Source organism: Collinsella sp. CLA-JM-H32B, from assembly GCF_040098065.1.
GTDB lineage: Bacteria > Actinomycetota > Coriobacteriia > Coriobacteriales > Coriobacteriaceae > Collinsella.
Map to the genome: position 1 here is coordinate 1 of NZ_JBBNNA010000010.1, position 57,671 is coordinate 57,671.

45 protein-coding genes, 1 tRNA gene and 1 pseudogene (1 of these 47 running past the window's edge) are annotated in these 57,671 nt (G+C 61.1%); 17 read left to right on the top strand and 30 right to left on the bottom strand.

What is annotated here, in order from left to right; translation table 11 throughout:
* The 11 genes and pseudogenes from AAA138_RS06540 to AAA138_RS06590 all read right to left on the bottom strand — a co-directional run.
* Positions 1-143, bottom strand: a pseudogene (locus AAA138_RS06540) (segregation/condensation protein A); the annotation flags it as partial.
* A gap of 663 nt (positions 144-806) precedes the next feature.
* Positions 807-1,721, bottom strand: a complete 915-nt coding sequence (locus AAA138_RS06545; RefSeq protein ID WP_349090086.1) for a toll/interleukin-1 receptor domain-containing protein — start codon at positions 1,719-1,721, stop codon at positions 807-809.
* A 33-nt stretch (positions 1,722-1,754) separates the two neighbouring features.
* Complete coding sequence (locus tag AAA138_RS06550; protein WP_349090087.1) at positions 1,755-3,524, bottom strand: DUF262 domain-containing protein; 1,770 nt, start codon at positions 3,522-3,524, stop codon at positions 1,755-1,757.
* The gene (locus tag AAA138_RS06555; protein ID WP_349090088.1) at positions 3,524-6,352 is read right to left on the bottom strand and encodes a DNA methyltransferase; all 2,829 of its coding nucleotides are present in this window, start codon (positions 6,350-6,352) and stop codon (positions 3,524-3,526) included. Before AAA138_RS06555 ends, AAA138_RS06550 begins: the two co-directional genes overlap by 1 nt.
* Before the next feature lie 395 nt (positions 6,353-6,747).
* Positions 6,748-6,823: transfer RNA gene (locus tag AAA138_RS06560), tRNA-Arg, on the bottom strand.
* Positions 6,824-6,958: 135 nt separating this feature from the next.
* The gene (locus AAA138_RS06565; RefSeq protein WP_055250787.1) at positions 6,959-7,357 is read right to left on the bottom strand and encodes a DUF956 family protein; all 399 of its coding nucleotides are present in this window, start codon (positions 7,355-7,357) and stop codon (positions 6,959-6,961) included.
* A gap of 120 nt (positions 7,358-7,477) precedes the next feature.
* Positions 7,478-8,398 carry a PTS system mannose/fructose/sorbose family transporter subunit IID gene (locus AAA138_RS06570; RefSeq protein WP_035136639.1) on the bottom strand — a complete coding sequence of 307 codons (921 nt, stop codon included), beginning with the start codon at positions 8,396-8,398 and terminating at the stop codon, positions 7,478-7,480.
* A gap of 16 nt (positions 8,399-8,414) precedes the next feature.
* Positions 8,415-9,233 (bottom strand): PTS mannose/fructose/sorbose transporter subunit IIC, encoded by an 819-nt coding sequence (locus AAA138_RS06575; RefSeq protein ID WP_195445880.1) that lies wholly within the window; start codon positions 9,231-9,233, stop codon positions 8,415-8,417.
* 18 nt (positions 9,234-9,251) lie between these two features.
* Positions 9,252-10,241, bottom strand: coding sequence for a PTS sugar transporter subunit IIB (locus AAA138_RS06580; protein WP_055250789.1), 990 nt, complete (start codon positions 10,239-10,241; stop codon positions 9,252-9,254).
* Positions 10,242-10,644: 403 nt separating this feature from the next.
* Complete coding sequence (locus AAA138_RS06585) at positions 10,645-11,073, bottom strand: hydrogenase maturation nickel metallochaperone HypA (RefSeq protein ID WP_349090089.1); 429 nt, start codon at positions 11,071-11,073, stop codon at positions 10,645-10,647.
* Between the two features lie 96 nt (positions 11,074-11,169).
* Positions 11,170-13,947 carry an FAD-dependent oxidoreductase gene (locus AAA138_RS06590; protein WP_349090090.1) on the bottom strand — a complete coding sequence of 926 codons (2,778 nt, stop codon included), beginning with the start codon at positions 13,945-13,947 and terminating at the stop codon, positions 11,170-11,172.
* Positions 13,948-14,134: 187 nt separating this feature from the next.
* On the opposite strand from AAA138_RS06590, the gene AAA138_RS06595 reads away from it, so the two are divergent.
* The 3 genes from AAA138_RS06595 to AAA138_RS06605 all read left to right on the top strand — a co-directional run bounded on the left by AAA138_RS06595 (position 14,135) and on the right by AAA138_RS06605 (position 17,618).
* Positions 14,135-14,797 carry a TetR/AcrR family transcriptional regulator gene (locus tag AAA138_RS06595; RefSeq protein ID WP_195521127.1) on the top strand — a complete coding sequence of 221 codons (663 nt, stop codon included), beginning with the start codon at positions 14,135-14,137 and terminating at the stop codon, positions 14,795-14,797.
* 63 nt (positions 14,798-14,860) lie between these two features.
* Positions 14,861-15,868 (top strand): DUF5692 family protein, encoded by a 1,008-nt coding sequence (locus tag AAA138_RS06600; RefSeq protein ID WP_195544659.1) that lies wholly within the window; start codon positions 14,861-14,863, stop codon positions 15,866-15,868.
* 247 nt (positions 15,869-16,115) lie between these two features.
* Positions 16,116-17,618, top strand: coding sequence for a hypothetical protein (locus AAA138_RS06605; RefSeq protein ID WP_349090092.1), 1,503 nt, complete (start codon positions 16,116-16,118; stop codon positions 17,616-17,618).
* Positions 17,619-17,750: 132 nt separating this feature from the next.
* Here the strand turns inward: AAA138_RS06605 and AAA138_RS06610 are convergent, their stop codons facing one another.
* The 3 genes from AAA138_RS06610 to AAA138_RS06620 all read right to left on the bottom strand — a co-directional run bounded on the left by AAA138_RS06610 (position 17,751) and on the right by AAA138_RS06620 (position 21,825).
* Positions 17,751-17,945 carry a hypothetical protein gene (locus AAA138_RS06610; RefSeq protein WP_349090093.1) on the bottom strand — a complete coding sequence of 65 codons (195 nt, stop codon included), beginning with the start codon at positions 17,943-17,945 and terminating at the stop codon, positions 17,751-17,753.
* A gap of 133 nt (positions 17,946-18,078) precedes the next feature.
* A complete protein-coding gene (gene clpB, locus AAA138_RS06615; protein WP_349090094.1) occupies positions 18,079-20,706 on the bottom strand; it encodes an ATP-dependent chaperone ClpB in 2,628 nt (875 codons plus the stop codon).
* A 447-nt stretch (positions 20,707-21,153) separates the two neighbouring features.
* A complete protein-coding gene (locus tag AAA138_RS06620) occupies positions 21,154-21,825 on the bottom strand; it encodes a hypothetical protein (protein ID WP_346977074.1) in 672 nt (223 codons plus the stop codon).
* A gap of 234 nt (positions 21,826-22,059) precedes the next feature.
* Here AAA138_RS06620 and AAA138_RS06625 point away from each other — a divergent pair, with 234 nt between their 5' ends.
* Complete coding sequence (locus AAA138_RS06625; RefSeq protein WP_271761094.1) at positions 22,060-22,728, top strand: hypothetical protein; 669 nt, start codon at positions 22,060-22,062, stop codon at positions 22,726-22,728.
* Positions 22,729-23,203: 475 nt separating this feature from the next.
* Here AAA138_RS06625 and AAA138_RS06630 read toward each other — a convergent pair whose 3' ends face one another.
* From AAA138_RS06630 to dnaK, 5 genes are all read right to left on the bottom strand, one after another.
* The gene (locus tag AAA138_RS06630) at positions 23,204-25,504 is read right to left on the bottom strand and encodes a hydratase (protein ID WP_349090095.1); all 2,301 of its coding nucleotides are present in this window, start codon (positions 25,502-25,504) and stop codon (positions 23,204-23,206) included.
* 398 nt (positions 25,505-25,902) lie between these two features.
* On the bottom strand, positions 25,903-26,319 hold the full coding sequence (locus AAA138_RS06635) for a helix-turn-helix transcriptional regulator (RefSeq protein ID WP_349090096.1): 417 nt from the start codon (positions 26,317-26,319) through the stop codon (positions 25,903-25,905).
* A 72-nt stretch (positions 26,320-26,391) separates the two neighbouring features.
* Complete coding sequence (locus AAA138_RS06640) at positions 26,392-27,357, bottom strand: DnaJ C-terminal domain-containing protein (RefSeq protein WP_349090097.1); 966 nt, start codon at positions 27,355-27,357, stop codon at positions 26,392-26,394.
* A gap of 108 nt (positions 27,358-27,465) precedes the next feature.
* Positions 27,466-28,308 (bottom strand): nucleotide exchange factor GrpE, encoded by an 843-nt coding sequence (locus tag AAA138_RS06645; RefSeq protein WP_349090098.1) that lies wholly within the window; start codon positions 28,306-28,308, stop codon positions 27,466-27,468.
* Positions 28,309-28,310: 2 nt separating this feature from the next.
* The gene (gene dnaK / locus AAA138_RS06650; protein WP_055310046.1) at positions 28,311-30,203 is read right to left on the bottom strand and encodes a molecular chaperone DnaK; all 1,893 of its coding nucleotides are present in this window, start codon (positions 30,201-30,203) and stop codon (positions 28,311-28,313) included.
* Positions 30,204-30,860: 657 nt separating this feature from the next.
* On the opposite strand from dnaK, the gene AAA138_RS06655 reads away from it, so the two are divergent.
* Positions 30,861-31,046 carry a 4Fe-4S binding protein gene (locus tag AAA138_RS06655; protein ID WP_006235216.1) on the top strand — a complete coding sequence of 62 codons (186 nt, stop codon included), beginning with the start codon at positions 30,861-30,863 and terminating at the stop codon, positions 31,044-31,046.
* Positions 31,047-31,245: 199 nt separating this feature from the next.
* Here the strand turns inward: AAA138_RS06655 and AAA138_RS06660 are convergent, their stop codons facing one another.
* From AAA138_RS06660 to nadA, 4 genes are read right to left on the bottom strand one after another with little or no spacing between them, the layout of a single operon-like run.
* Positions 31,246-31,791, bottom strand: a complete 546-nt coding sequence (locus tag AAA138_RS06660; RefSeq protein WP_055310045.1) for a transcription repressor NadR — start codon at positions 31,789-31,791, stop codon at positions 31,246-31,248.
* Positions 31,791-32,651: a carboxylating nicotinate-nucleotide diphosphorylase gene (gene nadC / locus AAA138_RS06665; RefSeq protein WP_055310044.1), complete on the bottom strand. Its 861-nt coding sequence runs from the start codon at positions 32,649-32,651 to the stop codon at positions 31,791-31,793. Before nadC ends, AAA138_RS06660 begins: the two co-directional genes overlap by 1 nt.
* Before the next feature lie 3 nt (positions 32,652-32,654).
* Positions 32,655-34,031 carry an FAD-binding protein gene (locus tag AAA138_RS06670; protein ID WP_349090099.1) on the bottom strand — a complete coding sequence of 459 codons (1,377 nt, stop codon included), beginning with the start codon at positions 34,029-34,031 and terminating at the stop codon, positions 32,655-32,657.
* Positions 34,032-34,087: 56 nt separating this feature from the next.
* The gene (gene nadA, locus AAA138_RS06675) at positions 34,088-35,113 is read right to left on the bottom strand and encodes a quinolinate synthase NadA (protein ID WP_349090100.1); all 1,026 of its coding nucleotides are present in this window, start codon (positions 35,111-35,113) and stop codon (positions 34,088-34,090) included.
* Positions 35,114-35,405: 292 nt separating this feature from the next.
* On the opposite strand from nadA, the gene AAA138_RS06680 reads away from it, so the two are divergent.
* Both AAA138_RS06680 and AAA138_RS06685 read left to right on the top strand, forming a co-directional pair.
* Positions 35,406-36,128, top strand: coding sequence for a LytTR family DNA-binding domain-containing protein (locus AAA138_RS06680; protein ID WP_138341713.1), 723 nt, complete (start codon positions 35,406-35,408; stop codon positions 36,126-36,128).
* A complete protein-coding gene (locus tag AAA138_RS06685; RefSeq protein WP_349090102.1) occupies positions 36,128-37,405 on the top strand; it encodes a GHKL domain-containing protein in 1,278 nt (425 codons plus the stop codon). Before AAA138_RS06680 ends, AAA138_RS06685 begins: the two co-directional genes overlap by 1 nt.
* Before the next feature lie 64 nt (positions 37,406-37,469).
* Here AAA138_RS06685 and AAA138_RS06690 read toward each other — a convergent pair whose 3' ends face one another.
* Positions 37,470-38,045 carry a hypothetical protein gene (locus tag AAA138_RS06690; protein WP_055310041.1) on the bottom strand — a complete coding sequence of 192 codons (576 nt, stop codon included), beginning with the start codon at positions 38,043-38,045 and terminating at the stop codon, positions 37,470-37,472.
* A 136-nt stretch (positions 38,046-38,181) separates the two neighbouring features.
* Between AAA138_RS06690 and trxA the strand changes: the two genes are divergently transcribed.
* The 8 genes from trxA (at position 38,182) to AAA138_RS06730 (ending at position 45,537) form a co-directional block, all read left to right on the top strand.
* Positions 38,182-38,502, top strand: coding sequence for a thioredoxin (gene trxA / locus AAA138_RS06695; protein WP_349090103.1), 321 nt, complete (start codon positions 38,182-38,184; stop codon positions 38,500-38,502).
* 220 nt (positions 38,503-38,722) lie between these two features.
* Positions 38,723-38,971 carry a hypothetical protein gene (locus tag AAA138_RS06700; protein ID WP_006235225.1) on the top strand — a complete coding sequence of 83 codons (249 nt, stop codon included), beginning with the start codon at positions 38,723-38,725 and terminating at the stop codon, positions 38,969-38,971.
* A gap of 1 nt (position 38,972) precedes the next feature.
* Positions 38,973-39,485, top strand: coding sequence for a nickel-responsive transcriptional regulator NikR (gene nikR / locus AAA138_RS06705; protein ID WP_349090104.1), 513 nt, complete (start codon positions 38,973-38,975; stop codon positions 39,483-39,485).
* 29 nt (positions 39,486-39,514) lie between these two features.
* Positions 39,515-41,986, top strand: a complete 2,472-nt coding sequence (hypF, locus tag AAA138_RS06710; RefSeq protein ID WP_349090105.1) for a carbamoyltransferase HypF — start codon at positions 39,515-39,517, stop codon at positions 41,984-41,986.
* Between the two features lie 134 nt (positions 41,987-42,120).
* Positions 42,121-42,381 (top strand): HypC/HybG/HupF family hydrogenase formation chaperone, encoded by a 261-nt coding sequence (locus AAA138_RS06715; protein ID WP_195920097.1) that lies wholly within the window; start codon positions 42,121-42,123, stop codon positions 42,379-42,381.
* A complete protein-coding gene (gene hypD / locus AAA138_RS06720; protein WP_349090106.1) occupies positions 42,381-43,496 on the top strand; it encodes a hydrogenase formation protein HypD in 1,116 nt (371 codons plus the stop codon). Before AAA138_RS06715 ends, hypD begins: the two co-directional genes overlap by 1 nt.
* Before the next feature lie 213 nt (positions 43,497-43,709).
* Positions 43,710-44,744 (top strand): hydrogenase expression/formation protein HypE, encoded by a 1,035-nt coding sequence (hypE, locus tag AAA138_RS06725; protein ID WP_349090107.1) that lies wholly within the window; start codon positions 43,710-43,712, stop codon positions 44,742-44,744.
* 124 nt (positions 44,745-44,868) lie between these two features.
* Complete coding sequence (locus AAA138_RS06730; protein WP_349090108.1) at positions 44,869-45,537, top strand: HAD-IA family hydrolase; 669 nt, start codon at positions 44,869-44,871, stop codon at positions 45,535-45,537.
* A 475-nt stretch (positions 45,538-46,012) separates the two neighbouring features.
* Here AAA138_RS06730 and AAA138_RS06735 read toward each other — a convergent pair whose 3' ends face one another.
* The 3 genes from AAA138_RS06735 to AAA138_RS06745 form a co-directional block, all read right to left on the bottom strand.
* Complete coding sequence (locus AAA138_RS06735; RefSeq protein WP_117634513.1) at positions 46,013-46,570, bottom strand: hypothetical protein; 558 nt, start codon at positions 46,568-46,570, stop codon at positions 46,013-46,015.
* Positions 46,571-46,804: 234 nt separating this feature from the next.
* Positions 46,805-47,341 (bottom strand): PTS glucose transporter subunit IIA, encoded by a 537-nt coding sequence (locus AAA138_RS06740; protein ID WP_161160036.1) that lies wholly within the window; start codon positions 47,339-47,341, stop codon positions 46,805-46,807.
* A gap of 277 nt (positions 47,342-47,618) precedes the next feature.
* Entirely contained in the window at positions 47,619-49,067 is a 1,449-nt protein-coding gene (locus AAA138_RS06745) for a glycoside hydrolase family 1 protein (RefSeq protein ID WP_195569080.1), read from the bottom strand.
* Between the two features lie 202 nt (positions 49,068-49,269).
* Between AAA138_RS06745 and AAA138_RS06750 the strand changes: the two genes are divergently transcribed.
* Positions 49,270-50,124: a MurR/RpiR family transcriptional regulator gene (locus tag AAA138_RS06750; protein WP_349090109.1), complete on the top strand. Its 855-nt coding sequence runs from the start codon at positions 49,270-49,272 to the stop codon at positions 50,122-50,124.
* Positions 50,125-50,433: 309 nt separating this feature from the next.
* On the opposite strand, the gene pyrE is transcribed toward AAA138_RS06750, so the two are convergent.
* Entirely contained in the window at positions 50,434-51,114 is a 681-nt protein-coding gene (gene pyrE, locus AAA138_RS06755; protein WP_089573524.1) for an orotate phosphoribosyltransferase, read from the bottom strand.
* Between the two features lie 438 nt (positions 51,115-51,552).
* Here pyrE and mgtA point away from each other — a divergent pair, with 438 nt between their 5' ends.
* Positions 51,553-54,321 carry a magnesium-translocating P-type ATPase gene (mgtA, locus tag AAA138_RS06760; RefSeq protein WP_195568861.1) on the top strand — a complete coding sequence of 923 codons (2,769 nt, stop codon included), beginning with the start codon at positions 51,553-51,555 and terminating at the stop codon, positions 54,319-54,321.
* A 479-nt stretch (positions 54,322-54,800) separates the two neighbouring features.
* On the opposite strand, the gene AAA138_RS06765 is transcribed toward mgtA, so the two are convergent.
* Positions 54,801-56,114: a DUF4038 domain-containing protein gene (locus tag AAA138_RS06765; protein WP_349090110.1), complete on the bottom strand. Its 1,314-nt coding sequence runs from the start codon at positions 56,112-56,114 to the stop codon at positions 54,801-54,803.
* Positions 56,115-56,323: 209 nt separating this feature from the next.
* On the bottom strand, positions 56,324-57,671 hold the 3' portion of the coding sequence (locus AAA138_RS06770; RefSeq protein ID WP_349090111.1) for a PTS transporter subunit EIIC. It continues 80 nt past the right edge of the window; the window shows 1,348 of its 1,428 coding nt (coding positions 81-1,428); the start codon falls outside the window, past its right edge; it ends in the stop codon at positions 56,324-56,326.

A 57,671-nucleotide genomic window follows, 5' to 3' on the forward strand; every position in this document is an offset into this window, starting at 1 on the left:
ACCAGCGAGGCGGCCTTGATGTCCAAAAGGGTTGCCGCGACCAGCAAAAAGTCGCTCGCCACGTCCAGGTCCAGCGCCTCGATGCGCTCGGCCTCGGCCAGGTATTGCTCGGAGAGGGCTGCCGACAGCGAGGACGATTTTATCAGAGTGGTTGGCCCTCTCCGATTAATTCACGCTCCTCACCCTCGCTAAGAGTGCGGACATGGCAGAATCGGCGCTAAACGGCAGTGCGCTAGGGCGCCAACGACGAGCTTTCCAAAACCAGCAAGGCTTGTCGCCGTTGCGGTACCGGGCTCGACAAATCTCTGGTGCCCCCGGCGGATTCGAACCCCCCCCCCGCGGGGAAATTGGTGACGCGGGTGTCGACGGCCCGAATTGGCCGAGCGCGACATGACCCACAAGGGACAGACCGAGCGCTTGGAGAGCGCCCGCGTGCGCGTCGCGGTTGCCCGCCGGGAGCGAGCCGGTTGGCCAGGCAACGCGAGCCCAGGCAGGTGAGCGCCGGTTGAGCCGACGCCAAGAAGACGCGATCGATGGGGAGCGTCGCACGACGGCGCTCGGCGACCCGGCGCGAGAGGCCCCGCCCGGCGACAACGGCGGAGCGATGGCGACTACTGGAAGCCATCGAGCGAAGCCGTTCGGCGGGCGGGGCCGGCGTGAGCGGAGGCGGACGAAACGCGACCCTGGGGAGCGTTGCCGGGGAGCCGCAGCGAGAGCGACACCATGTGTCGCGGGGGTCCCGCCCATAAGCGGGACCCATCGGCCTCAAGGCCAATTGTTATGGCGGTCCTACGATGGAAGCCGGTCTAGAAGTCTATCGTCCCTGCAACGTCCTCGACGTTCTTCCGATAGGCTGACCGAGCAGCCTCTTCGCGAGCTTGGCGTTTCCGTTCCTTCTCAAGATATTCGGCCTCAAGTTTGTTAGCCTCTTCCACGCACAAGACGAGGGTGTCACGGTGATAGTCCCTAACTTCTTCGATGGTGGTCCCATTAAGGATTATTTCGTCGCCGACGACCGATGCGATATGGGGCCTATGCATGGTGGTAAATCTTGGCGGCAAGTCCCAAGACTTCAAGAAGAGTTCGCGCCACAGAGAGCTGGGGCGTCTCGACAATCGGAACGGCACTTCGTACAGGGCACTCCCCCTCGTTCCGTCGTTCCTCGGTTCTCCCACCTCATCGACCACAATACCGACGATTCTGATGGGCTCAGAGCCCTCGCCCTCTTCTTCGCGTTTTTTCGAAGACGTCTGAGCGATGCGGCGCTTGGGCGCAACCGACGGCTTCTTCTTGGCCCCATAAAGGGTCGCAAGCAAATCGTTATAGCCACGAGACTCGACCCCATCGCCCAAGTCGACCGCCAATTTCCCCTTGAGGAAGGTCGGGAGGCTTTCCTCAACGCCCCCTTCCTTTATTACCGGGATAAACTTCCTCTCATTATGCCCAGAGAACAATTCTCCGCTGATGATGTGCCCCTCGTAGCCCACCCCGCCGATTCGTTCATCGGCCTTCTGCTTATATGCTGGGGTGCAGACAATAAGAACATAGTCCGACGACCTAACCGACTGCTCCATGAACTGAGGCAACCGATCGCCAAGCTCAAGGTCATATTGATCCACAATTGCCTCGACACCATCGGCTAGCAGACGGTCTGCCAGCGCCTTAACCCATGCACGATGTTCTTCGCTCTCCCATGCATAGGATATGAAAACCTTCGTCACTTTAGCCCCCAATCGCAGGTTCACAGCGTAAGCCTAAAGCCGCTCGTAGGCTCTCTTCACAAGCTCGCCCATAAGCTGCCTTCGCTTGCTGATGAACTCCTCGTAATCGAGGTCCTCGAACCCAACGGGCAGGGCGTGCTCCTCGCAGTTGCGGCGATACTCGTCCTCCCCCAGCGCGGCGCGATACCTCCTGACGTACTCGCTCGGCGCGTCATCCGAGATGTAGATGTTGTTCTGGTAGTCAACGAGGGTGAAGTTACCTCGGTTGCTGCGCTGCGAAAGGTAGCCCTTGGCCTTCAGGTAGTTATCTGGGAACAGATGGTGCTTGTCCAGGGCCTTCTTGGAGCCCGACGAACCGGTAAGCAGCAGCTGAGAAAGAGGGGCCGTGCTGAACAGTGCCTTGGCACCGAGCACGACCTGAGCCGCGACGAAGCCCCACCAGGTCGGACCCGTCGCCTCGTTTGCGTCGAGGGAGCTTGGCAGCGTGATGGAGAAATAATCGTCCGTCATGATGGCGGCGAGCCTACGGTCGAAGTACGCCCGGAACTCATCGGCGGTCTCAAGGCGCGAGACGTCGTTAAGCTGCTGCTCGAACTCGGATTCGAAGGACCCCACATAGAGCCCCGTTATGGCCGCGGCGAAATACCAGCGCCGCACGAGCCTGCGCACAGCCAACGGCTCCATACCGAACTCGTAGCGCCCGATAAGGTAAAACGCATAACAGAACATGAGCGCATTGCCCGACCCCACCTGGTCGGAACAGACATAGCCCGCCTCCGCCAGCGTGTTGATGAAGGCATGCCAGTTGTTCAAGTCGAGCACGAGATCGAGGGCGCGACCGAACGTGGCAAAGTTCTCGGCCCGCGTCTCGGGCGTCGTTTCCTTTGTCTTGAGATCTCGCCCGCGAAGAATCTGGTAGGCATAACGCAGGCGCCCCCTCTTGAACCCCACGCCCACCGTGGCGCGGATGATATGCGTCGGCGAGACGGTCATGAGCGGGTTGTACGAGGTGCCCTTTGCGGGCGCATGGCTCATGGCGCAGAACTCCTCTATGCGCTCCCTCATGGCAGGTTCGTAGACCGAAAGCAGGGTCATGATGAAGTCATCCTGCTTAAGCGCCTGCCCTTGCGAGTTCACGCGCACGAAGATGTCCGATACGGTCTCCTCGTCAGCCGATTCGGAAATCTCCAGCGTCGGCAGAAGATAGCGCTCAAGCCCGAGTAATGCGTTGAGCCCGCTCTCGACGGCGTCCTCGCCGCCATCGTCGAGTTCGGGTTCGCCCTTTTTGGCATTCGCCTCGTTAAGGCGCTTGATGAACGCCCTGCGATAGGCGCTCAGCTTGTTGTCGTGGTTCGCCGCGAAGGCCTCGGATACGTCGGGCACATAGCGCGAATCCTTCTCGGTCGAGGCGTCGGCATTCTTGAATGAGCGTGCGATGGGGTCGTAGGCGATCTTCACCGTTCGCTCCCTGAAGTTCTTGTCTCGCACGGGTACGCCGTACAGAGAGCTCAGGAGGGCAGTGAGCCTCTGCTGTCCGTCGATGACAAGGGACTTGGGGACGGCATACACCTTTTGGTTCGAGCCTATGGCAGACCTCTTGCCCGCGTCGTCACTCGGAGAGTCCCACAGCATCACATAGCCGATAGGGTATCCGCGAAGCATGGAATCAAGCAGATCGCGAACCTTTTCATTGCCCCACACGAAAGGCCGTTGCAGATCAGGCAGGCCGATCTTGCCCGTCTGAACGTCCTTCAGGATGTTGCCGACCTCCAGCGATATGGGATTGTAGATAGAGTTGGGCACTATAGTTCACCAACTTTCTCGGCGTAGAGGTTGAAGAGATGGGCGACGATCTTCTCCTCGTCCCCGCCGAAGTCGACGCCATAGGCAGCCTCAACAGCAGCATCGAGCGCCTTATGCGCGGCAATCAGCTCGGGGAAGAACGTCTCGTTCTTGGGATCGTACATGTCCGCGAGCGTCGCACCCTCCTGGACGTCTCGGGCGTCGAGCACGGCCTGGGCGCAGCGCTCGACTTCCTCGCGTTGCGATTCCGTGGGCTCGGGCCAGACGAAGTTGTTGTAATCAATATTGGCCGAATACTGGTAATCGTCCTTCAATCTTCCGGTTACGACCCTAACCCATGCATTATGGAATTGAGATTGCAGAATGCCATAGTGATAGAGAGAGGCATTAGGTATCAATCTAACCTTGTTGCTGCAAAATACCTCTGGACCAACAAAGCCCATTGGAACACGTTTCCTTCTGCTTGAAGACACCTCTGGGATGATGATGGAACTTCCCTCGGGCATGTTCTCAACGTGAAATCTCGTTGGCTTATCTGCTATTTTCCGGGTTCCAGCGCTTTTACTTGCAAGCCTGTATTCACGAACCTGTTCTACTCTCTTTCTGCACTCAGGAAGCTGCTTTAGATCTGAGAAGGTTGCCTCCCCAAGCCACAGGCACCAGCGGTGATAGCCATGAATGAACTCTTTTGATCCAAGCCATGGATGGAAGAAGCCTTCGGCCTTTGGCTCTTTCTTCAGGAAATCGCCTTTCTCCTCATCGGTAAACAGGTAGAATCCCCCATCAATAGGTTTATTTCCGATGCCCATTTCCGGAACATCACAAATAGGCTTGCTGCGGCTGTAGATGAATACATCAGGGGCGTCTTTCAGATACGCATTGATTCGAGCCGTGGGAATCTGTTCTTCGTCGCTGTCCGGGGTCGCGTGGTAGAAGAGCGTCTTGGTCCCCGACTCGCGGGAGAACCCGACGATGACACAGAACACGTGCGCCTTGTCCGCAGCCTCGTTGTCCCACCTGAACGTGTTGTGCGCGAAGTCGATGTGGATACCCAGGTCATACAGGGGTTTCCAGAGGTTGGCGACCTGCTCGCCCTGACATATCGAGTTGGTCGAGACCAGGGCGCAGCGCGTGCGCTTTCCCTGCGTGAACCTCGCGGCCTTCATGTACCAGGCCCCGCAGTAGTCGATGTTGCCCGCGTTCTTCGCTCCATCGAAGACCTCAAGGAGCTCTGCCTTCTGCTCCTTGGATTGGTTGCGAGCACCCAGGAACGGCGGGTTGCCCACAAGATAAGTAAGGTCATCGGGGAACACCTCGGACCAATCGGTCTTGAGGGCGTTGCCCTCATGGAGGTTGCTGAGGCTCCTGAGCGGCAGGAAGTCGAAGTCATAACCGACGTATATCTCCTGCGTCTTTCGGAGCATCTGCTCCTCGGTGATCCAAAGGGCGGTCTTGGCGACCGAGACGGCGAAATCGTTAATCTCGATGCCATACAGTTGATCGAGAGATACGCGGACTGGGCTGTCCTGCGCAATGACGAGGGACGTCTGACCCGCGTTGCCGGTCTCCTCGCTGAGCTCGTCCTCGATGATTCGGTTCTCGATGGTGCGCAGCTGCCTGTACGCCTCGGTAAGAAAGTTGCCCGAGCCGCACGCGGGGTCACCGATGGTGATGGAGGCAACCTTGTCGTGCAGCCTCGCCAGGGCCTGCTTGCGTTTCGCCGCCGTCCTCTCGCCCTCGGCCTCGTGCAGTTCGTCCCACAGCTCGTCGAGGAAGAGCGGCCTGAGGCAGCGCTCAATGTTCTCGACGCTCGTATAGTGCATGCCCCCGGCGTGGCGCGTCTCGGGGTTCAGCGTGCCCTCGAACACGCCGCCAAAGATGACGCCCGAGATCTCACGCCAATCGAAGTCCTGGGACGCGTCGGTGATTGCCTCGAGAATCTCCGGGGTCATCTGTGGGACGATGATGGAGGAGTCGGCGAACAGCCCACCGTTCACATACGGGAAGGCCGCGAGGTCCTCGTCCATGTACTCGTCCCTCTGCTCTAAGGGCGTGTCGATCGCCTCGAACAGGTCCACCAGCTTGCGGCGGAGCTTGGCAGGGTCACCCTCGCAGTACCTACCGAACGCCTGGTGCGATTGCAGGAGGTCGGCGTCCTCGGCGTAGAGCAGGAAGATGATTCGGGTGATGAGCACGTTGAGCGAGCGCTGCTCCTCCTGCGCGCGCTCGTCCTTCTCCTCGATGTGGTGGTACTGCTTGGCGAGGGCATCGTAGAGCCTGGAGACGTAGGCCCCGGCCTCGATGGAGAGCTGCTGCTCCTTGTGCAGGCGGCTCGTCTCGTTGGAGGTCAGAAAGGAGAGAAGGTACAGGCTGTCCTGGAGCTCTTCGAGGGAGAACTCCTGCACGGTGTCCTCGGGCCGCTCGTTGTCGAGGTCGTAGAGGCGGAAGGTCCCGAAGTTGCACGTCATCACCCAGCGGGGGCGCTCGGAGTACGGCAGGTGCCGCGCGTACCACATGGCCTGCTGGAGCGGCGTCTCCATGCCGCTGTTTCTGGGCTCGGGCTTGTCGAGGTCGATACCCCACGACTTCTGCTCGCACAGGAAGTTGTGGTCGGAGACGAACACGTCGATGCGGCGGCCTCTCACCTTCCGCTCGAAGTCGACGAAGCTGTCTATGGTGTTGGACGGGATGCCCAGGACGTTGATGAGCAGGTCAACCCAGAACTTTTGCGTGTCCTGCTGCTCGTTGTTGGAGCCCGCGGGGATGGCGGCAAGGCGCTTCTGCCACCGCTTGACGAACTCTTTTGCCTCTTTCTTGCTGGCAGGCATACCGGACCTCCTGCGTCGTTGTCACTTTCGGACAATTTTAAGGGGTAAAAGCTCTCTTCCAAGCGGAAGGGCGAGTTTTCGACGGTCCACGGTGTCGCAGGGTCCCAGGCGAAACCCGAAGACGCCGGGGGCTGTTGGAAACTCGCCCATCTCACAGCAACGTCACCCTAGGTTTTCAACGCTTTCCATGGCCGAAGGGCTTCTTATAAGCCCGCAGGCTGTGGAAAGCGTTGAAAACCGGATATTTGGGTGAAATATCGGAGTGAAATATGTAGGCGAGCTGTTTTCATCATAGAACTTTCTTTCACCCATTTTTCACCCCTCTATCGTCTATTTAGCCCTATCTATACAGAAGCAGGTCAGACGATTTATACCGTCTGACCTGCAATTTCTTCTGGTGCCCCCGGTGCGATTCGAACGCACGACACCCGCTTTAGGAGAGCGGTGCTCTATCCCCTGAGCTACGGAGGCATGTTGTACTAGTGTAGCAGATTTACTGCATCGCTATACGTCGCATGACTAGACTTCGAAGTTGCGATGGAATAGTTCCTGCCTAAAGCATCTAAAGCCGTATTTAAGAACTATTTCACCGCAACTTATGGGGAGCTAGTTGCCTTTGTGGAAGAGACCCTTGATAACGGAGGGAATGCTCTTGGCGCCCTTGGCCGTCACATCGATAAAGTCGGGCGAACGCACGAGCTTATTCTCGTCGACGTACTTGCGGACCGCGCGAAGCGTCTCTTTGTCGTCACGCGTCGAAAACGTAAAGTGACCGTTGTCCTTGGTGAAGATGGCAAAACGCGTGATCTTCTTGGTGCCGCGCAAAACCTCGGCGGCAATATAGTCGACCTCGTCCCACGGGATTTGAATATAATCCTCGGGATTGCGCTCGTTATAGTACTCGAACGCCTTATTGCCCACCATCACGTTACCGTGGCTGGTAAGCCCCATCAGGCAGGTTGCCGGCGTTGCCAGATCGACCGTGCTGTTCTGAGATTGCGCCATACGCGCCTCGCCCTCCAATAAAAACAATCGGACCGCATCCAGTGTACCCACCGGGTGCGGTCCGTTTCAATGGCTCAAAAGCCCTTACCTAGCAACTCTCGGTCTTAAGCCGAAGCGTGCTTACATGAAGCCGCAGAAGCGACCGATGATGCCGACGGCGAAGAGAGCCAGGATGATGACGATCGGGCTAACCTTCTTCTTGAGGAGCTTGCAGACCAGCAGGGTCAGGCACACGGCGGCAAGGCCGGGGATGAGCTGATCGAGGTTACCCTGGAGCGTGGTGACCTTCATCTGGTCAAGGGCGGTAGCACCGACGGAGTTGTACATCGTCAGCGCTTCCTTGATACCCTCAGAACCGGAGGGCAGGCTAGCCCAGTCGATAAAGGCGCCAGCAGACTGCTTGACCGTGGAGACGATCGGGGTGAAGGAAATGGACACCCAGCGCTCGACCAGGGCGCCGATGATGAACATACCCAGGATGGAAGCGCCCTCGGTGACCTTGCCCATCAGACCGCCGGAGAGGTCCTTGGCGATAGAGGAGCCGACCTTGTAGCCAAACTCCTGTGTGTACCACAGGAAAGCGTAACGGATGATGTTCCACGCGAAGAAGAACAGCAGCGGACCGACGATGCTGCCGGACATGGCCAGGGAAGCGCCCAGAGCGCCCAGAATCGGGCGAAGGGTGAACCAGAAGACGGGGTCACCGACGCCGGCGAGCGGGCCCATCATACCGACCTTGACGCCCTGGATGGCGACGTCATCGATCGGAGCACCGTTGGCGCGCTCCTCCTCGAGGGCGAGGGTAACGCCAATGACGGGGGCGGAAACATAGGGGTGGGTGTTATAGAACTCCAGGTGGCGCTTAAGAGCGGCAATCTGGTCATCCTTGCTGGTGTAGAGCTTCTTGATCGCAGGGATCATTGCGAAGCACCAGCCGCCGTTCTGCATACGCTCGTAGTTCCACGAGCCCTGAAGGAACTGATGACGGAAGCAAACCTTCTTACGGTCAGCCTTGGTGAGCTGAATCTTGTTCTCTGCCATATGTATCACTCCCCTCCTACTCGTAATCGTTCAGAATGTCGCCGAGCGGGTCGCCGGAGCCACCGCCCATGCCGCCACCCTGCTTGGCCAGATCCTTAAGGCCGAGGTAGATGAGGGCAAGGGAGATGCCGATGAGGCCAAGGGCGATCAGCGTGAGCTGAGGGATGGCAGCAAGGACAAAGCCGAGGATGAAGAACGGCCAGGTCTCCTTGGTGGCCATCATGTTGATGACCATGGCGTAACCGACGGAAGCGACCATGCCGCCGCCGACGGCCATGCCGCCGGACAGCCAGTCGGGCATAGCGTTAAGCGCGTTGGTAACAGCCTCGGCCGGGATAACGCACAGAAGTACTGCCGGGATGGCGATACGAAGGCCCTGCATGAGGATGGCAGCGTACTGCCAGCGCTCGATGCCGGAGAAGTCGCCCTTCTCGGCGCAACCGTCCATGGCGTGAGCGATAGCGGTAGCAATGGTACGGCAGATCATGGTCAGGAACAGACCAGCGACCGACAGCGGGACGGCGACGGCGATGGCCGCGGTAACGGCCTTGGCCGAATCAGTGGCGCCGCCGTTGAGGGCGAGCACCATGATGATCGAAGAAGCGACCGAGGCCAGAGCGGCGTCAGGCGCGACGGCGGCGCCGACGTTAGCCCAGCCAAGGGCCATCATCTGGAGCGAACCGCCCAGGAGGATGCCCTCCTGAAGGTGACCGGTTACGAGACCGATAAGCGTGCATGCCACGAGCGGCTGATGGAACTGGAACTCATCCAGAATGCCTTCCATACCGGCAAGCAACGCGACAATCGCAACAAGCAGAATAGTGATTGCAGACATGTATCGGACCCTCCTTTACTATGCTTGAGCGGCCAGTTCGGCCTTAGCTTTCTTCAACATGGCGTCGAGATCCTCGGAGGCATCCGAAGGAACCTTGCGGACCTCGAACTTGACGCCCTTGGCCTTGAGGGCCTCGAGGGTCTTAACGTCGTCATCGCCCATAGCGACGGCGTTGGTGACGACGACCTTGCCCTTGGAGTGAGCCATGGAACCGATGTTGACTTCCTTGATGTCGACGCCGGCCTCGATGGCCTTGAGCAGATCCTGCGGGTTCTCGAAGAGCAGCATGGCCTTGGTGTCACCAAAGCGCGTGTCCTTGACGACCTCGGCCATCTTCTTGATGGGCACGACGTTGGCATGGACTCCCGGAGGGGCAGCCTGCTCGATCATGGTCTTGCGGAGCTCGTCGTGAGCAACGCCGTCGGAAACCACGATGATGCGGTTGGGGTTGATCTGCTTGGTCCACGTGGTGGCCACCTGACCATGAAGCAGACGGGTGTCGATACGGACGTGGGCGATCTTGATGTGCCCATCGCCGATGACCGTTCCCGGAGGGATGGCGCCTGCAGGAGCAGCGGCGGCCGCAGCCGGCTTCTTCTCCTCGGGCTCCAGAGACTCGGGCTTGACGCGCACGCCAGCCTTAGCCTCAGTCACGAGATGTTTTGCGATCGCATGTGCAGTGTTCTTTGCGTCAAAGCGCTGCGAATATGCCTCGATGAGCATAGGCAGGTTGACACCGGTGACGATAGCCCAGGAATCGTGGCCCTCGATGAGCCCGCTGATCTGGTTGAACGGCGTGCCGCCCCACAGATCAACGAGGAAGAGCACCTGCTCCTGGTCCTCGAAGGAAGCGATTGCTTCCTCGACCTTGGCACGGAAGTCGTCGGGGCCCATGCTCGGCTCGAGCGAGACCACGGCAACAGACGGCTGATCGCCAAAGACCATCGAGCCCGTCTGCTTGATTCCAGCTGCCAAGTCCCCGTGGCTAGCAAGAACAATACTTACCATCACATAACCTCCTTTTTGTCTACGTATTCCCTACACGACATTAAGGAAGTATACCTGTTTAGTTTGTGGAATTATCGCTAAATTTGCAAAAGGTTGCATTATTTGTTTAAACGTCTAGCTTTGTTACAAGTTGATTACGTTGCTGGTTTTTCACTCATTACCCGCCAAGGCGCCGCTCATCAAGCCGCGCATTTTACAGATACAAGCAGGCTGTTCATTAATATCGATTTTAGGCAAGCGTGAATGCGCTTGTACTGCTGCTATTTTGTTTAAACAGACATAACTTGACTATTAGCGTGACTTATGCTCTAGCGCAAGTAGTCATTGGGGACGTTCTTAAACGACTAGTCGTTGGGGACGTTCTTGTTTGACTAGTCGTTTAAGAACGTCCCCAACGACCAAGTTAGGCGATGTGGAGGGGGTTGGCGGCGTCGACGGCGTCGGGAGCGTCGGAAGTACCGTCAGGAGCAGCGTCTGCCGGGTCCTCGTCGGGGGTCTCGATCTGCTTGATCATGACCTCCTGGCCCTGCAGCAGGTATGTCTCGCCGCTACCGCAATGGGGGCAGGTCTTGCCGTGCTCGACCGTCGCGTAGTCGCGGCCGCACGCCTCGCAATGTGTCACGGCCTCGACGGGCTCCACAATAAGCTCCGCATCCTCGGTGATGGACTTTTTATCTGCCGCCCAGCGCCAAGCGTCGAGCAGTAAGTCGGAAACGACGCCCGAGACCTCGCCCAGCAGCAGCGTGACGCTCGAAACGCGACTCACGCCATTGGCGCGCGCCACGTTCTCAACATCGCGAATGATGTGATAAACGATTCCCAATTCGTGCAAGGTAGAAACCTTTCAACAACGGTTGATGCGATGCAAACTCAAAGCAAGGGGACGGCGAAATCTAGTCTGCGCCGTCCCCCTACCGGCCATGGTTACCTATTTACGACCGAACTTGATTTTGATTGCGCGTTTCAAAGCGTACTTACCCAGACTGGGGAGCTTTTGCTCGTATTTGACCATCGTGGAGCACTCGGGGCGGTCGCGATCCAGATGGATGGCGTCGAACGCGCACTTGGTGGTGCACAGGCCGCAGCCGATGCACTTGTTGGGGTCGACGATCGAGGCACCGCAACCCAAGCAGCGGGCGGTCTCGGCGCGCACCTGCTCTTCGGTAAAGGTCTCGACGTACTCGCTAAACGGCGCGGCCTTCTCGCGCTCGCGGTCCACGTGGGCAACCTCGCGGCTCGCGTTGTCGTAGCTCTCGATCACGACATCGTCGCGGTCGAGCGCGGTGTAGCGGCGCTGGTTGCGGCCGATGGTGAGCGTGGAGCCCGGCTGCACAAAGCGATGGATGGACACGGCGGCCTCGTGGCCGGCGGCGATGGCATCGATGGCAAAGCTCGGACCGGTGTAGACGTCGCCTCCCACAAAGATGTCGGGCTCAGCGGTCTGATAGGTCTGGGGATCGGCAAGGGCACCCTGGCCGCGGCCAAGCTCCACCTTGGAGCCAGCCAGCAGGTCGCCCCACACAATGGACTGGCCAATCGACATGACGACGCGGTCGGCATCGACACGGCGCAGATCGTTCTCGTCGTACTCGGGCGCAAAACGGCCCTCGTCGTCAAAGACACGCGTGCAGCGCTTGAAGGTGATACCGCACACACGGCCGGTCTCGTCCAGATGGACCTCCTTGGGGCCCCAGCCGCAGCTGATGTGCGCGCCGTCCTCGATGGCCTCGCGACGCTCTTCCTCGCTGGCGGGCATCTGGGCCTCGCTCTCCAGGCAGAACATCTCAACATGCTCGGAGCCCAGACGGCAGGCGTTGCGGGTCACGTCGATAGCCACGTTGCCGCCGCCCACTACGATGGTGCGGCCGGGTAGCGCGTCGATCTTGCCGCTGTTGACCTCGCGCAAGAAGTCGACGGCCACGGTCATGTCCTCGGCATCCTCGCCCGGAATACCGGCAAGGCGGCCGCCCTGGCAGCCGATGGCAACATAAAAGGCCTTAAAACCCTGCTCGCGCAGCTCATCGAGCGTCACATCGCGACCGACCTCCACGCCATAGCGGAACTCGGCACCCATCAGGCGAATGATCTCGACCTCGGCCTCGATAACGTCCTTCTCCAGCTTAAAGCTGGGAATACCGTAGGTGAGCATGCCGCCCGGACGCTCGTTCTTCTCGAACACGACGGGCTTATAGCCCTTCTCGGCCAGATAAAAAGCGCAGGACAGACCGGCCGGGCCGGCACCGATGATGGCGATCTTCTGGTCGAAGCCGCCGGCACGCGTCGGCGTCACCACGGGCGGGACATAGCGGGTCGCGGCGTCCAGATCGCGCTGGGCGATAAACTTCTTGACCTCGTCGATGGCCACGGCGGCGTCCACACGGCCGCGGGTGCAGGCATCCTCACAGCGGCGGTTGCACACACGGCCGCAGATAGCGGGCAGCGGGTTCTCGCGCTTAATGAGTGCTAGGGCCTCGTCATAGCGACCCTGCGCCGCGAGCTTCAAATAACCCTGAACGGCAACATGCGCGGGGCAGGCCGTCTTGCAGGGCGCGGTGCCGGACTTGTGCGTCTCGATGCGGTTGTCGTTGCGGTAGTTGGGCGACCACTTGGTGTGGTCCCACTTGGTGGCATCGGGCAGCTCCTGGCGCGGATACTCGGGGACCCGTCCGCCCGCCTTTTTGCTGCAGAGCTTCTGGCCCAGCTTGGCGGCGCCGGCCGGACACACCTCAACGCAGCGACCGCAGGCAACGCACTTGTCCTTCTCGACCTTGGCGACATAGGCCGAGCGCGACAGGTTGGGCGTGTTGAATAGCTGCGAGGTGCGCAGGGCGTAGCACACGTTGACGTTACAGTTGCAGATGGCGAAGATCTTGTTCTCGCCGTCGATGTTGGTGATCTGGTGCACAAAGCCGTTGTCCTCGGCCTGGCGCAGGATGTCGTAAACCTCGTCGCGGGTCACGTAATGGCCACGATCGGTCTCGACCACGTAGTCGGCCATATCGCCCACGGCGATGCACCAATCGGCCGGGTCGTCGGCGCAGCCCTCACCCATCACGCGACGGCTCGCGCGACAGCTGCAGGTGCTGGCGGCATACTTACCCTCGTATTTGTCGAGCCAGTGCTCAATATGCTCAATCGGCACCGAGGTGCTTGCGGCATCGATGGCCTTCTCGACCGGAATGACGTGCATGCCGATACCGGCACCTCCGGGCGGCACCATCGGCGTGGCCTTGGACAGCGGGCCCTTGGATGCCTGTTCAAAGAACTTGGCGTAGACCGGGTGCTCCTCGAGCTGGCTCACGCGCATGTTGAGAAACTCGGCGGAACCCGGCACCAGCATGGGCAACACCCATTGCTTGGCGCGCTCGGGATTTTCCCAGTTGTACTCGAGCAGGCCCGTGTAGCTCATATAGTCGAGCATCTTCTCGATCTGGGCCTCGGGCATGCCGGTGAGCTTGACCATCTCGGGCAGCGTGTAGGGACGGCGCATCTTCATCTTGCAGAGTACCTCGGCCTGCTCGTCAGTCGCGGCCTCGGCAAACGACCAGTACTCGTAGCCCAGCAGCTCGTCGCGATGCAGCAGGCGGTTAGTGCAGTGCTCGCACAGTTTGACGATGGCCTCGCGCGGATGCTCCGGCAGCGGCGGCACAAACTCCGCACCGATATCGGGCTCGGTGTAGCTAATCCCCGGTCCGTTGAGAATCATAGTCGTCCCTTCTCTTGCCGCAACCTGGCAGGCACGCAGCGCCCCTCTTTTTACGGGCTCGACATGCCCCCACGCCGTTCACCCGTTATTGTTGACATTGTGTCAAAAACAGTATTGACGAACCGTCAACAATATTCAAGACTGTTAGGTGAACGGTCAGGCAAAAGAGGATGAAAGGCGGCAAAACATGGGCAACAACACAGCAGATACCTCTGTGGCCGATGCCGTCCCCGCGCCCGACAGCACGGCCAAACGTCTGACGGGCGACGAACGCCGTCGCGAGATCCTCGCCGCCGTGCGCACCGTGAGTTCCGAGCTGGGTGTGTCGCATCTATCTGTCTCGGCCGTGACCAAACGCGCCGGCTGCACGCGCTCATTGTTCTACCACTACTTTGCCGATATGGACGCCGCCGTCACCGCTGTCATGGACGAGGCAATCGACGGTTTTATCGCCGAGCTCGAGCAGTGGAATGCCAGCCGCATCGCCGGTGATATCGAGGGCGCACTCGACACCGTCGCCCCGCTCTTCAAGCGCCTGGTCGTCAGCGGCCACGAGCTGCCGAGTACGCTCACCTCAAGCAGCGGCGCGCTCTACGGCGGCTTTTTGCACAACGTGGTCCAGCGCGTGGCGCAGTATATCTGCGACACCACCGTGGTGGATTTTGTCGCCCATCATGAGCTACGCATCGACCATGTCTACGAGACGTTCTACACCCTCATCATGGGGTTGTTGATGTATATCCGCACGCACCCCGATGTGCCCGACGAGACGGTCAAGGAAATCATCGCCTCGACACTCCACATCGAGGGCTATACCGCCAAGTATCCGGAGCGCAAGCCCCAGAACTGACGACATTTGGCCAAACTGCCCGCGATCGGAAGAGGGGCCGCGGGCGTGTGAAAGGAGAGCAGCATGCTGTTCGATGTTTGGGGTAGCGATACCCTTATCCACTGGGCCGGCTGGGCCATGGTCTTTATTGGCCTCATCGTGCTCAACGAGGTCGGCCGCCGCACTAAGCTGGGCGCGGCAATCATCTTTGGCGTGGCTCCGCTGGCCATGACCATCTACTGCGTCGCCATCGCCATCGGCGTTTCGCAGGGCGCCGAGTGGGCGCTCACCAACCCCACCCATGTGTACCAGAACAGCTGGTTCCACTACGCCAAGGTATACGCGGCGCTGGCCGGCTGCTGGGGCTTCATTGCCATTAAGTATCAGTGGGGCAAGATCGGCAAGGCGCATTGGTTCCGCGCATGGCCGTTTGTGATCGTCGCCATCAACATCATGATCGCCGTCGTGTCCGACTTCGAGAGCGCCTATCACTTCTTTGTCCTGGGCGAGTCCACCTGGGTCACCTCCGAAGGTGCTACGCAGCTGGCCGGCTGGAACAACGTGTTCAACGGCATCGCCGGTATCATCAACATCTTCTGCATGACCGGTTGGTGGAGCGTCTACGCCTCCGAGGATCAGACCGATATGCTGTGGCCCGACATGACCTGGGTCTACATCATCGCCTACGATATCTGGAACTTCTGCTACACCTACAACTGCCTGCCCACCCACTCCTGGTTCTGCGGCTTTGCGCTGCTGCTGGCGCCCACCGTCGCCGCCTTTATCTGGAACAAGGGCGGCTGGATCCAGAACCGCGCCTTTACGCTGGCCATTTGGTGCATGTTTGCCCAGGTGTTCCCGTACTTCCAGGAGGAGTCCATCTTTGTGACCCACTCCACGCTCGACCCCGGCGCCGCCACCGCGGTCTCGATCGCCGCACTGGTCGCCAATGTCGCCGCGATCATCTACATCGCCTACCGCGCCAAGAAGCTCGGCCGCAATCCCTACAAGCAGGATGTCTTTGAGGGCACCAGCGATTGGGAGAAGGCTACCGCTCGCCGCGCCAAGGTTGATTACGCGCACGCCGAGTAACACCGAGTAACATGTTGGTCGCTGTTGGCACTTGGGCATAGGCCCGCCCGCCAGGATTTTCAATCCAATGTCTCGCAGAGCCCCCGGAAAGCGTTTCGCTCGCTTTTCGGGGGCTTTTGTCGTCGCGCCTCTATTCATCTATTCAAAAACATGCGCATATTTAAAATCGGATTTCAAATCATGCGGCGGCTCTATGGGGTCCCGTTTTTGGGTACAGTGTTGTCCCGATATTGAGCTTGGGGGATATATGAAAGATGAGACGATGGACCAAGAGGATGCGGCCCAAGATGCAGAAGCGTGCGCCGAGGCCCTGGAGAGCCTAGACCAGATCGCGTTGGCCGAGATTGCGTTTGACGATTCGAGCGTCGATGCGCAGGATGAGCCGGAAATCGAGGCGCAGCCCGATGATCAGGATGCAAAAGACGATGGCGCCGCGCCCACCGAAGACGAGGCGGGGCACGAGGAATCCGAATGTGAGGCCGACGACCAGACCGAATCCGATACGAGCGAGGAAACCATCTTGCTCGACAGCTTGCCGGCCGAGGATTCGCTGACCCGCGAGCTCCCCGGCCTAGGCTCTGCTCCTGTCGTCGATGAGACCATCGCCATGGGCGATATTCCCCTGCCGTCCGTTCCCTCGGCACGCGAAGCCGAGGTCCGCCATCGCAAGATGTCGCCAAAGCGCCGCAATCTGATGGTCGCCGGCGTCGTGGCCGTCGCGCTTGTCGCCGGCGGTGCAGGCTATGCTGCCTGGAACGGATATCAACAAGAGCAGGCTGCCGCTGTCGCCGCCAATGCCCACACGATGATGTCGGTGCAGATTGGCGTGCATGCCGCGGGCCTCGACTGCTCAACTGGCTCCAAGATTCCCGTGCAGGTGAGCGGGCAGGATTCCGACGGTTCTTCCGTGAGCGAAACGCTCTATGTTGACGAGCACGGTCGCGGCGTTAAGCTGCTGCCCGGCGATTACACGCTCTCCATTGCCGCCTCCCCCATCGCGGCCGACGGCACCATCTACACCGTCCCGACCACCAAGGCGCAGGTCGCCATTAAGAGCGATGGGCAGGATTTGAGTGCCCAGGCCACCTTTAAGCTCGAGGTGCCTTCGGCCGACACGGTGACCGACGACCAGATCGATGCCGCCGCCAAGTATGCCGAGGAAGGCGGGGTGAATTCCGCCGCGGTCGCAAAGGTACTCCAGCAGGCGGCAACCGCGCGACGCGACGCCGCGACCAACGCCGTGAGCTCCCGCAAGGCGCAGGCGGCCCGCGACGCCGATGCTCGACATAAGGCAACGGACCTGTATCAGCTCGATATTCCCGTTGAGTGGTACGGCAAAGTCGCGACTTGGCAAAACGGCAGCACGCTGTGCATATATCTTGCCGGCGACACGAACACGCCGCTTGTGACGCTTGTCACGGTGCGCGACGGCGAGAGCTTTACGCCCGATGAGGGCGACGCGGTTTTGGGTGCGGCAAACCTCGGCAACGGCTACACCGTCTACGCCAGCGGCCCCGTTTATCCGTATGTGGTGCCCCAGACCATCAACGGACGCACGCAAGACCCCGTGTCGACCTACCCCATGGACACTGCAGTTGAGCTTGTCGAACTTACGACCGGCAACCGCTATACCTATAGCCAGATCAAAAAAGTGCTGGTCGGCAAAGACGGCAAAGCCGGCGCCGCGACCAAACTCGAGACCGACTACCTCGCCCAGATTCTCCTGCCGAGCATCAAGGCCCAGGACTAGCCGGCCCGAAGACAGCCGCCCAACACCCACACCCCTAACGCAGTTGCGGTGAAATAGGGACTGTTTTTGCTGGTCAAACCGCAAAACAATCCCTATTTCGCCGCAACTTATTGGTGGCCTTTTGGGTGGCACTCAGCGCCACGGGTCGGCTTCGAACATCGGCTCGCGCTCGGGGCGGCGATCGCTGTAGGGATCGTAGCCGTCGTCGTCCTCGTTCTCGGCACGGATGTAGGGGTCGCGCGGCTTGGGCGCCGGCTTAGGCGCAGGCTTGGGTGCGGCGGGTGCGGCATCGGTCGCCGGCGCATTCGTCTTGTTCTTGTCTATCATCTGCATATCTCCTTGCCATGCAATCGTGTTCAATATTATCGATTGTCGCACGAAAAAGGGCGGCGGACCCAATTGAATCCGCCGCCCTTGGCGTTTAGAGACGGCCGGCAGATTTTAAGGCATGGCCCAAAATCTACTCGGCGTCGGGGACCTCGTAGGTGGCCGCCGGCGTGTTATCGCACACGACGGTAAAGCCGCCGTCCTTGTCGGCATCGACCGTCACCTGATCGCCCTCGCGCACCGTGCCGTCGATGATGGCGGCGGCGATGGCGTCCACGACCTCGCGCTGGACCAGGCGCTTGAGCGGACGGGCACCGAACACGGGGTCCAGGCCGCCCACGGCGAGCATCTGCTTGGCCGCCGGGGTGATGGCAAGCGTCATGCGCTCCTTGGCCAGACGCGCGCGGACGTCGGCAAGCTGGATGTCGACGATCTTCTCGATCTGCGCCATGCCGAGCGGATGGAACACCACGATGTCGTCGATACGGTTGAGGAACTCGGGGCGGAAGGTCTGAGCCATGGCGGCGTCGACCTGATGGCGCATCTCCTCCTCGTCCTTGCCCGAAAGCTCGGCGATAGCCTTGGAGCCCACGTTAGACGTCATGATGATAATCGTGTTCTTGAAGGACACCTGGCGACCCTGGCCATCGGTCAGACGGCCGTCGTCGAGCACCTGCAACAGCACGTTAAAGACATCCGGATGGGCCTTCTCCATCTCGTCGAGCAAGATCACGGAGTAGGGACGACGGCGCACGGCCTCGGTGAGCTGGCCGCCCTCGTCGTAACCCACGTATCCCGGGGGCGCACCGATCAGACGCTGGACGCTGAACTTCTCCATGTACTCGGACATGTCGATACGCACGAGCGCGCGCTCGTCGTCGAACAGGCACTCGGCAAGCGCCTTGGCGAGCTCGGTCTTACCCACGCCGGTGGGGCCCAGGAAGAAGAAGCTGCCGATGGGCTTGTCCGGATCGGAGAGACCCGCACGGCTGCGGCGCACGGCCGCGGCAACGGCGGAGACAGCCTCGTCCTGACCGATGACGCGCTTATGCAGCTCGCCCTCCAGGCCCTTCAACTTGTCGAGCTCGCCCTGCATCATCTTGGACACAGGCACGCCGGTCCAGGCGCTCACGACCTCGGCAATCTCATCGGAGGTCACCTGTTCGTTGAGGCCCTCGCCGTCCTGCTGCTTTTGTGCCTCGAGCGCGGCCTCGGAATCCTGAATCTGCTGCTGCAGGCCCGGAATCACGGAGAAGCGCAGCTCGGACGCACGGCCCAGGTCGCCGTTGCGCGTCGCGCGCTCCTCTTCGCTCTTGGCCTCGTCGAGCCGGCCCTTGAGCTCCTGCACGTGGTCGATGGCGTTCTTTTGGTTGAGCCAGCCGGCCTTTTGCACGTTGAGCTTTTCCTGGACCTCGGCGATCTCCTGACGTAGGGCCTCCAGACGCTCCTTGGAGGCGTCATCGGTCTCCTTCATAAGTGCCTGCTCCTCGATCTGCAGCTGGGTGAGCTGACGCGTGGTGGCGTCGATCTCGACCGGCATGCTGTCGAGCTCCATGCGCAGGCGGCTTGCGGCCTCATCGACCAGGTCGATGGCCTTGTCGGGCAGGAAACGGTCGGCGATGTAGCGATCGGAGAGGTCGGCAGCCGCCACGAGCGCGCTATCGGTGATATGCACGCCGTGGAAGATCTCGTACTTCTCCTTGAGGCCACGCAGGATCGAGATGGTGTCCTCGACGGTAGGCTCGGAGACCATCACGGTCTGGAAACGACGCGCGAGCGCCGCGTCCTTCTCGATGTACTTGCGGTACTCGTCAAGCGTGGTCGCGCCGATCGCGTGCAGGTCGCCACGGGCGAGTGCAGGCTTCAGGATGTTGCCGGCGTCCATGGAGCCCTCGGTGGCACCCGCGCCCACGATGGTGTGGAGCTCATCGATGAACAGGATGACCTTGCCCTCGGACTTCTGTACCTCCTTGAGCACGGCCTTCAAGCGGTCCTCGAACTCACCACGGTACTTGGCACCGGCGACCAGCGCGCTCATGTCGAGCTCGATGAGGTCGCGGTCGCGCAGCGTGCTCGGCACGTCGCCGGCCACGATACGCTGGGCGATGCCCTCGACGATGGCCGTCTTGCCGACGCCCGGCTCACCGATGAGCACGGGGTTGTTCTTGGTGCGACGGGACAGGACCTGGATGGTGCGGCGAATCTCATCGGTACGGCCGATGACCGGGTCGAGCTTGCCGGCGCGGGCGAGGTCGCAAATGTTGCGACCGTACTGCTCCAGCGCCTCAAACTGCGTCTTATCCTCGGCAGACGTCACGCGGTCATCACCGCGCAGCTCCTCGTAGACCTGCTCGATGCGCTCCTTGGTGACGCCGGCGTCGCGCAGCACGCGGCCGGCCTCGCCCTTGTCCTCGGCAAGCGCCATCAGCAGATGCTCGGTCACCACAAAGCTGTCGCCCATCTTGGTGGCCTTCTTCTCGGCCTTCTCGATGACGCGGACAAGCTCGTTGGAAAGACCCATCTGCTGGCTCTCGCCGGAAACCTTGGGCGCGTGGTCGATGGCATCCTGTGTGGAGCGTGCGAGCTGAGCCGGGTCGGCACCGATGCGCTCGATAATCACGGAGATATTGCGCTCGCCGGCACCAAGCAGGGCGGACAGCAGGTGAATCGGCTCCACCGCGCCGGCCTGCGCGTCAGCGGCCGTGCTCATGGCGGTCTGCAACGCCTCGCGCGACGTCATTGCTAGCTTATCGATTCTCATGGAATCACCTCTCTTGGGGCGGCCGCCCTACGGGGCGGCTTCACGTTGTTCGAGAAGTATTGTTGCCAGCTTTGCTCGATCTTATACACAAATCTAAGTCTCTATATATAAGATTTTCTGAGTGATTAAGAGATAGGGTACTGAGATGTCAGCCCGCCGCTGCCCAGGCGCACTACCGTCTCGATCTGTAACATCTAGCAGCCATTTTTGATCCTAGATGTTACAGATCGAGATGAAATGCTCAGCGGCGCCCGTTTATCTAAATCTGTAACAACTACTCGGCAAATAGGGCCCTATCTGTTACAGATTGAGACAAACAGAAGACACCCGAATCGAAAATCTAAATCTGTAACACCAGGCCCACTTTTAGCGGCCAAGATGTTACAGATCGAGACAAACCGAGAACTACTACAAAGGGGACGGGTACCTTTGTGGTGGTTGCAGTCTCTATTTACTTGCCGAACCCGTGCTTCCCGATTCGCCGCTCCAGGGCATCTCATCCTCGAAGAGCCATATACGGGCAGACCCACTATCGCGTGCAGTCTGCGGGTCGGGCAAGCAGGTCTGTTCATAGGCATCTTGGATACACTGACCCATAAAATCGTTGAGCTCGGCCTGGTCGCCCTCCATGACATAGGCTGCATCGCCGGCCATGATGTAAATACCCGGACCCTCATTGCCCTCGTAACCCGGATCGTACGAGACATCACATAACTTTGCGCCGTTTGCAGTGTCCAGCTCGATGGAAGAGTGGCATCCGCCAACCATGTCGTTCGCTTTTGCCCGATAGGACGCATATCCGTACCAACGCTTAAATGTTTTGCCCTTGAGTAGCTCGGACGCCCTATCGATCAGGCTTGTATCCGTGGTATAGCGCATGGCCCCAAGCTGAATACTCGGATAATTGCTAATACCCAGCACAGCCGGCTGCTCATCAAAATCAACGGTAATGGTCTCGGGCTTGTCGTCGCCGGTCAGAAGTTCGACAGATTGAGCCACAGGCTTGACCAACGGCTCCGTCACCGCAGCAGGTAGAAATGCCATACCGACAGCGCCCGCGCCAACCACAGCGATCGCAAGCGCCAAGACAATCAATCCAATACGGGCAGAACGGCTCACGGCAAAACACCCCACAATGCAAACCTTCGCCACCTGCACTAATGATACCGCCAGCTAACACTATTACCAAAAGAAGCCGCGCGCTCCTCACCACCACAAAGGGGACAGGCACCTTTGTGGTGGTTTTCGACGCTAACGGTTGACCATCTCGCGCCATGAGATTAAACTTGAATTGTTCTCTGAACATATCCATTTCTGCTTATCCTCAACAGATCTTTGTCTCGAGGAGCGCATGTGAAGCCGTCTCATTCCACCGGTCGTAACGTCATCGCCATTCTCGCCATACCCATCGTGATGCTCTTCCTTATCGTCGTCACTCCTTTTTCTTTTGGTTTCGCCTCGCCCTTCGATCTTTGCGGAATGGTCAACGCCGGCTCGCGTGCCACCTCGCTCTCCTTTATTTGTCGTGGCGTGTTCTACGAAGATAGAATTCCCACCGGAATTTGGCAGTCAAAGTTGCCACTGCTCGGTCAGATCGACGGATGCTCCCCCTATTTCTGCCTTGGACCTCAGGCGCTAAACTATCTAATCGACGACCAGCCACTCGACTCCGTCACCCTCGCCTACGACTACGCACCAAACACCGATGAGCGCCACATGAACCAAGTCCTCGACAAGATGCTTGGACAGTGCGGGCTCACCGAGGAGGCCGGTCGAACCATCTATAGCAACCAGAAATTAAAGCGAACAGAACTCCGCCGTGTCGGAAAAATCAAAGGGCGAAACGGGGCCGCCTACTGGGATGCCTGGGCAACACGCGACAAGGGCGAATTCGGACACAGCACCTATATGGTCACTGTCTACACCAAAGACGGAATTAAGGACAATGTTGACGATTTCGCGTCATCCAAATTCGGCATCCCCAAAACAACCAAGCCCGCCAGCCCAGATGAAATCCTGTAGAGACGCTCATTAGAATGTCGTTCAGCGAGCACGGCAGCATCGAGCTCGCCCCCCACCACCACGAAAGGGACAGGCCCCTTTGTGGTGGTTTTCGACTCTGGCACTCGACTGTCTCGATCTGTAACATCTAGCGGCCCTTTTCGATCCTAGATGTTACAGATTGAGATGAAATGATCGGCGGCGATTGTTTGTCTCAATCTGTAACACCAGGCCCACTTTTAGCGGCCAAGATGTTACAAGTCGAGACAAACCGTGAACCACCACAAAGGTGCCTGTCCCCTTTGTGGTGGTTTTCGACAAAAAGAAGCCGCCCCGATAACAGAGGCGGCATCAAGCAAGTCTATTTATTAGCGTCCCTCAAGACCCAACGAGAACGCAGAAATGTAGCCCGGGGCTTACCCTTTCCCGAACGCGACCCTCGCGAAGCGCGTGAGCGGGCGGGAAAGGGCAAGCCCCGGGCGGACAATTAAGTGCGTTACTCGGCAGCGGCCTTGAACTTGTTGTAGTTGATCAGGCAGCCGGCCTTGACGATGGCACGCTCCTCTGCCGTCATATCGGCAATGTAGAGCTCAATCTGCTCGACCGTACCATCGGCGCGGACCACGTAAGCGGCGATGTCCTTCAGGTCGCCGTCGAGCGCGGCGCGGATACCCGGCACAAAGACGTAGTCGCCCACCTCAAAGCTGGGCTCGGCCTCCATCTGGAAGGGCACCATGCCCCAGTTCATCACGTTGGAGCGATAGCGCTTGGTGGCGTACTCGTGGACGATGTTGGCCAGGCCGCCAATTACGCGCTGGCAGCTCGCGGCCTGCTCGCGGGCGGAACCGTCACCGGGCTTCTTGGCATAGAGCATGGAGCCGTACTCGGTCGCCTTGGCGTCGGCAGCGACACCCGCGCCGGCCAGCGCCTCAAACACGCCGGCAAGCTCGGCATCGAGCGCGGCCAAGTCGCCTGCTGCCTCGCCGGCAACGCGGCGCTTCTCCACGGCGTCGACCTCCTTGGAACGGCCCACGTAGGCCGGGTCGCGGCGGCTCAGCGTAAACTCAGCCAAGCCCAGCGGGTTGGAGCGGAAGGAGCTCGTCTCGCCCGAAGGAATGAGCTCGTCAGTCGTGGTGACCGGGTCCATGATCTTGGAGCACACCTTGAGCAGGATGTCGTCGCCAAGGGGCTCCATCGCGGGCCACGGCTTGATGTTGGGGCCCTCGACCAGCTCGTCGGCAGGCTCCGCCTTGCCAAAGCCCCAGTACACACGCTTTTTGTACGGCGCGTCGTCAAAGGTGTACTCGCAGGCCTCGTCCCAAATCTCCTCGGGCAGGTCGGTCGCCGGCGTCAGGACGCCGCCGTTGGCAGCCGTCGCCGCAATGGAGCGGGCGTCCATCAGGGCCACGGCGCTCAGCTGACCGTTGCCCGGCTTGGAACCCTCGCGATTGGGGAAGTTGCGCGTGGTGTGGCGGATCGAAAGGCCGTTGTTGGCAGGCGTGTCGCCGGCGCCGAAGCACGGGCCGCAGAATGCCGTGCGCACAATCGCGCCGGCCTCCATAAGGTCGTAGATGTAGCCGCGGCGTGTAAGCTCGAGTGCCACGGGCTGGCTCGTGGGATAGACCGACAGCGAGAACTCGCCGCAGCCGGTGTTAGCGCCCTTGAGCACGCGAGCAGCCTGGACCACGGAGTCGTAGTTGCCGCCCGAGCAGCCGGCGATAACGCCCTGCTGCACGTGCAGCTTGCCGTCGACGATCTTGTCGAGCAGGCTAAAGTGCGTCTTGCCCTCGCCGATCTTGGCGGCCTCGAGCTCCACCTCATGCAGGATGTCCTCGAGGTTCTCGTTGAGCTCGTCGATCTCAAAGCCGTTAGAAGGATGGAACGGCAACGCGATCATGGGCTTGATACTCGACAGATCGACTTCGACGCAGCCGTCGTAGTAGGCAACATCGGCGGGCTTGAGCTCGCGGTAGTCCTCGCCGCGACCGTGCATGGTCAAAAACGCGTGCGTGTCCTCGTCGGTGGCCCAGATGCTCGACAGGCAGGTGGTCTCGGTGGTCATGACGTCGACGCCGTTGCGATAATCGGTCGTCATGCTCGCAATGCCGGGGCCCACGAACTCCATGACCCTGTTCTTAACGTAACCCTTGGCAAAGACGGCGCGGATGATGGCGAGCGCCACATCGTGTGGGCCAACGCCGGGGCGCGGGGCGCCCGTGAGGTAGATGGCAACGACGCCGGGATAGGCAACGTCGTAGGTGTCGCGCAGCAGCTGCTTTGCCAGCTCGCCACCGCCCTCGCCCACGGCCATGGTGCCCAGAGCGCCGTAGCGGGTGTGCGAGTCGGAGCCCAGGATCATCTTGCCACAGCCGGCGAAGTTCTCACGCATAAAGGAGTGGATGACGGCGATGTGCGGCGGGACGAAGATGCCGCCGTACTTCTTGGCCGCGGAAAGGCCAAAGACGTGGTCGTCCTCATTGATGGTGCCTCCCACGGCGCACAGCGAGTTATGGCAGTTGGTGAGCACGTAGGGCAGCGGGAACTGCTCCATGCCCGAGGCGCGCGCCGTCTGGATGATGCCAACGAAGGTGATGTCGTGGCTCGCCATGGCGTCAAAGCGAATCTTGAGTGCCTCGGGGTCACCCGACGTGTTATGTGCCTGGAGGATCGAATACGCGATGGTGCCGCGCTTGGCATCCTCGGGCGTCTGCGTAATACCGCGCTCGGCAGCCTCGGCCGCAGGCACAACCTCGCTGCCGCCGCGCAGGTAGATGCCGTCCTCGTACAGCTTGACCATACTGTCTCCCACTCTGCCCAAAAGATTTGGGCGCATAGCATACATTCGTTCAATATCGTGCCATAGAACGGTTGCGAGTGGGTTACGAATCTACACGTTCACTTTATCTCGGTAAAGTACAGGACGAGTCCGGCGAGGGCCTGCAGATTTAGTGCAAGAGTGTCCCTTTCGACTAGTCATTTAAGAACGTCCCCAATGACTACCAACGACTACCGCATCCGGAGCAAGGCAACGCCGCAGGTAGAGGACGGACAGCGAGCGACGTCCAGAGCGAACAAGTTGGCATGAAAAAGGCAAGGCATAGACCTTCTGGTCATGCCTTGCCTTTTGAATGACAAATTGTCGCTCTGGACGTCGCGCAGCGTCGGCCCGTTACGCGGGTTGGTAAAACCGCGTAACTACAAATCCCCGCCTGCGCCCAAAAGTTTGCGCATGACCTGTTCGGGGTTGACCGAGCCGTCGCGCGGGGCCAGGGCGGTGATCTTCTTCTGCATCTTGTACTCGTGCAGCTCGTCCTCGAGCTGGCGTACGCGGGCGCGGAGCTTCTCGTTCTCGTGCTCGCGCTCCTCGGCGCGCTCCTTCATATCGAGGATGCGCACCACGCCGGCAAGGTTGATACCCTCGTCGGTCAGTTGGTTGATGAGCTCCAGGCGCTCGATATCGGCACGCGAATACAGGCGCGTGTTACCACCCGAGCGCTGAGGATTCAGCAGGCCTTTGGACTCGTAGACGCGCAGAGTCTGCGGGTGCATGCCGGTCAGCTCGGCCGCCACGCTGATCATGTACAGCGGTTTGTTCCTATTGTCCTCGGCCATGCTACCTGACCCCTTTCCGTCTCGTTATCGTCCATCATAAGCCCGCGGGCGCGGGCGCGCGCCACGACCGCCCTAGTACGTCGCCTTGTAACGGTTGACCTTCTCGCGATAGTCGCGCGTGTCGGCCTCGCGCAGCTTGGTCATGGCATCGCGCTCATCGTCGGACAGGTTCGCGGGAACCTGCACCTTGATCTCGACGAGCAGCGCACCCGTGCGGCCGCGATGCTTAACGTCGGGCGCACCCATCTCCTTAAAGCGGAACTTCTTGCCCGTCTGGGTACCAGCGGGCACCTTCAGACGAACCGTCGCACCACCGGGCGTGGGCACATCCACCGTGCAGCCGAGCGCCGCCTCGTAGACCGAGATCGGCACCTCCATGGTCACATCGGCACCTTTACGCTTAAACAGCGGATGCTCCTCCACGTGCGTGGTCACGACCAGGTCGCCGCGCTCGCCTCCGGCAACGCCGTACTCGCCACGGCGCTTGTAACGCAATTTGCCGCCGTCGACCGCACCCGCAGGCACCGAGACCGTGATGGTCTGCTGCTCGCCCGTCGAGGGAATGCGGTAGGTGACCTTGTGCGTCACGCCGCGAAACGCGTCCTCGGCCGTCACATCGACAGTCAGCGACAGGTCGCCGCCCTTGCGCGCGCGGTTGCGGCCCGCGCCCGCACCGGCATTACCCGCGGTCCCGGCAAAACCCGAGCCCCAATCGCTGCCCCAGGCGCCGTTGCCACTAAAGATACTGTCGAAGATATCGCCCCAGCCGCTCGCGCCGGCACCGGCGCCATAGCCACCGCTATACGCGCCGCCCGCGCCCGGCATGCCGCCGAACATGAGCATCTGGTCGTACTCTTTGCGCTTCTTCTCGTCCGAAAGCGTCTCGTAGGCCTCGCTAATCTCCTTAAACTTGGCCTCGTCGCCGCCGGCATCGGGGTGATATTTTTGCGCGAGCTTGCGAAACGCGCTCTTGATCTCTTTGTCGGAGGCGCTCTTGGATACGCCCAGGATGTCATAGAAGGTTTTGCCTGCAGCCATCGTAGCTCCTCTCCTGTTATATCCGCCGCCCCTGCGGACGGCGGCTCATACTGTCATATGGCACTAGGCCAGAAAGGGCCCCGGGTGTTGCCCCGGGGCCCTTCTCAATTACTCCTCGGTGCTCTCGGCCGTATCGGCCGTAGCATCCTCGGGCGCCGCTTCGGGCTCCGGTGCGGGGCGCTTCTCGCCACCGTAGGTCACCGTCACCATCGCGGAACGCAGGATGCGATCCGCCATGCGGTAGCCCTTCTGGTACACATCGTTGACGGTCTCGTCATACTGCGATGCGTCCTCGACGCGACCCACAGCCTGGTGCTCGAGCGGATCGAACGCCTCGCCCTTGGGGTCGATGGGCTCAACGCCCTCGTGCGCAAACACGTCGAGCAGCTTGGCATGTACCGCGTCAACGCCATCGACGAACTGCTTAAAGTCGTCGGAAAGCTCCTGGCTGCGGGCATGGTCGATCGCGCGCTCGATATCGTCGATCACCGGCAACAGCGCGGTGACAAGCTTCTCGGTCGCGCGCTCGCGCTCGGCGATGCGCTCGTTGGCGGTGCGGCGACGGAAGTTCTCCCAGTCGGCCTGCAGACGAGCGGTGCGCTCGGTAGCGTCCTTCGCCTTGTCCTCGGCGGACTTCTGAGCCTCTGCCGCAGCATCGAGCTCATTGCGCACGTCGGCAAGCTCCTTTTGGGCCTGCTCGAACTTGAGCTTAAAGTCGTTGTCGGCGGCTTCCTCACCGGCGCGGATAGCGGCTTCCACCATCTCGTCCTCGGTCATCGTCGCCTCCTTGTTGGAATCCTCTACCTGGTTCTCGGCAGCCTCGGCGGCCGGGGCCTCATTGACCTCGGTATCGTCTGCGGCCTCTACGGGAATCTTCACGTCCTTCTCCTCAGAGTCAACGGGGGCGGCGCCGGCGGCAGCCGCCTCCGTGCGAGCTTTACGGGCGGACATGATTACTTGTCCTCGTCGTCCACAACCTCGTAGTCGGCGTCGACTACGTCATCGTCGGCAGGCTGGGCACCAGCGGCACCGTCGGTCTGCTGCTGAGCGTCGGCGTAGACAACCTGGGCCAGCTCGTAGGCCACGGACTGCAGGGACTCGCCGGCGGCCTTGATGGCCTCGACGTCAGAGCCCTCGAGCGCCTTCTTGGCGTCGGCGATAGCGGCCTCGGCCTTGGACTTCACGTCAGCGGAAACCTTGTCGCCCAGCTCGTTGAGGGTCTGCTCGGTGGAGTAGCACAGGCTGTCGGTCTGGTTGCGGACCTCGACCTCTTCCTTCTGCTTCTTGTCCTCCTCGGCATGAGCCTCGGCGTCCTTGACCATACGATCGACTTCGTCGTCGGACAGAGCGGTAGAGCCGGAAATGGTGATCTGCTGCTCTTTGCCGGTGCCCTTGTCCTTAGCGGAGACCTTGACGATGCCGTTGGCGTCGATGTCGAAGGTGACCTCGATCTGCGGCACGCCGCGGCGGGCAGCCGGGATACCGGTCAGCTGGAACTTACCGAGCGACTTGTTGTCGCGGGCAAGCTCGCGCTCGCCCTGGAGCACGTTGATCTCGACGCTGGTCTGGTTGTCGGCTGCGGTGGAGTAGACCTCGGTCTTGGAGGTCGGGATCGTGGTGTTGCGGTCGATCATCTTGGTCATGATGCCGCCCATGGTCTCGACGCCCAGCGACAGCGGGGTAACGTCGAGCAGCAGGATGCCCTCGACGTCGCCGGTGAGCACGCCGCCCTGGACGGCAGCACCGTCGGCAACGACCTCGTCGGGGTTCACGGACATGTTGGGCTGCTTGCCGGTCATGGTCTTGACGAGCTCCTGGACAGCGGGCATACGGGTGGAGCCGCCGACGAGGATGACCTCGGTCAGATCGGAGAGCTTAAGCTTGGCGTCGCGCAGGGCATTGGTGACAGGCTGCTTGCAGCGCTCGAGCAGGTCGCGCGTGATCTTCTCGAACTCGGCGCGGGTCAGCGTGTAGTTGAGGTGCAGCGGGCCGGACTGGTTCATGGTAATGAACGGCAGGTTGATGGTGGTCTGCTGGGCAGCGGAGAGCTCCTTCTTGGCGTTCTCGGCGGCCTCCTTCAGACGCTGCAGGGCCATGGGGTCCTGACGCAGATCGACGCCGTTCTCCTGCTGGAACTTGTCGGCCATCCAGTCGATGACGCGCTGATCCCAGTCGTCGCCGCCCAGGTGGTTGTCGCCCGAGGTGGACAGAACCTCAAACACGCCGTCGGCGAGGTCAAGGATGGAGACGTCGAAGGTGCCGCCGCCCAGGTCGAAGACCAGGATGCGCTGGTCGGTGCCCTGCTTGTCCAGGCCATAGGCCAGAGCAGCAGCGGTCGGCTCGTTGACGATACGCTTGACGTTGAGGCCGGCGATCTTGCCGGCGTCCTTGGTGGCCTGACGCTGGGCGTCGTTGAAGTAGGCCGGGACGGTGATGACGGCGTCGGTGACGGTCTCGCCCAGATACTTCTCGGCGTCGGCCTTCATCTTCGCGAGCGTCATGGCGCTCACCTGCTCGGCGGTGTAGTCCTTGCCCTCGATGTCGACGACGGCACGGCCACCCTGGCCCTCCTTGACCTCGTACGGCACGGTCTTGATCTCGGAGGTGCACTCGGAGTACTTGCGGCCCATGAAGCGCTTGATGGAGAACACGGTGTTCTTGGGGTTGGTGACAGCCTGGTTCTTAGCGGCCTTACCCACAACGCGGTCGCCGTCGGCACGGAAGCCCACGACGGACGGGGTGGTGCGGTCGCCCTCAGCGTTCACGATAATGGTCGGAGAACCGCCCTCGAGGACGGCCATTGCGGAGTTGGTAGTACCAAGGTCGATACCAAGAATCTTACTCATTAGAAATTCCCTCTCTCTTGTGCGTTCGCGCCGCCTCGACGGTCTGTCACGCGGCGCTTCGGCTTGTCTTTCAGGATGTAGTGTATCCCCTTATGGGCCGGAATATACAAAATCTAAGTCAATTCATATAAGATTTCTTATTGCTGAGAGTTTAGGTTCTCAAATGCGCAGGTAGATGCGCTGATTGAATTCTCGACAAATCTATCGAGATCTATGTAGAGATAGCTGAGGTTTGGGTCCGGGGGTGCCTGGGGCTGCCTTGCGGAAAGCTCGTCCCGGTTTGAGCGTGGATTCCGGGTCGCAGTTTCCGTCTGAAAGCTCAACCGGAAACCATATCCCGTTTTGAGAGCTGATACCGGGTCGCAGTTTCCGCTAGCGGGCCCAACCGGAAACTGCGACCCGTTTTTCGACCAAATAACGGGATGCCCTTTCCGCAAGCGCGCTCAATAGCTCAATATTTCAAGTCACCTTTAGCTAACATTTACGCAGCTCAACGGCCCCACCTGCACGTTTTTTAGTAAACCTTGGCATACTCGGCGAACGGTATGAAGATGCCGGTCAGAGGGTATTGCAAACGGTCGCTCCCGTGGTATGTTTTTGCCCGAATCAAACCGGCGCGCATCGCCTGTAGCGTCGGTCAACAGAGAGGAAACTACCATGGCTCATCCCGTAATTGATGCCGACGAGTGCATCGCTTGTGGCGTTTGCGTCGACTCCTGCCCCGCTGGCGTTCTGGAGCTCCAGGACGTCGCTACCGTCGCTGACGAGGACTCCTGCGTCGCCTGTGGCGCTTGCCAGGACGCTTGCCCCGCTGGCGCGATCACCGAGATCGTCGAGGAGTAACAACTCCCCCACTTGCACACTCAAAAGTACACCGTGCACAAAAAAGGAGGCTTCCGCATCGCCGCGGAGGCCTCCTTTTGCATATGTGGGCAGCTAATTTGGAGCGGGACCCTTGGCAGTTGCGGTGGAATAGTTCCTGTTTTATGTCTTGGATGCCTTTTAGGAACTATTTCACCGCAACTTATAGATGCGGCGTCGACTAGGACAAATCGTCTTCGTAGGGCATCAGGTCTGCTAGGTAGCCTTTTTCCTTGAGCATCGCCTCGATCTCGTCGAGGGTCTGTTCGTCCTCCGCCGCAATGCGATGGAAGTGGTAGCCGCTGGTCACCGTCAGCAGCGGGAAACTCTTGCCGCTCTCGATATCGTGCAGGTAGCGCTCAACATCGCGACGATTGCGGATGTCCAGGTCGGCCGTGATCTTGCCGTACACACGATGGTTGACGATCACGTTAAGCACGGCGCCACCCGCGTCGACGATACTCGTAAGTTCGTCGCCCGCCTGCTCCACGCTGTGGCGCACCTTAACAAGACGCGTGGGCACGGCGGGGCTGCTGGGGGCCTCCTGCAGCACATAACCACGGTTGGTCGCCACGACATCGTGCCCATCGGCACGCAGCAGGGCAATATCCTGAACCACGATCTGACGGCTCACGCCAACCTCGCGGGCAAGTGCGCTGCCCGAAACGGGCTCCTTGGCCACCTCGAGCACGTCCATGATGGCACGGCGACGCTCGCGGGCGTTCATTATTTACCGTCCAGCAGACGCAGGTGCTTAAGCGAGAGGTCGAGGATCGGCGCGGAGTGCGTCAGGGCGCCCGAGCTAATAAAGTCAACGCCCAGGTCGGCGAGCGCACGGATATTGCCGGCGTCCACGTTGCCCGAACACTCGGTCTTGGCGCGACCGGCGATAAGCTCGATAGCGGCGGCCATGTCGTCATGGGTCATGTTGTCGAACATGATGATGTCGGCGCCGGCCTCCACGGCCTCGCGCACCATGTCCAGGTTCTCGCACTCGATCTCGACCGTCGTGGTAAACGATGCATGGGCGCGCGCCATCTCGATCGCACGCGTCACGCCACCGGCGGCATCGATGTGGTTGTCCTTGAGCATGACGGCCGTCGACAGGTTGTAACGGTGGTTGCTGCCGCCGCCGATCTCGACTGCCGCCTTTTCAAACACACGCATGCCCGGTGTGGTCTTGCGCGTGTCGACAAGCACGGTCTTAGTGCCCTCGAGCGCCGCGGCCATGCTGTGCGTGTAGGTAGCGATGCCGCTCATGCGCTGCAGATAGTTGAGCGCCACGCGCTCGCCCGAAAGCAACACGCGCGCGTCGCCGCGCACCTGGCCCACGTGATCGCCGGCATGCACCTCGTCGCCATCCGAGACATCGAACAACACGGAGCTCTGCGGATCCAGCAGCTCAAAGGTGCGGGCGAATACGTCCAGGCCGGCGATAATGCCGTCGGCCTTGGCGATAAGCTCCACCGTGGCGGGACGCGCCGTGGGGCACACGCTCGCCGTGCTCACGTCCTCAAACGTAATGTCCTCGCGCAGAGCCTGCAGAATCAGATCATCGACGACGAGCTTCATGGTAATGGGATTCATGGTCTACTCCTCCACGGCCTGCGTGCCGGCGGCACGGGCCAAATCATCGATTGCCAGGGCGTCGGCGCTCAGGGCGCGATGACGGCCATCGAGCGCGGGATCGCCCGCCTGCTCCACGGCCAGCGACTCGCCGGTACGCATGTACCACGCGGCGCGACGACCCCAGACCAGTGCTTCGAGCAGACTGTTTGATGCAAGGCGGTTCTTGCCGTGAACGCCGTTGCAGGCCGTCTCGCCCGCGGCGTAGAGCTCGGGCATCGAGGTGCGGCCGTCCTTGTCGACCCACACGCCGCCCATAAAGTAGTGCTGCGTCGGCGTAACGGGAATGGGCTCGTCCAAGATGTCGCGGCCGTCCTCCAGGCAGCGCGCGCGAATGTTGGCAAAGTGCCCGGTCACCACGTCGCGCTCGACGGGGGCAAAGCTCAGCCACTCGTGCTCGGTGCCGTCCTGCTTCATCTGCTCGCGGATGGCGGCGGCGACAACGTCGCGCGGCTGCAACTCGTCGGTAAAACGCTCGCCGGCGGCGTTGAGCAAAATCGCGCCCTCGCCGCGGCAGCTCTCGCTGATCAGGAACGTGCGACCCGGCTGCGGCGAGAACAGACCCGTGGGATGGATCTGCACGTAGTCCAGGTGCTCCATCTTAATGCCATGCTCCTGAGCGATGTAGCAGGCGTCGCCCGTGAGCTGCGGGTAGTTGGTCGAATGGTCGTATACGCCGCCGATGCCGCCCGTTGCCCACAGCGTGTGGCGGGCATGGATCTTAAACGGCTCGCCGGCATGCGCGCCCTCGGCGGCATTTACCAGCTCGTCGGCGGGACGAACCGAGTTGTTCTCGTCCACGGGAACGGCGACGATACCGGTGCACACCGTGGCGCCGTCACGCTCGCCCGTCAGGATGTCGGTCATGGCCACGTACTCCAAAATCTGCACGTTGTCCAGCTTGCGGACAGCCTGAAGCAGCTTGGTCGTAATCTCCTTGCCGGTGATATCGGCATGGAAGGCAATGCGCGGACGGCTGTGTGCGCCCTCGCGGGTAAAATTGAGGCTGCCGTCGGCCTTGCGCTCAAAGTCCACGCCCATCGCCAGCAGGTCGTTGATGACCGAGCGGCTCGAGCGAATCATGATGTCGACGCTCTCGCGGCGGTTCTCGTAGTGGCCGGCGTGCATGGTGTCCTCAAAGAAGGCATCGTAGTCCGAGCCTTCGGGCAGCACGCAGATGCCGCCCTGCGCGAGCATCGAATCGCACTCGTCGACAGCGCCCTTGGAGAGCATGATCACGCGCGTGCTCGTCGGCAGGTTGAGAGCCGCGTACAAGCCCGCTACGCCGCAGCCGGCAATAACGACGTCGCACTCCATGTCGGGGTATTGTTTGGTTTCCACAGGAATCCTCTCCCTTGTAATGTGGCATAAGGGACTGCCCCTCATGTCACATCGTTCTAACGCGCCGCGTACTCGAGCATGCGGTCGAGCGTGAGTTTGGCCTGGTCGGCAGCCTCGTCCGAGACGCCGATCTGCACCTCGCCCTCACCCGTCTCCAGGCAGCGCACGAGCTTCTCGAGCGTGATGAGATCCATGTTGACGCAGATGGGCTGCACCGCGGGGAAGTAGAACTTCTTGCCGGTGCCCTGGCAGCGGCGCTCGAGCTCGTAGAGCACGCCGCGGACCGTCACGATAATGAACTCGCTCGCGTCGGACTCCTCGGCATACTTGATGATGCCGGCGGTGGAGCCGATGTAGTCGGCCTCGGCCAGAACGTCGGCCTTGCACTCGGGGTGCGCCAGCACGAGCGCGTCGGGGTGGGCCTCCGTCGCGTCGACGATCTGCTCGACGGTGATGATGTGATGGCGCGGGCAGTAGCCGTTGTTGAGGATGACGTGCTTTTGCGGCACCTGCTCGGCTACGAAGCGTCCCAGGTTTTGGTCGGGAATGAACAGGATATGCTGCTGCGGCAGCTCGGACACGATCTTAACGGCGTTGGAGCTGGTGACGCACACGTCGCTCCAGCTCTTGATCTCGACCGTGGAGTTGACGTAGCACACCACGGCCAGGTCGTCGCCGTACTCGGCGCGCGCCGCGTCGACCGTCTCGCGCTTGACCATGTGCGCCATGGGACAGTCCGCGCCCGGCTCGGGCAGCAGTACGGTCTTAGTGGGATTGAGCAGCTTGGCGCTCTCGCCCATAAACTCCACGCCGCACAGCACGATGGTCTGCTGCGGCAGGCTTTTGGCGAGCTTTGCCAGGTAGAAGCTGTCGCCGACGTAATCGGCAACGGCTTGGACCTCGGGCGCCACGTAATAGTGCGCCAGGATTACCGCGTCACGTTGGGTTTTTAGTTGATGAATGGCCTCGACGAGCTCTGCGGGCACCAGCGCCGCACGCTCCGTTGCCGTCGTTGCCGATGCCAGGCCGGCCGCGATATCGCGTGCAAGCTCCGACGCATCCATGTTCGCGCTCTGTGCCATCAAGGCCCCTCTCTTTTGGCGAATCTTGGGGCTTTAGTATGACACCTAGGTTTACAGCTGACAAGACAGCTGTAAACCTAGGTGTAAAGTTGAAATAAAGATTCAATCATGTGGCAAGTCCATTTTCGAACTGGCAAGCTGAGGATAGCCGGGCTTTCGATAGCGCAGGAGGCATCTTTCGCCACCGCAACACCGCTTAGCGCGAGCTGCACGCCGTGGGGCGCAAACGGTCCGCACCCCCGCAAGCGGCGCGTGCCCGATGTGGCAAAATCGAACTACTTAAGGGGGCCGAATGCTCAAGATTATTGCCTGCGACGATGATGTCGCTTTTCTAGATAGACTGCACCGGATGATCGACCGTTGGTCGACCGAGACGGGCACGGCGGTCGATGTTGCGCTCGTCACGCGCGGCGAGGACCTGCTGGCCCGCCATGCCGCATCGCGCGCCGACATCATCTTGCTCGATATGATCATGCCGCTCGTCAACGGCATGGACACCGCACGCGAACTGCGCCAGGCCGACACCGCCGTGCGCCTGGTGTTCCTCACCTCGTCGCCCGAGTTCGCGCTGGAATCCTACGAGGTCCGCGCCTTCGACTACCTGCTCAAGCCCGTGACTTACGAACGCCTGGCGCAGTTACTCGACGAGCTTTCGAGCATGCGCCCGGCGGCAACCGACGAGCTCGTGATCAAAACTTCCTTTGGCTACCACGCCCTGCGCCTGTCCGACATCGAATATGCCGAAGCGCGCAACAAGCACGTGGTCTTCCACCTGCGCGACGGACGCGATATCGAGGCACTCGAGTCATTCCGCAGCGTCGAGGACCGTTTGGTGCAAAATGCCACCTTCTTTAAATGCCACCGCAGCTACCAGGTCAACCTGCGCAATATCGATCACTTTGACCGCACGGACATCGTCATGCGCTCGGGCGCGTGCATCCCGCTTTCGCGCAGCTGCAAGCAGGGATTCCAAGACGCCTACTTTGCGGCGCGCTTTGAGGGTGGGAGACACTGATGGTCTCCTCGGTCGAAATGGTCCTTTGGGCAATCCACCACGCCACAACGCTACTCTTTGGCGTCTTTGCCTCGGCGGCGCTGTGCGGTGTCGAGATCAACCGGCGTCATGCGCTTGAACTGGTGCTGGTCGGTGCCGTAACCGGATGCGCATTTGGCCTCGCCAATGCCGTCGGCGGCGAGCTTTTCGCCCGCCAGGTATATCCGATCGTCGTGCATCTGCCGCTCGTCATCTATTTGTGCGCGCGCTACCGCCTGAGCCCGCTGCTTGCCGTGCTCGGCATTACGAGTGCCTATCTGAGCTGCCAGTTCAGCAATTGGATGGGCATCGCCGCATTTGCCGCAACCGATTCTCAGATTGCGTACTATCTGGCGCGCATCGCGACCACACTCGCCGTCTTTGCCGTCCTGTTGCATTGGGCCGGCGACATCGGTCCGCGCTTGGCGATTAAAAGCACCACCGAGCTGGGCATCCTTTTAATCCTGCCGCTCGTCTATTACGTCTTTGACTATGCCACCAACGTCTACACCACGCTGTTCCACTCGGGCTCGGTGGTAACGGTTGAGTTTTTGGCATTTGCGCTCTGTGCCTTCTATCTTATGTTTCTTGCCGTTTACCTGCGCGAATACGAAGAAAAGGAAACCGCCGAGCGAGAGCGCTGGATGCTCGAAACCCGCGACAGCGCCGCCATCAAAGAGCTCGAGGCTTGGCGTCAATCTGGGCGCGAGCTGTCGATTCTTCGCCACGACATGCGCCACTTCCTACGCGGCCTGGCCGCTTTAATTGAGGAGGGCCACACCGACGAGGCGCTCGATCGCATCGACGAACTCTGCGAAGCCGGCGACCGCACCGCCGTACGCCGCTTCTGCGCCAACGAGACCGTAAACATCGCGCTTTCGTCATTTAACTCGGATATCAATAGAAACGGCATTACCGCCAACCTGCGCGCCGCCGTACCCGAAACCATCCACGTAGGTGAAGCCGACCTGTTTAGCGTGCTCTCAAATGCCTTGGAAAACGCTATCACCGCCGCAAGCACCGCACCCCAAGGAAAGCGATTCGTCGACTTTGACCTGCGATTAGAGGACGGCCAGCTGCTGCTGTTAGTTTCCAACACGTTTGACCGCGCGCCGCGCATGGTCGACGGCATGCCCGTAGCCGGGCACACCGGACACGGCTTTGGAACCAAGAGCATTAAGCTTGCCGTCGAACGCATGAACGGCAACTGCCAGTTCCGCATTAACGGCGATCGGTTTGAGCTGCGCGCTGTGATGTAGAAGTGCGGCGCCGATCTCGAGGCGCGCCTTGCCCGCCAGACAATCGCTCGCCGGCGCCAATCCGCTACAGCGGAGCGGCTGCCGGGGTCAGCTGCTTGATGTATGCCCACATGCGCTGCTTGGCGGCCTTGTCGGTGAGTGCCGCCTCAAAGCCGTCGAGCGCGAGCACGCGGCGGCCCTGCACATGGGCGACCAGGCCGGGCTTGAGCATAGCGGTATCGAAGTCGTCGATTGCCACAAGCATGTCGGCATAGGTCTCGCGCATGGTATCGGCTGCGCGATCGTCCAGCAGCAGAACCGCCTCGGGGTCCAAAGCCTCAAGCGCCTCACGGAACAGCTCGCACGGCAGAGTCTCGCCCACCGCGACCGCTCCGTCACCCACGCCGGCGACGCTTGCCAGCACGCAAAAATCCTCGGGCGCGTAGCCGATGGCCCCAAGCGCCTTGCGCAACGCCGCGCCATCCGGGCCGGCGGCAAGCTCGCCACCCGAACGCTCGGCCTCGTCCAAATCGCCTTTGACCAGCACGATCGGCGAGCACGCGTTGCCCGCGATACGCACGCCACGACCCGCAAGCGATGCGAGCTCTTGCTCGGCCGCCTGGGCGATGGCTTCTTTTTTCTGGCTTTGTGACGTGGGCATGCGCTCTCCAATCGTTTGCGTGCCCACCATTATATAAAAGAGCTGCCCGCGAGTGGTTGCTTTGCGGGCGGCTGGGTATAAGCACGGTCGTACTGAGTTTTACGCGGCCGAGCCGCGTCGCATTATGGAGGTCACCATGGCTGACATTAAGCAGATTACCCCCGAGAACTTCGATTCCGTCGTTAACGGCAGCCTTCCCGTGCTGGTTGATTTTTGGGCACCGTGGTGCGGTCCCTGTCGTTCGCTCTCGCCCATCGTTGACGAAGTGGCCGACGAGCTGGCCGGCAAACTTGTCGTCGCCAAATGCAACGTCGACGACAATCAGGACCTGGCCATGAAGTTTGGCGTCATGAGCATCCCCACGCTGGTTGTATTTAAGAACGGCGAGGAAATTGACCGCTCCGTTGGCGCGCTGCCCAAGGCCAGGCTGCAGGCGCTGCTTGAGAAGCACCTGTAATACGCCGGTCATGTGCTGCCGTCCATGAGCGGTTTTGCGCCGCTCACCGGAGAGCCGGGCGCTGCGCCCGCGACCACGGATAGTATGGTAGTCACAAACAGCCCCCAGTGAACGGGTGCGGGTCAGACAGACTCGCACCCGTTTTCTTATGCGGCGATGCGCAAAGCGGGCGTAGTAGAATCTGAACCACTGATTAGACCCGTATAAAAGGAGATTTCCCATGCATGACGTCGGAATGAACATGAGCCAGCTTGCCATGAGCGTCAAGCAGGTCGACGACACGATCGAGCTCGCCCACGAGTGGAGCCATCAGCTGCTGCATGCGACCGAGAACTTTGATATGGAGCGCATTGGCGCCAAACTCGAGGCCGCCATGGCGGCGCTCCACGAGGCGCACGACGCACTCGAGGGCTACGAGGAGGCCATCGAGGCCGACCATAACTCCGTTGGCTCCGTAAAGCTGGTGTAGCGTGACCGAGCACGAGCACACCTGCGATCACGGACACGAGCATTCGCACGGGCCGACTGGCGACGCGGACTGCCGTTGCAGCGGCTCCGCCTCCGAGCTGGTCCGCTTTTCGGTCACCGCGCCCGACGACCTGCTGCGCCGCTTTGACGAGCAGATCGCGCGCCGCGGTGACGTGGCCAACCGTTCCGAGGCCGTACGCGATCTGATTCGCGCCTCGATCGCCAAGGAGCAGATGCGAACGCCCAACGAGCAGGTCATCGGGTCGCTCACCATGATTTACGACCATCACACCGGCGACCTGACGCGCCGTCTGGACGAGGTGCAGCACGACTACACCGACGAGATTGTCTCGACCATGCACGTGCATCTGGACCACCACAACTGCCTGGAGATTCTGGCGCTCAAGGGTCGCGGCAAACGCGTCTACGAGCTGGCAGACCGTCTGCTGGGACTGCGCGGGGTTAAACACGGCGAGCTCACCTGTGCCGCCACCGAGCAGAGCCTGGGGCTGTAACAGCACACATTTCAATGAAGGAGGATCGCATGCGGCACGTGCATATCCATGTAACGGGCATTGTGCAGGGCGTCGGCATGCGACCGTTTGTGTATCGCGAGGCCATGGCGCACGGCATTTGCGGCTGGGTGCTCAACGCGGGCGATGGCGTGCATATCGAGGCACACGCTCAAAGCGAGTCGCTCGACGAATTTATCGCCGCGCTTTCCGAACATGCGCCTGCGGCGTCTCGCGTGGAGCATGTCGAGGTTGTGGACCTAGCACCCGGCGACTGGGACGCCGCTAACGAGCAGGGTTTTCGCATTGTGGCGTCGCGGGATCAGACTGCCCACACGACGCTCATCTCGCCCGACATCGCCACATGCGACGACTGCCTGCGCGAGCTGTTCGACCCCGCCGACCGACGCTTTCACTATCCCTTTATCAACTGCACCAATTGCGGGCCGCGCTTTACCATCATTCGCTCGCTGCCCTATGACCGAGCGGCAACCTCGATGGATCGCTTTCCCATGTGCCCCACCTGCGCCGCAGAGTATGCCGACCCGCTCGATCGGCGGTTTCACGCGCAACCCGACGCCTGCTTTGAATGCGGGCCGCACATTACGTGGCGCGAGGCGGATCGCGACGTTGTACCAGCGGGTGTCGACGCAACACCAGCCGTCGGCTCCACGCGCGAGGCCAGCGATGCCATCATCGAACGCTGTGTCGAGCTGCTGGCAGGCAGCGGGATCGTCGCCATCAAGGGTCTGGGAGGATTCCATCTGGCCTGCGATGCCGCCAACGAACAGGCGGTGTGCGAGTTGCGCCGTCGCAAGCGTCGCAGCAACAAGCCGCTTGCCGTTATGGTGCGCAGCCTTGCCGACGCCGAGCGCCTGTGTCACATTGATGGCGTTGAGCGCGACCTGCTGGCCGGCAGTGTTCGTCCCATTGTGCTGTTGCGTCGCCGCGCAGCCGGCAGCGACACCCACGGCTCCCCCAACGCCCTCGAACTCGCGCCATCCGTCGCGCACGACTTGCCCGAGCTCGGCGTCATGCTCCCCTACACCCCACTTCAACATTTGCTGCTCGCCGCGGCTGCAGCGAACGGTATGCACGCAATCGTCATGACCAGCGGAAACCTGAGCGAAGAGCCCATCGAGACCGACGATGCCCTTGCATGGGAGCACCTTGTTGCCGCCGGCATCGCCGATGCGCTGCTCGGTAACGACCGCGCGATTCTGTCGCGCTACGACGACTCCGTGGTACGCTTGGTCGACGGCGACGTCATGCCCGTGCGTCGCGCACGCGGATATGCGCCGCAACCGCTGTCGTTGCCGGCGCTCGACGGCACCACGCCCTGCGTACTCGCCTGTGGGCCGCAGCAAAAAGCCACGATCGCACTCACGCGCGAGGACGCCGACGGTCATACGACCTGTTTTGTGTCGCAGCATATCGGCGATGTCGAAAACGGCGCGACTTTCGATGCCTGGAGCGCCGCGCGCTCGCGTCTGGAAAACCTCTTTGACCTGGCGCCCGCCGCCTTGGCATGTGACATGCATCCCAGCTATCTGTCGAGCCAATGGGCACGCGAGCAGGCACGGGAGCATAATCTGCCGCTTATCGAAGTCCAGCACCATCATGCGCACATCGCGAGCGTAATGACAGAGGCGATTGTCGCAGGCCGGCTTGCGCCCGATGCACGCGTCCTCGGCATCGCCTTCGACGGCACGGGCGCCGGCACCGATGGCACCATATGGGGCGGCGAGTTTCTTATCTCCCATCTCGCCGATTTTGAACGCGTCGCGCATCTGCGCACTTGGACGCTTCCCGGTGGCGCCGCATCCGTACACGATGCCCGCCGCAATGCCTTTGCCCTGCTCAGCGAGCTCGACCTGCTCGAACACCCGGGCGCCGCGGGACTCTTGGACAGCCTTGACGAGCAGACGCGCAGCATAACGGCAACGATGATCGAGCGCGGCATCAACAGCCCGCGCACCAGCAGCATGGGTCGCCTGTTTGATGCCGCAGCCGCGATTTTGGGCATTTGCGGCCAGGCAACCTACGAGGGCGAACCCGCCATCGAGCTCGAAGCCGCCGCCTGGCGTGCACTGGACAGCGAAATCGCCCGTTTTCCCGACGACAACGCCGGCTATTCCGCATCTGACCCATCGTGGTTGGACGGCTCCTATGTTCTGGACCAGAAAGCACTCTTTGAGGCACTTTTGGAGGGAATTGAAGCCGGAGCGCCCGCCGACAGGCTCGCGCTCGACTTCCATGTCGCCGTCGCGCGCTCCTCGGCACACATCTCCAGCGATATCTGCGTGCGCGAGGGCATCGACACCGTCGCCCTATCGGGCGGCGTGTTCATGAACCGACTTCTGCTTCGGCTCCTCACCCGCGAGCTCAAAAGCGCGGGCCTTGCTGTCTTGGTCCCCCACACCGTACCCGTCAATGACGGCTGCATCGCCTACGGTCAGGCGGCGGTCGCGAGCGCTCGTCTTGCGCGGATTGCATCACAGTAGCTCGCCCTCGTACGCCGCCGTGCCCAGCCGTCTCACAGGCGTAACGCGTTTGCCCGCGAACCCCGCGAGCGCTACCATCAACTGATGGATTATTAAGCGCCCATCCAGCGCAAAGCGTCTAAAAGGGGAACAATATGTGCCTTGCCGTTCCCGGTAAAGTAGTCAAACGCGACGACGACCTCAAGGCCACCGTCGACATGATGGGCATCGAGCGCCCCGTGTCGCTACGACTCGTGCCGACGGCTCAGGTTGGCGACTATATTCTCGTGCACGCCGGCTTTGGCATCCAGATTGTCGACGAGCAGGAGGCGCAGGAGACGCTCGACCTGGTCAACACCATGACCGAGCTGGCCGAAGAAGACCAACTGGCCAGCAACCCGGCCGAGGCATACTAGTGGCGGCCGGACAGCCGGCTCGCTCCGGTATCGACTTTTCGGCATTTCGCGATTCCAAGCTGGCCCGCGAGCTCATCGATCGCATTTGCGAGCTTGTCGGCGACCGCACCATCAACCTTATGGAAGTCTGCGGCACGCACACCGTAAGCATCGGCCGCTATGGCTTTCGCTCCATTATGCCGGCCGGGCTCAAGCTGCTGAGCGGACCGGGCTGCCCCGTCTGCGTTACCGCCAACCGCGACATCGACCACGCAATCGCGCTCGCCAACATAGACGGCGCCATCATCACCACCTTTGGCGACATGATGCGCGTGCCCGGATCGTCCACCTCGCTCGCTGCGCAAAAGGCGGCAGGGCGCGACATCCGCATCGTCTATTCCCCGCTCGACGCGCTCGACATTGCCGAGCAAAACCCCAATCGTCCGGTCATTTTTATGGGCGTGGGCTTTGAGACCACGACGCCCACCATCGCCGCCGCCATCCTGGAGGCCGAGGCGCGCGGGCTTTTGAACTTCTCGGTCTATTGCGCCCACAAGACCACGCCGCCAGCGTTGCGCGCCATCGCCAACGACCCCGAGACCGCCATCGACGGCTTTATCCTGCCGGGCCACGTCGCCACCATCACGGGCTTGGCACCCTTTGGCTTTTTGGTCAACGAATTCGATACCCCGGGCGTGGTCACGGGATTTGAACCGGTCGATATCCTGCAAGGCATCTGCATGCTGGTCCAGATGGTTGTCGAGGGCGGGCCCGCGATTGGCAACGCCTACCGCCGTGGCGTCAACGCAGACGGCAACCCCGTGGCGCGCCAGCTGGTCGAGCAGGTGTTTAAGCCGTGCGACACCACGTGGCGCGGACTGGGGCCGATTGCCAACTCGGGCCTTTCCATCCGCCCCGAGTTCTCGCGCTTTGATGCCCGCACCCGCTTTGACGTGCCCGTCGAGGAGACGGTCGAGCCGCGTGGGTGCCGCTGCGGCGACGTGCTGCGCGGGGCCATTACGCCGAGCGGCTGCCCGCTCTTTGGCCGCACCTGCACGCCCGAGCACCCCGTCGGCCCGTGCATGGTGAGCTCCGAAGGCAGCTGCGCGGCGTACTACCGTTACCGCGACTATTAGATTCCGCCGTTCTAACGAACGGCGGACCGGCCGACGCTGCGCACCATTCAGACGAGCGATTTGCCTTTCAATCGTCGGCTGCGGGCAAAAGCCCAGCAGCCTCCTCTTTCAAGGCAACTCACTTCGTCTGAATGGCGCTCGCTGACTTTTACTTAACATCGATTCTGCCACACTCGGCTATTGCCGATTCCACCCACGATTGGAGTTTTCGATATGTCCCGTACTGCCACCGATAGCACTGTCCTGCTGGGCCACGGCTCCGGCGGCCAGATGATGAAGCGCATTATCGATGAGGTCTTTCTGGATGCCTTTGGGTCGCCCGAGCTGCTTGCGGGCAACGATGCCGGTGTCGCCGCGCTGCCCGCAAGCGGGCGAATCGCCATGTCAACCGACAGCTTTGTGGTGACGCCGCAGTTCTTCCCCGGCGGCAATATCGGCCGCCTCGCCGTATGCGGAACCGTCAACGACGTCGCGACCTCGGGCGCCAACGTGCGCTACCTATCGTGCGGCTTTATCCTCGAAGAGGGCTATCCCATGGACAAGCTGCGCCAGATTGTACAGACCATGGCCGAAACGGCACATGAGGCAGGTGTGAAGATTATCACCGGCGACACCAAGGTGGTCGAGCGCGGCGGTGCCGACGGCGTCTACATCAATACCGCCGGCGTGGGCGAGGTGCCCGCGGGCGTGGCGCTCAGCGGTGCAAACTGCCAGCCCGGCGATGTCACCTTGGTCTCGGGTACGCTGGGCGACCACGGCATCGCCATCATGAGCCAGCGCGAGGGCTTGGCGTTTTCGAGCAACATTGAAAGCGACGCTGCGCCGCTCAATCATCTGATTGCCGACGTGCTCGCCGCCGCCCCCGACACCCGCTGCTTCCGCGACCCCACGCGCGGTGGCCTGGCATCCACGCTCAACGAGTTTGCCCAGGCCAGCGGCGTTGCCATGGAGATCGACGAGGACGCCGTGCCCGTGCGCCCCGACGTGCAGGCGGCATGTGAGATGCTCGGCTACGACGTTCTGCAGGTAGCAAACGAAGGCAAGATGGTCGCCGTGGTGCCGGCCGAGCAGGCCGATGCCGCGCTGGCGGCTATGCGCGCCGCGCGCTACGGCGAGAATGCCGCCATCATCGGTCGCGTGCTGCCGCTTGCCGAGGGCGCTCGACCCGCCGTGCGCGTACGCACCGGCTGGGGATCGACCCGCATCCTCGACATGCTCGTGGGAGAGCAGCTGCCGAGAATTTGCTAGGGCGGAATCGCGCGGTCGGCGCGATGTGGCTTGATATCCCTGGAGATGTTCAGATTCCAAGCGCGCCCAACGCGGAAGCCCAGTATTATGAGGTGCGTTTTGAAACCCAATGACGGGAGCTTTCATGGCAGCAGCTTTTTCCCATGTGATCTTTGACCTGGACGGCACCATCCTCAACACGATCGAGGACCTGGCGGCCGCCGGCAACCACACCTGCGAGATGCACGGCTGGCCCACGTTTGCCGTGGACGAGTACCGCTACAAGGTGGGAAACGGCATGCTCAAGCTGGTCGAGCGCTTTATGCCCGCCGAGTACGCGGGCGACGGCCGCATGTTTGAGCAGACGCTTGCTGAGTTTAGAGCTTATTACGGCGAGCACAAGGAGGACCACACCTCACCCTACGCCGGCACGATTGAGATGCTCGACCGTCTGCGCGCAGCGGGCGTTCAGCTTGCCGTGCTCACCAACAAGGATCATATTTCGGCAGCCCCGCTTATCGAGAAATACTTTGGCTCTGAGCGCTTTGCGCTGGTGCAGGGCCGTGTCGATGCGTTTCCGCCCAAGCCCGAAGCACCCGTCACGCTGCATGTGATGGAGGAGCTGGGCGCCGATCCGGCAACCACGCTCTATGTGGGCGATTCCAATGTCGATATCCTGACCGGCCACAACGCCGGCCTTAAGAGCGCGGGCGTCAGCTGGGGCTTCCGCGGCCGCGCAGAGCTGGAGGCCGCCGGCGCCGACTACGTGGTGGACACCCAGGCAGAGCTCGCGGCGCTGGTGCTGGGCGAGTAGCGGAGCCGCCGCTTAACGTAGCTGCGACAATTCTTCCGCACGGAAAGCGCATCCCGTTTTGGAGCTCCGGAATGGGATGCGCTTTCCGCTTGAGCCCCATCGGGGAAACCGCATCCCGTTTCAGAGCAATATTCCGGGTCGCGCTTTCCGCAACCCACCCCATCCGGAAACCGCGACCCATTATTCGCCCAAATACCGGCTCGCATTTTCCCGAGCATTCGATGCAACGCTGGTGCAAGGAGTGTCCCCAACTGCCGGCAGAAAAGGAACGTCCCCAAGTGCCGCCCCAATGACTACCATGGCAATGCCGCAGGTAGAGGACGGACAGCGAGCGACGTCCAGGACGAACAAGTTGGCATGAAAAAGGCGAGGCATAGACCTTCTGGTCATGTCTCGCCTTTTGAATGACAAATTGTCGTCCTGGGCGGCGCGCAGCGTCGAGCAGTTGCGGCGTTTGGTAAAACGCCGCAACTCCCTAGCTCATCATGGCATTCATCATCTCGTTGGTTGCGGAATCGTCAGCAGACCACTCGCCGTCGTCATTGCAGGAGTACTTGAAGGTGACCTTGGTGTCCTTGGTCTTAGCAGCCTTGGTCACATCGACCATAACCTGACCGGCCATCTTGTACAGCTCGTCATCGGAAGGCATCGAATCGAGCGCGGCGACCTTCTCCTGATACTGGGTGGCAAAATCCTCAACGATCTGGTTCATGGACTTGCAGGTAATGGTGACCTCGGCAGTTGCGGTACCCTTGTCCTCGTCGACCGTCACGTCGCCGATCTTGTAGTCAAAGCCCTCGAGATAGCTCTTAGCGTACTCCTTGGGATCGATGCCCAGCTGCTCGAACTCGTCGCCCGAGGCCTCTTCCAGGCCGGCGAGGAAGTCGTCGCCACCGTTCTTGACCTCGTCAAACTGCGTCGTAAGATCCTCGGTGATAAGCTCCTCAACCGAAGGACCTCCGCAGCCGGAAAGCACAACCACGCACGCGACCAGAACAGCCATCAGGGGCGCAAGCAGCAGCTTCTTCTTCATGACATTCCTCCCAACAAGCGGCACCGCGCTTCCTGACGCGGTGCACGTCGTAACAATAAGGCCATACTAGCCGCTAACGAACACCCCCGGCAAAGCAAAGGCGCAGGCGGCTCGATTTATCGTCCGAACGGTTTACCGGTCCGCCCAACGCGCAATAAAACGTTCCGCCGCATTGTAATAAAAAAGGTGGCCGGATAACCCGACCACCCTTGCACATCCTTTGGATGTCGCAGTCTACTTGCGGACGACCTTAACGATGGCGTCACCAGCAGCGACGGCAGACTCGGCCTCGACGGTAAGCTCGACGTCGGCGAACTCAGCGGTGTTGGACACAGCCACGACGACGCAGTCCTTGTAACCGGCAGCAGCGATCTTGGTGCGGTCGATCTTGAGGATGGGCTGGCCGGCCTTCACGACGTCGTCAGCCTTGACGAAGCCCTCGAAGCCGTCGCCGTTCATGTTGACGGTATCGACGCCAACATGCACCAGAACCTCGATGCCGCTATCGGACTGCAGGCCCACGGCGTGACCCATGGTGACGGTCACCTTGCCGTCGCAGGGAGCGTAGACCAGATCGTCCTCGGGCCACACGGCGCAGCCCTTGCCCAGGACCTCGCCGCCAAAGACGGGATCGGGCACGTCGGCCATCTTGATGACCTTGCCCTTGACGGGCGAGCACAGCACGTCGGCGCCGGCAGAAGCAGAGATGGAGGCAGGAGCAGCGGCGGCCGCGGGCTCAGCCTTCTTCTTAAACATGTCAAACAGACCCATACGTTTTCTCCTCTTGATTAAGCGCAACGTTATGCGCATGCCTATGGTGATTATAGTGCCAAATGGTTCAAATACTAAGGTGGGGACTCGAATCGCGAGCCCTTTCAAGCCCTTCCCAAAACCTTTTCCCCAGTGGCGCTCATATTGTCGATTAATCCTCGATAAGCCCCAGACGAGCAAAGGCGTTCCAGATGCCGTCGTCATTGACGTCGGTGGTCACGTAGTCGGCGGCCGGTCCGGCGTTCGGCAGAACGCCGGACCGGCCGCCGGAACTCAATTACTCCAGGCCCTCGGTGCCGTTGGACTTGATGATCTTCTGGTATGCAAAGAAGCTGTCCTTGCGGCGGCGCTCGTAGGTACCGGTGCCGTCGTCGTACTTATCGACGTGGATGAAGCCGTAGCGCTTGCGCATCTCGCCGGTGCCGGCGGACACCAGGTCGATGGGGCCCCACCAGGTGTAGGCGATCAGGTCGACGCCGTCGGCGATTGCCTCGCCCATGGCTTTGATGTGGCTGCGCAGGTAGGCGATGCGGTACGGGTCATGGATGGAGCCGTCCTCCTCGACCTCGTCGTAAGCGCCCATGCCGTTCTCGACCACCATCAGCGGAATCTCGTAGCGAGCATAAATCTCGTTGAGGGCGATGCGCAGGCCCAGCGGGTCGATCTGCCAGCCCCAGTCGGTGGACTCCAGATAGGGATTCTTTCCGCCAAAGGTCATGTTGCCCTCGGTCATCTCGTGGTCCTTGTGGGTGCCCACGGTGCCGGACATGTAATAGCTAAAGGAATAGAAGTCGACCTTGCCGTCGGCGATATCCTGCAGGTCGCCGTCCTCCATCACAAGCTCAACATCGTTCTCGGCCCAGAAGCGCTTGGCATAGAACGGGTACTTTCCGCGCACCTGCACGTCGGAGCAGTACCAGTTCATGGCGTTCATCTCCTGCTGCGTGGCGAACACGTCGGCCGGATCGCACGTGGCGGCATAGGAAAGGATAAAGCAGTCCATGTTGCCCATCTTGAACTGCGGGTAATGCTCGTGGGCATAGCGCACGACGCGACCGCTGGCGACAAACTGGTGATGCAGCGCCTGCATACGGGCCTGCGGCGTGGTGTGAACCGCCGAAGCCGGGCCCTCAAAGCCCTGAATCATGCTGGTCTCGAAGAGGTTGCCCATGTCCTGAGTACCGCAGTTGATCTCGTTGAAGGTGAGCCAGAACTTGACCTTGTCCTGGTAACGGTCGAAGACGGTTTGGCAGTACTTCTCAAAGAAGCCGATGAGCTCGCGGCTCGCCCAGCCGTTGTACTTCTCGACCAGGTGATAGGGCATCTCGTAGTGTGAGAGGGTCACGAGCGGCTCGATGTTGTGGGCGCGCAGGCAGTCGAAGACGCGGTCGTAGAAGGCGAGGCCGGCCTCGTTGGGCTCAGCATCGTCGCCGTTGGGGAAGATACGGCTCCAGGAGATGGACATGCGGAACATGTTGAAGCCCATCTCGGCGAACAGCGCGATGTCCTCCTCATAGTGATGGTAGAAATCGATGCCGTCATGGTTGGGGTAGAAACGGTCGGGGTCGATATCGATCGTGATCTGACGCGGCTCCTTGTAGCTGCCACCCAAGAAATGGTCGTCGACGGAAGGACCGCGGCCGTCCACGTTCCAAGCGCCCTCAAACTGGTTGGCGGCGGTGGCGCCACCCCAATAGAAGCCCTCGGGGAACTTGATGTTTGCCATGAGCATCTCCTTTGCATCGCGGGTCGATAAGCTGAGTATCGCCCACGCGCGCGGCAGGCAGGGGCAGGGGTGCCAAACCCGACACTTCTTTTCGTTCTCAAGTCCTGCCGCCGCCCCGTCCCTGATACTTCCTGATACCGACCGAAACGTGCCAAAATAAACCTGTCCCTTTTTGGCAGGTTTGGCGAGTGTGGGAGTTCGTATGGATATCAAACGCAAGATTTCCGAGGCACAGGGCCTTACCCCTACCGAGCAACAGCTCGGCATTGCAGCCCTTGCCATCGGCGAGGACATCCGCGGACTTTCTATTAAGGAATTTGCCGCGCGCACCAATGTTTCTGTTGCGAGCGTGCACCGTTTTTGCAAAAAGCTCGGCCTCGAGGGCTTTAAGGATCTCAAAGTCGAGCTCATCCGCCTGGCAACCGAATCGGGCAATCGGCGCGACGTGGACATCAACTTTCCCTTCGACGCCACGTCCACCCCTGCGCAGGTTATGGAGCGCATGGAGGGGCTCTACCAGACCACGCTGGCCGAAACGCAGGAGCTGCTCGACCCCACGCAGCTTGACCACGCCGCCAAGCTCATCGCGAACGCCCGACAGGTCGACATCTACACGGGCTCGCACAACCTCTATCCAGCGGGAATGTTCCGCGACCGCCTGCTCTCCGCCGGTAAAAGCGCGACGTGCCACGACGGTGTCGAGGCCCAGGTGCGAACGGCACTCGCCTCGGGTCCCGACCATGCGGCAATCGTCATCTCCTACAGCGGCCTTGCCCCCAACCTCAAGGACATCTTGCCGATCCTCAGCAGTCGACATGTCCCGGTCATCGTCATCGGCACGCCTTATTGCGCGCGCATTCACCCTGGCTTTGCCGCCTACCTTACGGTGAGTGACCACGAGAGCATGACGCATCGCATCACGCAGTTCGCAAGCCATATCGCCGTGCAATACGTGCTCGATTCGCTTTACAGTAGCTACTTCGCCAAAGACTACGCCCACTGCTCCGAATTCCTGGAGCGCTCGTTCCCCTACACCCGCCTGCCCGGGCTCAAGTAGTGACGAGCGTGGTTCTCGGACGTCTATCTAACGAGAGCAAGTAGTCATTGGGGACGTTCTTAAACGACTAGTCAAACAAGAACGTCCCCAATGATTAGTCGTTTAAGAACGTCCCCAACGACTACCCATCCGGAGTAAGACAACGCCGCAGGTAGAGGACGGACAGCGAGCGCCGCCCAGGGCGAACAAGTTGGCATGAAAAAGGCGAGGCATTGACCCTCTGGTCATGCCTCGCCTTTTGAATGACAAATTGTCGCCCTGGGCGGCGCGCAGCGTCGGCCGGTTACGGCGTTTGGCAAAACGCCGTAACTAACGAGCTCCGTACTGCTCGTAGTAAGCGTCGATGGCGGCCTTGAGCTCGTCGTCGATGACGACCTTACCGTCAATCTCGTGGTTGTAGAGGGTCTCGACGACCTCGGCCATGGAGACGATGCTCGCGACGGGGAAACCGTACTTGGCCTCGATCTCCTTCTGCGCGGTGGTCACGCCACCCTTGCCGACCTCCATGCGGTTGAGGGACACGATGAGGCCCTTGATCTCGACGTCGGCAGCAGCCTTGACCTTGGGATAGGTCTCGTCGATGGACTTGCCGCTGGTGGTGACATCCTCGACCATGACCACGCGGTCGCCGTCCTGGGGCTCGTAGCCCAACAGGTTGCCCTTATCGGCACCGTGGTCCTTGGCCTCCTTACGGTCGCAGCAGTACTTGACCTCCTTGCCGTACAGCTCGTGGTAGGCAATTGCGGTCACGACGGCCAGGGGAATGCCCTTGTAGGCCGGCCCAAACAGCACGTCAAAGTCGTCGCCAAAGTTATCGTGGATAGCCTGGGCGTAATACTCGCCCAGCTTCTTGAGCTGATAGCCCGTCACGTAAGCGCCGGCGTTCATAAAGAACGGGGACTGACGGCCGCTCTTGAGCGTAAAGCTGCCGAACTTAAGGACGTCGGACTCGACCATAAACTTGATGAACTCTTGCTTGTAAGCCTCCATGCGGGCTCCTCTCGTAATCGCGTACGTGCTCTCCAGTTTAGCGCAGGCAGGGCGTCGATGCGGGCGCGCTTTGAGGCCACGGCATTCTGTAAGAGCTTTGTCGGAGACGATGGTTTTCTGAACAATGGGGGTTGACATGTCAAAACCCCTCATCAAGAATACGGGCGGATTGAAACGGGTACGAGATACCCAAAGCGCGCTGCGCCCGGCCTTAAGGAGGTGTGCCATGGAAGGCAGTCCTAGTCGAAAAACCTGCATGTCGCCCTCGGCACGCCGTGAGGATTCCGTATTCGCATAAGCACCACGAACCGATCGTCAAAACCACCACAAAGGTGCCTGTCCCCTTTGTGGTGGTTCGCGAGCTTGACGTGAGCGACATCTAGGTTTTTTGAAGCAAATACGACACGTACGCTAACTCCCTTCAACAAGGAGGACCCTATGCTGATGCTCAAAACCGCCACGGTACTCGAAGCTATCTCCAAGCGCCGCCGCACGGCGCGCCCTGCCGCTCACACCGGCCTGTCCAAGAACACCATATTCGCCGCCACCCATAGCGCCGAGGACGCCCTCGTACTGCTTGACGCCACGGCAAACGGCCTCACCGCCGAGCAGGCAACCGAGCGCCTGGACGCCTCCGGCCCCAACACCATCGAGGCACCGACCAAGACGCTCGCCCGCCGCATCGCCGACGCGTTCATCGATCCCTTCGCCGGCATCCTCGCCGCGCTCGCGCTGGTCTCGCTCTACATCGACGTGCTCGCCGTGCCCGAGCCGCAGCGCGACCCCTCCACGGTCATCGTCATCGGCATCATGCTGCTGGTATCGGGCGGCATGAAGTTTATCCAGGAAGCCCGCAGCGGCAATGCGGCAGAGGCCCTCAAGGACCTGGTCTCCAACACTTGCACCGCCCTGCGCGACGGCGAGCGCGTCGAGATCCCCTTCGACGAGCTCGTCCCCGGCGATGTGATCCGTCTCTCTGCCGGCGATATGGTGCCGGCCGATGCCCGCATCATCACCGCGCGCGATCTGTTTGTGATCGAGTCCGCGCTCACCGGCGAGAGCGAGGCCGTCGAGAAGACAGCTGCCATCACCGTCGTCGAGGGTGCCGACGGCTCCGCGCTGCCGCTCTCCGCCTGCAAGAACATCGTCTTTACCGGCACCTCCGTGCAAAACGGCACCGCCATGGCGCTTGTCGTTGCCACCGGCTCGGACACCTACCTGGGCAGCATCGCCAAGATGCTCAACGGGCGCGGCGAGAAGAGCGCGTTTGACCGCGGTGTCTCGAGCGTCTCCATGCTACTCGTACGCCTCATGCTCGTTATGGCGCCGGCCGTCTTTGCCATCAACGCCGCCACCAAGGGCAACGTCATCGACGCGCTGCTGTTCGCCACGAGCGTGGCCGTGGGCATCACGCCGCAGATGCTCCCCGTCATCGTGACCACGAGCCTGTCGCAGGGCGCCAAGGACCTCGCCCGCCGCCAGGTTATCGTCAAGGAGCTGCCGGCAATCCAAAACCTCGGCGCGATGGACGTCCTGTGCTGCGACAAGACCGGCACCCTCACCGAAGACCGCATCGTGCTCGAGCGCTACCTCAACACCGACGGCAACGAGGACGCACGCGTGCTGCGTCATGCGTTTTTGAACAGCTTCTTCCAGACCGGCCTCAAGAACCTTATCGACCTGGCCGTAATCGACCGTGCCGACGTGACGCCCTCGACCGTCGCACCCGATTCCATGCTGGGCCAGAGCCTGCGCGACCGCTATACCAAGGTCGACGAGGTGCCCTTCGATTTCTCGCGCCGTCGCCTGAGCGTAGTTGTAGCCGACGCCCAGGGCAAAACCCAGATGGTTACCAAGGGAGCAGCCGAGGAAATGCTCGAGATCTGCTCCTTTGTCGAGGTCAACGGTATCGCCCGGCCACTCGCCGAAGACAAGCTCGCCCAGATTCGCAAGCAGGTCGCCGGGCTTAACGCCGAGGGCCTACGCGTAATTGCCGTGGCACAGAAGACCGATCCGCGCTGCGTGGGCGAGTTTGGCATCGCCGACGAATGCGACATGGTGCTGATGGGCTTTTTGGCCTTCCTCGATCCACCTAAAGCAAGTGCCGCGGGCGCCGTCACCACCCTCGAAGCCAAGGGCGTGGCGGTAAAGGTCCTGACCGGCGACAACGATCGCGTCGCCGCCACCGTCTGCGAGCAGATCGGCATCGACGCGAGCAACGTCTTGCTCGGCTCCGAGATCGATGCACTCGATGACGCCGAGCTTGCCGAGCGCGCCGAGAAAACCCATCTGTTCGCCAAGCTCTCGCCGCTGCAGAAGGCACGCCTGGTGCGCGTCATGCGCGAGCTGCTCGGCCACACCGTGGGCTTTATGGGCGACGGCATCAACGACGCCGCCGCCATGCGCGCGAGCGACTGCGGCATCTCGGTCGACTCCGCCGTCGACATTGCCAAGGAATCTGCCGATATCATCTTGCTTCAGAAGGACCTGGGCGTGCTCGAGCGCGGCATCATCGAAGGCCGCCGCACCTACGGCAACCTGCTCAAGTACCTCAAGACCACGGTGAGCTCCAACTTTGGCAACGTGCTGTCCGTGACCGTCGCGAGTCTGTTCTTGCCGTTTTTGCCCATGAGCGCCCTGCAGCTGGTGCTGCTGTCGCTGGTCTACGAGATCGTGTGCATCGCGCTGCCGTGGGACACCGTCGACGACGCCTGGACTGCCCGTCCGCGCGCCTGGGACGCCGCGTCCATCAAGGGCTTTATGCTCGAGCTGGGCCCCGTGAGCTCACTGTTTGACATCGTGACCTTCGCCGCGCTCTTCTTTGTGGTGTGCCCCGCCGCCGTGGGCGCGAGCTGGTCCGAGCTTGCCGCCGCGGGCAATGTCACGGGTATGGCGACCTTCGCTGCACTCTTCCAGAGCGGCTGGTTTGTCGAGTCCATGTGGTCGCAGACACTCGTGGTCCACATGCTGCGCTCCCCGCATCTGCCGAGCCCGCGCGACCACGCCGCGCCCGCACTGTGCGTTCTCACCGTGCTGGGTCTGGCGCTCGTCACCTGGCTGCCGGCAAGCCCCATCGCCGATGCGCTCGGCCTCATGACACTGCCCGCGGGCTTTTTCGCGCTGCTCATCGGCATCGTCACCGCCTACATCGCGCTCACTCAGCTGGCAAAGCGCCGCTACATTGCACGCCACGGCGAGCTACTGTAGCGAGCAGGTGGAAAACACCCTGCCAGCTGCCGTTGCCACTACCACAGCTGCCAACGCCCCTGCCGCTGCCGCAGTCTGTCCCCTCAGCAGTTGCGGTGGAATAGTTCCTGTTTAAAGCCCCATGACTTTAATTTAGGGACTATTCCACCGCAACCTATTGGGGGATTAGCTAGTCATTTGGTGTCCAGGACCAGAAGAAGTTGATTAGGGACACACGCGAGGCGGCACCGGTCTTTTTGTTGATCGAGGAAATGTGACAGTTGAGCGTTGAGCGCGGAATCGGAACATACGGGTGCAAAATCCCCACCAAGATCGTCGGTAGCAAGTGCCAATCCATCCCACATCACGACCACTCATTTAAGTGCGTCCCCAATGAGTGCGACGGAATGGCCCCCTTGGCAGCTTAAAGCCGTCATGCAGGAACCATTCCGTCGCAACCTCATGAAAGGGACTGGGTTGTAAATGTTGGAGTAGAGCCGTTAGCGCCCGGGGGACAGGATCACCAGCGCGTCGTGCTCAAAGGGATGCTGAGCCACGCGCACGGTGCCGTCGCCGTTGTCGCGGACGGGCAGCTTGGCGATGCGCTTGTCCTCCATGTCGAGGACCGTCGCCGTCCAGTCGCGCGCACCGTCGAGCTTAAACTTGAGCGCCGTGGTACGCGGCAGGTACGTGACGACGCGATCGCCAACGCGCGCCACACGAATGGCCTCGCGCGCGTCATCGAGCAGCTCCTGCGCCGGAACCACGGCAAGTGCGTCATCGCCAGCCGTAGCGCCCAGGCCGGCAAGCACATGCTCGATCGCGCCAAAGTCCCAAACGCCCGCAAACTGCAGGCACTCCTGCCAGCGGAACGGCATATCGAAGCCCTCGCCCAGCACCGAGCCCTGACTCTTGCTGGTCTGCCAGTTCCAAACACCGTGCGCGCCATAGGTCACGCCGGCGCTCGCACCGGCAAGGATCGACGACCACACACTCGCGCGGCAGTCCTGTGCGGTGAAGCGCCAGTACACGTTGCGCGACGCACCCATCTGCTCGTAACAGGGCTCGGAGTTGACCATCGGCTTTTTGGGATAGTTGGCGATAAAGTCCTGCGGCAGGCGCCAGGCCTCGGGCTGGCCCTCGTAGTTGTGACCGGGCTGGAACATGTAAAAGTCCAGGCGCTCCAGGTACTGTGACGGAATGGTGCGGTTGCCGCGGTTGATATGCATGGTGCGCAACGCCTCGGGCGCGCGTTTGATGACCTCGTCTAGGGCGTCCTCGTAATAGGCGATCGCCTCGTCGCTGGTAAAGTCGGTATCGCCCGTCACCACGTAGGCGGGGTCGAACTCGCCCAGGTTCTCGACGACGCGGGCAACGTGGGCACGGACCTCCTCGCGCGGCATAACCTCGGCACCGCAATGCTCGGCAATCTTGGCGCCCCAGGTACCGGGCACGTAGTTGCACCACATAAGTACGAGCGCCGGACGAATGCCATGCTCGACGGCAGCGCGACACATGGCAGCAGCGCGGTCCCAGTACGCCTGGTTGGGACGGGACCAATCAAAATGCACGCCGTCCTCGCTGGCATAGGGCCAAATGCCCAGATCGGGGCAGCAGCGATCCCACTGCGGCAGCGTGTTGATCTGCAGCACGTTCATGCCCTGCTCGGCGCGACGGGTCAGATAGTAGTCCCAATCGGCCTCGGTAATGCTCGTAAACGCGCTCCAGCACGTATCGGCAAACCAAAAGAACGGTTTGCCCTCGCACAAAAAGCCGTCCTGACGACCGTTAACGGTCAGCTTTCCCAAACTCATCTGCATGTCCTTTCGTTTGATAAAGGAGTTGCGAACCGGCAGATTCTTTCGCGGTAACCCCGCGCGAAAGCCTCCGTCGTTTAGCAAGCCCTTGCGAGCGGGCATCTCCCGTCCCAATCAGTCTACCTTGCAGGAAAGGCCCCGCTGGGCTTGCGCCTGACGGGGCCCTGTCGTGTAGGTAAGGTCGTATGTGACCGAATGGTTTGGCCTTAGGCCTCCATCTCGGCGAGCTCCTCCTTGGAGAAGCCAGTGGCAAAGACGACGGCAGCCGCGATGACAAAGGAGATTGCCATACCGACGATAGCCCAGACGGTGTTCATCTGGCCACCCTGCAGGTAGTTGGTGAAGACCAGGAAGTTGGAGGCACCGCCGGCCAAGTAGTAGGTAACACCCATGAGGCCGGAGAACACAGCGCCGATGGCACCGCCGATGAACATACCGAGCATGGTGCGACGGAAGCGCATGAGGATACCGAAGAGCGCGGGTTCGGTGACGCCGCCGGCGATGGCGGAGATGACGTAACCCAGAGCAAGACCCTTCTCGTCGGGGTTCTTCATCTTGAGGAAGGCACCGAAGGCGCAGCCCCAGACGGCGGCCATAGCGCAGTTGGTGGAAACGAAGACGAAGGGATCGTAGCCGGCGGCGATGATCTGAACCTGAGCGAGCAGGATGACGGGCATGTGCATGCCGCAGACCACGAAGAGCTGCCAGAAGGCGCCGAGGATGGCCATAACGATCAGGATACCGATGCCACCAAGGTCGGCAAGACCAAAGAGGGCATTGGCGATGACGTTGCCGAGCTCGTTGCCGATGGGAGCGAGGACGATGAAGGCGATGGGGATCGTGACAATCATGGTGCAGAACGGCGTGAAGACCGTGGACAGCACGTCGGGCATGACCTTCTTAAAGAACTTCTCGATGAAGTAGAGGACCGGCACCGAAAGGATGATCGGCAGGACGGACTGCTGGTAGTTGGCAGCAGCGATCTGGATGCCGTAGACGGAAATGATTCCGCCACCCTCCTGGGTCGCGACACTCACGACAGACGGGGCCATGAGGGCGCCGCCAAGGAGCATGCCGAGCACCGGGGTGGCGCCGAGTTTCTTAGCGGCGGCATAGCCCAGGTAGATGGGGATAAAGGTAAACGTGGCCTCGTACAGGGTGGTGTAGAGGAACGTGTAGGTCGGATCGGCATCGGAGATAACGCCGAGCATGGTGGGACCAAGAACCGCAGCGATGGTGCGGAACAGACCGCCGGCCATGAGCAGCGGAATCAGCTGGGTCATGGAGCCCGACAGATAGTCGAGGATGATGTTGGGCAGGTTCTTGAGCTCGAACTTCTCCTTGGGAGCGTCGAGGTTCTCGTCGACCGCGGCACCCTGCTTGACGCCGGACATGGCGACGAACTCGGCGAGCACCTTGGGCACGTTCTGGCCGATGATGACCTGGAGCTGGCTGCCGGCGAACTGGCAGCCCAGAACACCCTTGACCTTCTTGATCTTCTCCACGTCGGCCTTGTTGTTGTCCTTGAGCGTCAGACGCAGGCGCGTCATGCAG

Bases quoted from the DNA above. Each gene is read 5' to 3' on its own strand.
- AAA138_RS06555 (WP_349090088.1), bottom strand. From the start codon at position 6,352: ATGCCTGCCAGCAAGAAAGAGGCAAAAGAGTTCGTCAAGCGGTGGCAG.
- AAA138_RS06565 (WP_055250787.1), bottom strand. From the start codon at position 7,357: ATGGCGCAATCTCAGAACAGCACGGTCGATCTGGCAACGCCGGCAACC.
- AAA138_RS06570 (WP_035136639.1), bottom strand. From the start codon at position 8,398: ATGGCAGAGAACAAGATTCAGCTCACCAAGGCTGACCGTAAGAAGGTT.
- AAA138_RS06575 (WP_195445880.1), bottom strand. From the start codon at position 9,233: ATGTCTGCAATCACTATTCTGCTTGTTGCGATTGTCGCGTTGCTTGCC.
- AAA138_RS06580 (WP_055250789.1), bottom strand. From the start codon at position 10,241: ATGGTAAGTATTGTTCTTGCTAGCCACGGGGACTTGGCAGCTGGAATC.
- AAA138_RS06590 (WP_349090090.1), bottom strand. From the start codon at position 13,947: ATGATTCTCAACGGACCGGGGATTAGCTACACCGAGCCCGATATCGGT.
- AAA138_RS06595 (WP_195521127.1), top strand. From the start codon at position 14,135: ATGGGCAACAACACAGCAGATACCTCTGTGGCCGATGCCGTCCCCGCG.
- AAA138_RS06600 (WP_195544659.1), top strand. From the start codon at position 14,861: ATGCTGTTCGATGTTTGGGGTAGCGATACCCTTATCCACTGGGCCGGC.
- AAA138_RS06605 (WP_349090092.1), top strand. From the start codon at position 16,116: ATGAAAGATGAGACGATGGACCAAGAGGATGCGGCCCAAGATGCAGAA.
- AAA138_RS06610 (WP_349090093.1), bottom strand. From the start codon at position 17,945: ATGATAGACAAGAACAAGACGAATGCGCCGGCGACCGATGCCGCACCC.
- clpB (WP_349090094.1), bottom strand. From the start codon at position 20,706: ATGAGAATCGATAAGCTAGCAATGACGTCGCGCGAGGCGTTGCAGACC.
- AAA138_RS06630 (WP_349090095.1), bottom strand. From the start codon at position 25,504: ATGGTCAAGCTGTACGAGGACGGCATCTACCTGCGCGGCGGCAGCGAG.
- AAA138_RS06635 (WP_349090096.1), bottom strand. From the start codon at position 26,319: ATGGCCGAGGACAATAGGAACAAACCGCTGTACATGATCAGCGTGGCG.
- AAA138_RS06640 (WP_349090097.1), bottom strand. From the start codon at position 27,357: ATGGCTGCAGGCAAAACCTTCTATGACATCCTGGGCGTATCCAAGAGC.
- AAA138_RS06645 (WP_349090098.1), bottom strand. From the start codon at position 28,308: ATGTCCGCCCGTAAAGCTCGCACGGAGGCGGCTGCCGCCGGCGCCGCC.
- dnaK (WP_055310046.1), bottom strand. From the start codon at position 30,203: ATGAGTAAGATTCTTGGTATCGACCTTGGTACTACCAACTCCGCAATG.
- AAA138_RS06655 (WP_006235216.1), top strand. From the start codon at position 30,861: ATGGCTCATCCCGTAATTGATGCCGACGAGTGCATCGCTTGTGGCGTT.
- AAA138_RS06660 (WP_055310045.1), bottom strand. From the start codon at position 31,791: ATGAACGCCCGCGAGCGTCGCCGTGCCATCATGGACGTGCTCGAGGTG.
- nadC (WP_055310044.1), bottom strand. From the start codon at position 32,651: ATGAATCCCATTACCATGAAGCTCGTCGTCGATGATCTGATTCTGCAG.
- nadA (WP_349090100.1), bottom strand. From the start codon at position 35,113: ATGGCACAGAGCGCGAACATGGATGCGTCGGAGCTTGCACGCGATATC.
- AAA138_RS06680 (WP_138341713.1), top strand. From the start codon at position 35,406: ATGCTCAAGATTATTGCCTGCGACGATGATGTCGCTTTTCTAGATAGA.
- AAA138_RS06685 (WP_349090102.1), top strand. From the start codon at position 36,128: ATGGTCTCCTCGGTCGAAATGGTCCTTTGGGCAATCCACCACGCCACA.
- AAA138_RS06690 (WP_055310041.1), bottom strand. From the start codon at position 38,045: ATGCCCACGTCACAAAGCCAGAAAAAAGAAGCCATCGCCCAGGCGGCC.
- trxA (WP_349090103.1), top strand. From the start codon at position 38,182: ATGGCTGACATTAAGCAGATTACCCCCGAGAACTTCGATTCCGTCGTT.
- AAA138_RS06700 (WP_006235225.1), top strand. From the start codon at position 38,723: ATGCATGACGTCGGAATGAACATGAGCCAGCTTGCCATGAGCGTCAAG.
- hypF (WP_349090105.1), top strand. From the start codon at position 39,515: ATGCGGCACGTGCATATCCATGTAACGGGCATTGTGCAGGGCGTCGGC.
- AAA138_RS06715 (WP_195920097.1), top strand. From the start codon at position 42,121: ATGTGCCTTGCCGTTCCCGGTAAAGTAGTCAAACGCGACGACGACCTC.
- hypE (WP_349090107.1), top strand. From the start codon at position 43,710: ATGTCCCGTACTGCCACCGATAGCACTGTCCTGCTGGGCCACGGCTCC.
- AAA138_RS06730 (WP_349090108.1), top strand. From the start codon at position 44,869: ATGGCAGCAGCTTTTTCCCATGTGATCTTTGACCTGGACGGCACCATC.
- AAA138_RS06735 (WP_117634513.1), bottom strand. From the start codon at position 46,570: ATGAAGAAGAAGCTGCTGCTTGCGCCCCTGATGGCTGTTCTGGTCGCG.
- AAA138_RS06740 (WP_161160036.1), bottom strand. From the start codon at position 47,341: ATGGGTCTGTTTGACATGTTTAAGAAGAAGGCTGAGCCCGCGGCCGCC.
- AAA138_RS06745 (WP_195569080.1), bottom strand. From the start codon at position 49,067: ATGGCAAACATCAAGTTCCCCGAGGGCTTCTATTGGGGTGGCGCCACC.
- AAA138_RS06750 (WP_349090109.1), top strand. From the start codon at position 49,270: ATGGATATCAAACGCAAGATTTCCGAGGCACAGGGCCTTACCCCTACC.
- pyrE (WP_089573524.1), bottom strand. From the start codon at position 51,114: ATGGAGGCTTACAAGCAAGAGTTCATCAAGTTTATGGTCGAGTCCGAC.
- mgtA (WP_195568861.1), top strand. From the start codon at position 51,553: ATGCTGATGCTCAAAACCGCCACGGTACTCGAAGCTATCTCCAAGCGC.
- AAA138_RS06765 (WP_349090110.1), bottom strand. From the start codon at position 56,114: ATGAGTTTGGGAAAGCTGACCGTTAACGGTCGTCAGGACGGCTTTTTG.